This window comes from Haloleucobacter albus (genome assembly GCF_052492075.1).
Map to the genome: position 1 here is coordinate 115,026 of NZ_JBQWAS010000023.1, position 57,671 is coordinate 172,696.

The window sequence follows — 57,671 nt, forward strand, 5'->3', positions numbered from 1 at the left end:
TGAAGATAGACAGCATGATCGTTGGGGAACATGAACTTCACCCGGCCCAGTGAATTGCCGCGTCCCGGCATCTGGCGGAAGGAATATCCGCCGGAGCCGTTCCGTCGCACTTCGATATTGCGCCGTTGCAGGGCTGCGGGATTGTTGCGCAGCAGAGGCATCATCTCGTTGCGGGCGATGCTGGGGGGAATGTTCCAGGCCGGGTTCACCACGGCATAGGTCATATTACGGGTCATCAGCGGGGTCGGGCTGGAGGCCTTGCCCACCACTGTGCGGGTTTCGTAAATCGGCTTGTCCCCTTCGTGAATACGCACTTTGTATTCGGGGATATTCACCATCACATAATGCGCGCCAAGCTGGCGCGGCAGCCAGCGCCAGCGCTCCATATTGGCGATGATTTCCGCACGGGAAGGCGTATCGGATGCGCCATAATTGAGGGCCTGAAGAGTGTTGTTGCCCACAAGGCCATCCGGCGTCAGGCGCATGGTTTCCTGAAAGGTCCGCACGGCTTCGGCCAGTTCGGGATCATAGGTCAGATCGGTTGCGGCCTTGTCGGAGAGGCCCAGGCGCGCACGCAGGGCGGGAACGCGCGGGTCCATCTTGCCGGGTCGCAGAAGTGGGCCGGGGGGAATGGCGACGATACGTCCGGGCTCATCCGTCTCCGGTGTTCCCAGCAATTTTTTCAGGGCCAGATAGCCTGCATGGGGCGGATTATAGGCTGCCAGTGCGGCGTTCGCGTCTCTGGCCTGAGAAATGTGAGCCAGAATGGCGGATGGCTCTGGAAACTCCCGCGTGGGCGTGACGAGTTCGGAAATCCGGGTGGGGTTGAAACGGCCGGTCTGGGCATGGCGGGCATAGGTGAGTGCGGTGGCCGCCAGGCTTGTTTCCGTGCGGGCCAAAGCGGCGGCCTGTGCGCCGGAGAGGGCGGGTTCGAAGCCGTAATCATCCGGGTTCAGCCCATCTTCAGCCGCAGCGCGCAGGCGGGCGGCAATGGCTTTGCCGCGGACATTGAGGCCCTGCATGTCCACAAAGGCGGGTTGGTAGCCGCGCTGGGCGTAGAATTGCACCAGTGCTTCACGCTCGGCTTTGGAAAGGGAGAGGCTCTCCTGTCCGGCGAGGCGGGCGGCAATGGCTTCAGCCACCGGGGCGAGGGGGCCGGAGGGACGTTCTACCGTATGAAGGGGGGTGGAAGCCGGCGCAGTCGCGGCTTTCGGCCCGGCTTGCACCGCGCTTTGGGGGGCTGGGGCGGGCACCCCGTTCATCGCAGGTGTGGAAGCGGGTGCTGAGGCCGGAGTTGTGGGGGTGACAGCCACGGAAGAGGTTTTCGGTTCAGCCTCAGATGTGACGGCCGTGCCGGTAGCAGCCACTGGTGCAGCCGTTTTTGCCGTTTGTGCACCCGAGGAGACGACTGGAGACGCTGCTGTCGCGGTTTCCTGTGCGGAAGGTTGCGCGGAGGAGGCGGTTTTTCGCTCCGCCTGTGTCTTTGCCTGTGTCTCTACCGTTTCTGTTCCGGCCGATGTGGTCGCGGATATTGCTGAAGCGGCTTGCGGAGTCGTGACCTCAGGTTGAGCCGGGGCCGCCGCGTGGGTTGGCGAAAGCTCGCGGGTTTCGCGGGTGCTGTTCCCGCTCGCCTTGTCCTTGTGTGTCTCGTTCTGATTCGGCGTGGCGGGAGCCTTGCCGCTGCGGTCTGGCAGGGTTTCGCGCAGGGAGGGGATGGGGCGGCGGGCCGTGCCTTCGCCCACCCGGTCACTATAGACCGGGGTTTTGTAATGGCCGCCCTCCAGTTGCTCTCGCGCTGTAATGGCTGCATTCGAGGGCGGAAGCGCATTTGTCTCGCCGACCAGATCCGAGCGGGAGGTGGAGGCGCGGGGCGGCGCGCCGGCGCTTTGCGGTGTCACGACGGCAGAGGGCGGGCCTTCCACATGGCCGGGCGTGGCGTTAGGTGGCGCATTCTGTGCTTTTGCCGGCAAAGCACCGAACAGAGCCGCGCACAGGCTGACCATGCCGGCTCCCAGAAGATACACTGGCAAGGGCCGTGCCTTTGGCATAGCCCGCTCTTGCAGCGCGGCCTGATCTTCACGGGCAACACTGCGAGAGGCGGAGTGAGTCGCGCCCTGCATATGCTGTTCCGGCTTTTTCATGGGTGTCGTGTCCTGCTCGGGGGCGCATGGAACGCTTTGTGTTCCACCGCCTTTGGTGGTGCCGCATCTTTGTGGCCCGGATCAATTCAAAAGCGCGCGGGCAGCGCGGTTGAGCCGGCTCTGTTACTCCGCGGCAACAAGATAGGAGGGCAAGCATTTCGCACCTGCCCCGCCAGTGCAAGGCTGGCTCTCAAGCTGCGCGAGCTTGCGATAGAGGGTGGAGCGGCCAATGCCCAGCCGACGGGCGACTTCCGACAAGCGGCCTTCATAGCGGGCGCAGGCCAGGCGGATCAGGTCCGCCTCAATGGCGTCCAGCGGGCGCAAATGCCCATCCTGCCCAGTATGGGGCAGGGTGGGGAAAGCGTCATCTGGTGATGTCGGGGCGGGAGGGCGTGCGTTTGCCGTCTCCGGCATCCGGGCTTTCAGCGCCAGGGCGTTGGCCAGCGCGACCTGAAGCCGCAGGGCGCCGGCCGGCTTCACCACGAAATCGGCCGCGCCAGCCCGGATGGCGTTGGCGGCCCCGTCCATTCCGGCAGGGGTGACAGCCACGACGACTGGCATGTCCATGCCCTGCGCCGTCATGGCCTGAAGCAGCCCCATGCCATCCAGCTCCGGCAGAACCAGATCCAGCAATACGATATCGAACGCCTGATGGCGCAGGCAGGTGAGGGCGGCATCGCCATTGGCGGCATGTGTGCAGCGATAGCCCAGCGCGCCAAGAGCCGATTCGAGACGTGCGGCTTCGGTCTCGTCATCCTCGACAAGCAGCAGGCTGGGGTGGTTGGGCGGGGTGGTCATGGCGATCCGGCGCAATCTCGAAGCATGAATCCTGCTCGATGCCGGAATTTTGGCCGGGGATTGTTAAGCAACTCTAAGCGCGGCAAGGGAAGGCGGCCGGCTGATGTGACTGGCCCGTATGATTGGCACATGCGGGCGGATTGAAGCGGAGGGGGCTGAGGGGCTAAGTAAGAGCCCCTGTTCGTTCCATACCGGAGGACCCATGCTTCCCTTCGCCGAATCCTTTGCGGGCCTTCTGTCCCGTGCCCCGTCCCAGGCTGGTGCGGGCGCTGAAGCCCAGCCTTTGCCGGAATGGAACCTGACAGATCTTTATCCATCCATGGATTCGCCGGATCTGGAAGCTGATCTTGTTCGGGTGGATGTGGCCTGCAAGGCTTTCGAGACGGATTACAAGGGCAAGCTGGCTGATCTGCTGGCGGGTGAAAGCGGTGGCGCGGCGCTGGCCACAGCTGTGAAGCGCTATGAGGAGGTGGAAGATCTCATCGGCCGCATCGCCTCCTATGCCAGCCTTGTCTATGCGGGTGATACATCGGATGTGGCCCGCGCCAAGTTCCATGGCGATGTGCAGGAGCGGCTTACCAACACCTCCACCCATCTGCTGTTCTTCACGCTGGAAATGAACCGGCTGGATGATGCTGCATTGGAAACGGCCATGGGCGCAACGCCTGCGCTGGCGCATTATCGCCCCTGGCTGGAAGATCTGCGCAAGGACAAGCCCTATCAGCTTGAGGACCGGATCGAGCAGCTTTTCCATGAAAAATCCGGCCCGGCGCGCAATGCCTGGAACCGGCTGTTCAACGAAACCATCTCCGCCCTGCGTTTCAATGTGAACGGGCAGGAGCTGACCATCGAACCCACGCTGAACCTCATGCAGGATCAGAAGGATGAGGTGCGTCGTGAGGCCGGGCTGGCGCTGGCGGATGTGTTCAAGCAGAATCTGCGCACCTTCAGCCTCATCACCAACACGCTGGCGAAGGACAAGGAAATCTCCGATCGCTGGCGCGGCTTTCCCGATGTCGCCTCCTCCCGCCATCTTGCCAACCGGGTGGAGAAGGACGTGGTGGATGCGATGGTGGATGCCATCCGCGCCTCCTATCCGCGCCTGTCGCACCGCTATTATGCGCTGAAGGCGCGCTGGTTCGGGCAGGACAAGCTGGAGTTCTGGGATCGCAACGCACCGCTGCCGAAGGTGGAAACCCGCGAGATCGGCTGGAGCGAGGCACGCGAGACGGTGCTGGGCGCTTATGGCGCTTTCTCGCCGCGCATGGCCGAGATTGCGCAGGTGTTCTTCGACAAGGGCTGGATTGATGCGCCGGTGCGGCCGGGCAAGTCTCCCGGCGCGTTCGCGCATCCCACCGTGCCGTCGGCGCATCCTTATGTGCTGCTGAACTATCAGGGCAAGCCGCGCGATGTGATGACGCTGGCTCATGAACTGGGCCATGGCGTGCATCAGGTGCTGGCTGGCCGGCAGGGCGCGCTGATGGCCCCGACCCCGCTGACGCTCGCCGAAACCGCCTCCGTTTTCGGAGAGATGCTGACCTTCCGCCGTCTGCTGAATGCTGCCGAAACCCCTCAGGCCCGCAAGGTGATGCTGGCCCAGAAGGTGGAAGACATGATTAACACGGTGGTGCGTCAGACGGCCTTCTACACCTTCGAGCGGTATGTCCACACCGAGCGGCGCAAGGGTGAACTGACGGCCGACGCCATTGGCGATATCTGGATGAAGGTACAGGCTGAGAGCCTCGGCCCGGCCATTCATCTGGGCGAGGGCTACGAAACCTTCTGGACCTATATCCCCCACTTTATTCACGCGCCTTTCTATGTCTATGCCTATGCCTTCGGCGATTGCCTCGTGAACTCGCTCTATGCGGTTTACGAGCAGGCGGCGGACGGTTTCGCCGAGCGTTACATGGAGATGCTGGCCGCTGGTGGCACCAAGCATCATTCCGAGCTGCTCGCGCCGTTCGGGCTGGATGCGCGTGATCCGGCCTTCTGGCAGACCGGCCTGTCGCTGATCGACAACATGATTAGCGAACTGGAAGGCATGGAGGGCTGAGCCTTCAGCTCACGGTTCATGTCGTGTGAATGAAGGTGAGGGAAAAGGGCGCGGCCTGTGCCGCGCCTTTACGTCTTCTCAACCCGGAAGGCGGCATTGTGGCATGATGATGTGGCGAACTGGCCGGCTTGTAAGTGCGCTGATGCTCGGCATTGCCGGGTCGGTGATGACGCATGCCTTCATGCCCGCCGCGCAGGCGCAGGAAAAGCCCGCCGCGCCGCAGGCTTCGGCGGTGCCGCGCCGCATGCCTTTGCCCATGCCCTCTCCGGCACGCATGGCGGTGGAGGGGGTCGATACGGAAGCCCTCAAGGCCGATGTTGAGCGCGAGGCGGCCTTTCGCGCCCGCTTGCAGGCCGAGATGGAGGCCGCGCGAGGGAATCGCGCCAAGCTGAATACATTGCTGATTGAAGCGGCGGCTCGCACACGTTCTGTGGAGCAACAGCTTGTCAATGTGGAAGCCCGGCTGAAGCCACTGGATGCTGCCGAGCAGGAGTTGACGGCCTCTCTCTCGGAGCGCCGGCAGGTGCTGGGGCAGGTGCTGGCGGCTCTGCTGCGTATGGGGCGCAACCCACCCCCGGCCATGCTGATGCGCCCGGATGATGCGCTCGACGCCGTGCGTTCCGCCATTCTCATGGGCGCTCTGTTGCCGGAATTGCGGGTGGAGGCGGAAACCCTGGCCGCCGATCTTTCCGAGTTGCTGCGCGTGCGCAGCGCTCTTTCAGAGGCGCGCACACGGCTGACAACCCTGCGTATCAGTCTGGCCGAGGACCGGGAGCGTCTCGCCGTGCTGGTGAAGGAGCGCCAGCGCATCCAGACGGCGCAAAACCCGGTTTCCAGCGATGATCGCACCCGTGCGGCCAGCCTGGCGCGCAATACCGGCGATGTGCATGCTCTGGTTAACCGGCTGGAAAATGAGGTGGCGCCCGCCGCCCGAGCCGCCGGTGCCGCGCAGACGGCGGAGGCCACGCGCCCACCCATGGTTGACCCGAAGGCGGGCCTTACGGCTTTTCGTGATCCGGCCCGTATCACGCCGGCCATCGCCTTTGCTGACGCCAAGGGGCTTTTGCCTTTGCCGGTTGCCGGCACAAAGCTGCATGCGTTCGGTGCGGCCGATGGCGTGGGTGGGCAAGAAAAGGGAATCACCCTTCAAACCCAGCCAGGGGCGCAGGTGACAGCCCCTGCCGATGGCTGGGTGGTCTATGCCGGGCCGTTCCGCAGCTATGGACAACTCTTGATTATCAATGCCGGCGGTGGCTACCATATTTTGCTGGCTGGCATGGAACGGATCACGGTGGAACTGGGGCAGTTCGTGCTGGCGGGTGAGCCTGTCGCCATCATGGGGACGGGCGCCAGAGGGGCAAATGCTGGAAACAGCACGTCATCTACTGGCGCGGCCATGGGACAGCCCCATTTATATGTCGAATTCCGGAAAGACGGGAATTCCATTGATCCTGCCCCATGGTGGGCAGCAACGGACAATCGGAAGGTACGCGGATGATGCGTAGGGCCTCTTTGTTTCTTTTTGGCGTGGCCGCCGGGGCCCTGGTTGCCGTAGGTGCGGTGCAACCGCGCCTGCTGCCCGGTTCTCTTCTGGGCACAGCGGCGGAGGCTGCCTCCCCCGATACGTATCGCCAGCTGAACCTGTTTGGTGACGTGTTTGAGCGCGTGCGCTCCGATTATGTCGAACGGCCGGAAGACCAGAAGCTGATCGAGGCGGCCATCAATGGCATGCTCCAGTCTCTGGACCCACACTCCTCCTATATGGACGCGAAGAATCACCGCGACATGCAGGTGCAGACCAAGGGTGAGTTTGGCGGTCTTGGCATTGAAGTCACCATGGAAGACGGCGTGGTGAAGGTGGTGGCCCCCATGGAGGAGACCCCCGCCGCACGCGCTGGCGTTCTGGCCGGTGATCTCATCGTGAAGCTGGATGGCGAGCAGGTTCAGGGCCTCACCCTGAATGAAGCCGTGGACAAGATGCGTGGAGCGGTGGGCAAGCCCATCACCCTCACCATTCTGCGCAAGGGGGCGGACAAGCCAATTGATATCAAGGTGGTGCGTGACACCATCAAGATTCAGGTGGTGCGCTCTCGGGTCGAGGATGGGGATATCGGCTATATCCGCGTCAATTCCTTCAACGAGCAAACCTATGACAGCCTGAAGAAGGCCATCGCCAACATCACCAGGGAGGTGGGCGAGAAGAAGCTGAAGGGCTTCATCATTGATCTGCGCAACAATCCCGGCGGGCTTCTGGATCAGGCTATTTCTGTGTCTGATGCCTTCCTGAACCGTGGGGAGATTGTTTCCACGCGCGGCCGCAATGCGGAAGAAACCCAGCGTTTCAATGCGCGCAGCGGTGATCTCGCCAATGGCAAGCCGGTGATCGTGCTGGTGAATGGCGGTTCGGCATCGGCCTCGGAGATTGTCGCCGGCGCCCTGCAAGATCAGAAGCGGGCGACAGTTCTCGGGTCGCGCACTTTCGGCAAGGGATCGGTGCAGACCATCATTCCGCTGGGCGGCAGCGGTGCGCTGCGCCTGACCACGGCGCGCTATTATACGCCGTCGGGTCGCTCGATTCAGGCCAAGGGAATCGAGCCGGATATCGTGCTGGTGCAGGATATGCCGGAGGAGATGAAGGCCAAATTCGGGGCGCTCGCCAGCAATAAGGGTGAAGCCTCGCTGCGTGGCCACCTGAAGAATGGCGATGAGGAAGTGGCGGGTTCGCCATCCTATGTGCCGCCGGAAGCCAAGGATGATACCCAGCTCAAACTGGCGATCGAACTGCTTCAGGGCACGGTGAAGAACGCGGCCTTCCCGCCGAATCCGGATCGCGCCAGCCGCGCCGACTGAGGCTGTTCTGGGCGAAGTGACGCCTTTCAGGATGCAGGATCGGGCCTCGCTCAAAATTTGGGCGGGGCCTTTTTTGAGGCGAATCCACCGCGTTTGGCGCGAGACGACAGATCATTCCCGTATGCGTGCAGGCCGGAATCTGGCGCCTACTGGAGGTTGGTGGTTTCGGGAATGCCATGATTCACGGGTCTGAAGCCGGAAAACTTCGTCGGGGAAAGGTGTGGACAACCGAATCCGCATCCCTTTGAAAGACGTTAATTTTGGTTCAAACCCTTTCCATCATAATGCTTTAGGGGATATCAGCAGGGCAAGGGCGTGCACATGCCATCCTTCGGTCATGTTGCCGCCTTGATCTGCCTGTGTTAGGCACTGCGGGATTTTCGAGGGTCGGGTTTCGTCCGCTCGCGAGGTCGCACAAGATTATTCCCAACAGATCAAGGGTTTGGGCCGCGGCTGTGCCACAGGTTCAGACGGCTGCAAGTCCGAGAGAGGTGCGGGGTGGCGGAGACGATCGTGTCAGGCATGGCTGGGCGCTACGCGACAGCGCTATTCGAGCTCGCAGACGAGGCCGGTGCCATTGATGCCGTGAAGGCGGATCTTGATCGTTTCTCGGCTTTGATGGCCGAGAGCGCGGATCTGGAGCGGCTTGTGAAAAGCCCTGTATTCACGGCGGAGGAACAGCTCCATGCCGTGGGTGCGATTCTGGACAAGGCGGAAATTTCGGGTCTTGCCGGTAATTTCGTGAAGCTGGTGGCGCAGAACCGCCGTCTGTTCGCGTTGCCCGGCATGATTGCGGATTTCACCGCCCTGGTCGCCGCCCGGCGCGGTGAAATTACTGCGAAGGTGACGGTCGCCTCGTCGTTGAACGACGAGCAGTTCGCCTCGCTGAAGGATATGCTGGCCCAGAAGACCGGCAAGGACGTTCAGCTCGACGTGACTGTCGATCCGTCCATCCTCGGTGGTCTGATTGTGAAGCTCGGCTCGCGCATGGTCGATGCTTCCCTCAAGACCAAGCTCAATTCTATCCGTTATGCGATGAAAGAGGTCCGCTGATGGACATTCGAGCCGCTGAAATCTCTGCTATCCTCAAGGAGCAGATCCAGAACTTCGGTCAGGAAGCTGAAGTTTCCGAAGTCGGGCAGGTTCTGTCTGTTGGTGACGGTATCGCCCGCGTTTATGGCCTGGACAATGTGCAGGCCGGCGAAATGGTCGAGTTCGAGAATGGTACGCGCGGTATGGCGCTGAACCTGGAACTCGACAATGTCGGTATCGTGATCTTCGGCTCCGACCGTGAGATCAAGGAAGGTCAGACTGTCAAGCGGACCGGCGCCATTGTGGATGCCCCCGTGGGCAAGGGCCTGCTGGGTCGCGTCGTTGACGCTCTCGGTAATCCGATCGACGGCAAGGGCCCGATCGAATACACCGAGCGTCGCCGCGTTGACGTGAAGGCTCCGGGCATCATTCCGCGCAAGTCGGTGCATGAGCCCATGCAGACTGGCCTCAAGGCCATTGACGCCATGATCCCCGTTGGTCGCGGCCAGCGTGAGCTCATCATTGGTGACCGTCAGACCGGCAAGACCGCTGTCGCGCTCGACGCCATTCTGAACCAGAAGCCCATCAACCAGGGCGATGACGAGAAGGCCAAGCTCTACTGCGTGTATGTCGCGGTGGGTCAGAAGCGCTCCACCGTCGCGCAGTTCGTGAAGGTTCTGGAAGAGCAGGGCGCGCTGGAATATTCCATCGTCGTCGCCGCGACCGCTTCCGATCCGGCACCGATGCAGTTCCTGGCGCCCTTCACCGGCACCGCCATGGGCGAGTTCTTCCGCGACAACGGCATGCACGCCCTGATCGTTCATGACGATCTGTCCAAGCAGGCTGTGGCTTACCGCCAGATGTCCCTGCTTCTGCGTCGTCCTCCGGGGCGTGAAGCCTATCCGGGCGACGTGTTCTATCTGCACTCCCGTCTTCTGGAGCGCGCCGCGAAGCTGAATGACGCCAATGGCGCCGGCTCCCTCACCGCTCTGCCGGTGATCGAGACCCAGGCCAATGACGTGTCGGCCTACATCCCCACCAATGTCATCTCCATCACTGACGGTCAGATCTTCCTTGAGTCCGACCTGTTCTATCAGGGCATTCGTCCTGCGGTGAATGTGGGTCTCTCGGTGTCTCGCGTGGGCTCTTCGGCCCAGATCAAGGCGATGAAGCAGGTTGCCGGCAAGATCAAGGGCGAGCTCGCCCAGTATCGCGAACTGGCGGCCTTCGCCCAGTTCGGTTCGGATCTTGATGCTTCCACGCAAAAGCTCCTGAACCGTGGTGCGCGCCTGACCGAGCTGCTGAAGCAGGCCCAGTTCTCCCCGCTGAAGGTGGAAGAGCAGGTTGCCGTGATCTTTGCGGGCATCAATGGCTATCTCGATCCGCTGCCGGTGAATAAGGTCGGTGAGTTCGAGCAGGGGCTGCTGCTGGCGCTGCGTTCGCAGCATCAGGATATCCTCGATGCCATCCGTACCTCCAAGGAACTCTCCAAGGAGACTGCCGAGAAGCTGACGAAGGTGATCAACACCTTCTCCAAGAGCTTCGCCTGATCGGCGTTTTCCACGTTCCTCGAACCTGACGGACGGGCGCGATGGCGAGTTTGAAAGAACTAAGAAACCGCATCGCTTCGGTGAAAGCGACGCAGAAGATCACCAAGGCGATGCAGATGGTCGCTGCGGCGAAGCTGCGTCGTGCTCAGATCGCCGCCGAAGCGGCACGGCCCTATGCAAGTCGCATGGAGACCGTGCTTGGCAATCTTGCCGCGGGCATTGTTGGGAATGCGCAGGCTCCCGTGCTGCTGGCTGGCACGGGGCAGACGCAGACCCACCTTCTGCTGGTGTGCACTGGCGAGCGTGGGCTGTGCGGGGCCTTCAATTCCGCCATCGCCCGTCTGGCTCGTGAAAAGGCGCAGTCTCTCATTGCCGATGGCAAGGAAGTGAAAATCTTCTGCGTCGGACGCAAGGGCTATGACCAGCTGCGCCGGGTCTACCCGGACAATATCGTCGAGCTGGTGGATCTGCGTTCGGTACGCAATATCGGCTTCAAGGAGGCGAATGATATCGCCTCCAAGATCCTGAGCATGCTGGATGCCGGCGGCTTTAATGTTTGCACGCTCTTCTATTCCAACTTCAAGAGTGTGATCTCTCAGGAGCCGGTGGCGCAGCAGATCATTCCTGCCAGCTTCCCTGAACGGGCAAGCGACGCTCCCGCGCCGATCTATGAGTATGAGCCGGTTGAGGAGGAAATCCTCAAGGATCTGCTGCCGCGCAATGTGGCCGTGCAGATCTTCCGCGCCCTGCTTGAGAATCAGGCGTCCTTCTATGGTGCGCAGATGAGCGCCATGGATAATGCGACCCGCAATGCGGGCGACATGATCAAGAAGCAGACGCTCACCTATAACCGCACCCGCCAGGCCATGATCACGAAGGAACTGATCGAGATCATCTCTGGCGCCGAGGCCCTCTGACGCCTCGCGACGGAAGATACGAAGGACGACGAAAATGGCGAACAAGGTCGGACGCATTACCCAGGTCATCGGCGCCGTCGTCGACGTGCAGTTTGACGACCATCTGCCGGCGATCCTCAATGCGCTGGAAACCACCAATCAGGGCAACCGCCTTGTGCTGGAAGTGGCTCAGCATCTCGGCGAGAACACCGTGCGCACCATCGCCATGGATGCGACCGAAGGTCTCGTGCGTGGTCAGGAGGTCTCCGACACGGGTGAGCCGATCAATGTGCCGGTGGGCGAAGGTACGCTTGGCCGTATCATGAACGTGATCGGCGAGCCGGTGGACGAGGTCGGTCCGATCTCGTTCGAGACCACCCGTGCGATCCATCAGCCGGCTCCTTCCTATGCCGAGCAGGCGACGGAAGCAGAGATCCTCGTCACCGGCATCAAGGTGGTGGATCTGCTGGCGCCTTACGCCAAGGGCGGCAAGATCGGCCTGTTCGGCGGCGCTGGCGTGGGCAAGACCGTGCTCATCATGGAGCTCATCAACAACGTCGCAAAGGCGCATGGCGGTTACTCCGTGTTTGCCGGCGTGGGTGAGCGGACCCGTGAAGGCAACGATCTCTATTATGAGATGATCGAATCCAACGTGAACAAGGACCCCAAGGAGCATGGTGGCTCCGCTGCGGGCTCTAAGTGTGCGCTGGTCTATGGTCAGATGAACGAGCCTCCGGGCGCGCGTGCCCGTGTGGCGCTGACCGGTCTGACGGTTGCTGAAAACTTCCGCGACCAGGGTCAGGACGTGTTGTTCTTCGTGGACAATATCTTCCGCTTCACGCAGGCGGGTTCGGAAGTGTCCGCGCTTCTCGGCCGTATTCCCTCGGCCGTGGGTTATCAGCCGACGCTGGCCACCGATATGGGTGCCCTGCAGGAGCGCATCACCACCACCACCAAGGGTTCGATCACCTCTGTGCAGGCCATTTACGTGCCGGCCGACGATCTGACCGACCCGGCCCCGGCCGCGTCCTTCACCCATCTTGACGCTACGACCGTGCTGTCGCGCTCGATCGCCGAGAAGGGTATCTACCCGGCTGTGGATCCGCTGGACTCCACCTCGCGCATGCTGTCGCCCGCCATTCTGGGCGAAGAGCACTACAACACCGCGCGTCAGGTGCAGCAGACGCTTCAGCGCTACAAGTCCTTGCAGGACATCATTGCGATCCTGGGCATGGATGAGCTTTCCGAAGAGGATAAGCTGACCGTGGCCCGCGCCCGCAAGATCGAGCGCTTCCTCTCCCAGCCCTTCCATGTGGCTGAAGTCTTCACGGGTTCGCCCGGCAAGCTGGTGGACCTGCAGGACACCATCAAGGGCTTCAAGGGGCTGGTCGAAGGCAAGTATGATTACCTGCCGGAGCAGGCCTTCTACATGGTGGGTTCCATTGAGGAAGCCATCGAGAAGGGCAAGAAGCTCGCCGCTGAAGCTGCGTGATGTGATTGCATCCGGGGGCTGGCTCCCGGATGTTCCACGCCGTCAAATGCTGTGCGGTCATGAGATCGCACAGCAGGCCGGTTGATCCGTTTGTGTTGCAAGATGCAGGACGCTCTATGGCCAAAAGCCATAGGGAAATGTCTCAGCCGTGCGGAACAGTTCCTTTCGGGACGTAAGTCGGAGATAAATGACGATGACTGCTCTTTCCTTTGAGTTGGTCTCGCCCGAAAAGCTGGTGTTTTCCGGGACTGCGACGGAAGTGATTATTCCTGGCGCAGAGGGCGAGTTTGGCGTGCTGGCCGGTCACGGTCCCTTTGTTGGCATGTTGAAAGCCGGCATTTTGACGATCCGTACCGATGCTGAGCGTCAGCGTTTCTTCGTGCGCGGCGGTTTCGCTGAGGTGAATGCGTCGGGGCTGACGGTTCTCGCTGAAGAAGCCACGTCAGTTGAAGAGATTGATCCGGCGCATATCCAGCAGGAGATCCAGAACTGCCGTGAAGATATTGCCGATGCGTCGTCCGATGATGCGCGGCAGGCAGCTGAGCGTCAGTTGGGTGATCTCTTGCAGGTGGCGGATGCGCTGTCTCGTGGTTTTGAAGGTGGTTCTGCCCATTGAGGGCGATGTGATCGCCTGACGCTTGTTGAAGTATCAAAAGTCAAAACAGGCCAGATGCGGGATGCCGCGTCTGGCCTGTTTTTTATGTGTCTCTCAGAAGGGCGGAAGTATTCTGGCTGGCTGGGCATAGGGCTTGGAGCTTGGGTTTGGAATGCCGCTCTTTCATCAGCTGGTTCAGTGGGTGGCGAAGTCAGCGTAGTGATGCCGATACGGATAGCGCTCATATCAGCTTGCCTTACATTTAATCAATAAATTCGATTGAATGTAAAAAACCAACGCCATTGATTGATGTCTTGGAAGGGCTGATCTTGCGGCCAAAAGGTCGCAGGAGGGCACCATGTCCGATGAAACTTATGTCGCCCCGACAGATCAACAGCTGAATACACAAGAAGAGGGGGCCACAATCTCCAAGTCAGCAGGCGGCATGGGGTGGCTGGAGGGCTTGGGCTCGATTGGGCCAGGCCTCATGCTTACTGTGGCCATCGCCGCCATCGCTTATGGTGTGCGGATGATCCCCGGTGTGGATTTCTTCAGCCCACTAGTGCTGGCGATTATCATCGGTATGGTATTTCACAATGTGATTGGCACGCCGGCCATCGCCGCACCGGGTGTGAAATTCGCTCTGCGGCGCATCCTGCGCTTCGCCATTATCCTGCTGGGTCTTCAGCTCACCTTCGAGCAAATTCGCATGGTGGGCGGAACCGGCTTTCTCATTGTGGCTGTGGTCCTGTTCGCGAGCTTCTTCTTCACCCGCTGGGCCGGCCGGCTGATGGGGGTGGACGCCAAGCTCAGTGAACTGATCGCAGCCGGCACCTCTATTTGCGGCGCATCAGCTGTCATTGCGACAAATACGGTGACGCGTGGTTCGGATGAGGATGTCGCCTATGCGGTGGCCTGTGTCACCGTGTTCGGCTCTCTCTCCATGCTGCTGGCCCCAGTGCTGCTTCCATATACGGGGTTTGATGCGCAAGCCTATGGGTTGTGGACAGGCTCGGCCATCCATGAGGTGGCGCAGGTCGTGGCCGCCGCCTTTCAGGGCGGGCAGCAGGCGGGTGAATTCGGCACTGTTGCCAAGCTGTCGCGGGTCATGCTTCTGGCGCCGCTGGTGATCGGCCTCGGAGCCGTGGCGGTGTGGCGCGCGCGGGGAAACCGCGAGGCCGGCCATGCCAGCCCGCCGTTGCCGTGGTTCGTGTTCGGCTTCATTGCTTTGGTCTGCATCAACAGTTTCAATATCATTCCGGCTGATGTGAAGCCGCCTGTCGCCAGCCTCACCACTTTTCTTCTGGCCGTGGCGCTGGGGGCGATGGGGCTGGAAACAGATGTGCGCAAGCTGCGCATGAAGGGCATGCGCCCCCTTCTGCTTGGCGCGTTGGCATGGGTTTTCATCTCAGCTCTGAGCTTTATCCTGATCGCCTTCTTCATGATTTGAGGGTGAACAGGTCAAACCATGACGCTGGAACAGTTACGGGTTTTCGTCATGGTGGCAGAGCTGCTGCACATGACGCGCGCGGCCGAGCGGATGAACATGACACAGTCTGCTGTCAGTGCCTCGGTTGCGGCGCTTGAAGCCTCCTGCGGCCTGCCGCTTTTCCATCGCATCGGCCGGCGGATTGAGCTGACGGAGGAGGGGCGCGCCTTCAGGGGTGAGGCTGAGGCGATACTCAGCCGGGTGTCTGTTGCTGAAACTGTGCTGGCAGATCTCTCCGGCATGCGACGGGGGCGGTTGGTCATTCATGCCAGCCAGACCATTGCGAACTACAGGCTGGGGCCACTGCTGCATCGTTTCCACATGAGGTATCCGCAGATCGGGCTTGAAGTGGCGCTGGGCAATACGGCTCAGGTGGTGGGGGCCGTGCGCGAGGGTGGGGCGGATCTGGGCTTTGTGGAAGGCGATGTGGCCGAACCCAACCTTGCCCGGTTGACCATTCCCGGAGACAGGCTGGTGCTTGTGGTGGGGCAGGGCCATGCCTGGCAGGGGCGCACACAGATCAACCCTGAAGATCTGCTCACCGTGCCTTTTGTATTGCGTGAGGCGGGCTCCGGCACACGCCAGGTGTTTGAGGATGCATTGCGCACGGCGGGGGTGGCACCCGAACGTCTGCATGTCGCCCTCGCTCTGCCCTCCAATGAGGCGGTCATCAGCGCGGTGATGGCCGGGGCAGGCGCAACGGTGATTTCCGATCTTGTGGCGGCGGCGGGTTTTGAGGCGGGTACGCTGCATCGTTTGCCTCTGGCTTTGCCGCCGCGGCGCTTTTACGCTCTGCGCCATGCAGACAGATATCATTCACGCGCGGCCCGCGCCCTGCTGGATCTGGCGCTGGAGACAGGTCGGCGCGGGTGAGAGGGGCTGTAGCCAGCTTGTCGCGGGCGGCCGGTCTCGTGCTTGATACCAACACCAAACAAACCAGATGCCGTGGAGGAGGAAAGCATGTCCGGGGCCCGGATTCTGTACGGAATATCGCATTCAGGCCATGCCCACAGGGTGGAGCTTCTGTTGCGTATGCTGAAGCTGCCTTATGAGATGCGCGAAGCGCCCCAGGAGGTGAGGCAGGAGGAGGCTTTTCTCCGGCTGAATCCGCTGAGGCAGATTCCGGTCTTGCAGGATGGGGATCTTGTGCTGTGCGATAGCTGCGCCATTCTGGTCTATCTGGTGAAAGCCTATGCGCCGGGAACGCACTGGCTGCCAGAAGATGCGGTGGGCGCTGCGGAAGTTCAGCGGTGGCTGGCTTTTGCTGCGGGGGAGTTGAAATATGGCCCGGCCGCAGCCCGGCGGATGGCGCTGTGGAACATGCCCGGTGACAAGCGTGAGGCAGTTCGTATTGCCCGCACATTTCTGACTTTCATGAACGGGCATCTGGAAGAGCGGATCTGGCTGGCCACGGGGCAGCCCACAATCGCGGACCTAGCCTGTTACGCCTATGTGGCTCATGCCCCGGAGGGCGGTATAGATCTGACGCCTTATCCGGCGGTGCGGGTGTGGTTGCAACGGGTGCAGGCTTTGCCGGGCTTCTTCCCCATGCCCGCGTCTCCTCTGCCAGCTCCCGCGCCGCTGGCCTCTACCGGATCGGGTCATTTTACGACCGGTCCCCGTTGAACAAGTGATTCGCGCGGGGCTTTTTCTCGAAAATCCTGAAGAATGAGCCCCGCACACACCTGCCCGCAGCCTGTGGAGAGCCGTTGAAGGGCGCGGAAGGGCATTGAAGATGAATGGCCCGGACAGGCTTGCGCAATCTGGCCTGTTTCCCGGCTTGTAGCCGCCTCAAGCCGGTGCTATGCGGCGAAGATGACCGCCAGCGCTCAAAAGAACATTCGCAATTTTTCCATCGTCGCTCATATCGACCATGGAAAGTCCACCCTTGCCGATCGGCTGATCCAGATCACCGGCGGGCTCACGGCCCGTGAGATGACCGATCAGGTGCTCGACAATATGGATATCGAGCGCGAACGCGGCATCACCATCAAGGCGCAGACCGTGCGCCTGGCCTACAAGGCCCATGATGGCGAAATCTATACGCTGAACCTCATCGACACTCCCGGCCATGTGGATTTTGCCTATGAGGTGAACCGTTCGCTGGCCGCCGTGGAAGGCTCTCTTCTGGTAGTGGACGCCTCGCAGGGGGTGGAGGCGCAGACCTTGGCCAATGTGTATCAGGCGCTGGACAACGACCATGAGATCGTGCCCGTCCTGAACAAGGTGGACTTGCCGGCCGCCGAGCCGGAAAAGGTGAAGGCGCAGATTGAGGATGTGATCGGTCTGGACGCTTCCGATGCCATCGGCATTTCTGCCAAGACCGGCCTGAATGTGGAGCAGGTGCTGGAAGCCATTGTGACGCGCCTGCCGCCCCCCACCGGAGACCGTGAGGCGCCGCTGAAGGCGCTGCTGGTGGATAGCTGGTACGATGTCTATCTCGGCGTGGTGGTTCTGGTGCGCGTTATGGATGGCGTGCTCAAGAAGGGCCAGCGCATCAAGATGCTGGGTTCCGGCGCATCCTATGATGTGGACCGGGTGGGTGTGTTCACTCCCAAGATGGTGGCCGTGCAGGAACTGGGGCCGGGTGAAATCGGCTTCCTCACCGGCTCCATCAAGGAAGTGGCTGATACCCGCGTGGGTGATACCATCACCGAGGAGAAGCGCTCCTGCGCGGAAGCGCTGCCGGGCTTCAAGCCGGCCCAGCCCGTGGTGTTCTGCGGCCTGTTCCCTGTTGATGCTGCGGATTTTGACGATCTGCGCGCCGCCATGGGCAAGCTGCGGTTGAACGATGCCAGCTTCTCCTTCGAGATGGAAACCTCGGCGGCGCTGGGCTTCGGCTTCCGCTGCGGCTTTCTCGGCCTGTTGCATCTGGAAATCATCCAGGAGCGGCTGGAGCGCGAGTTCAATCTCGACCTGATCGCCACTGCACCTTCGGTCATCTATGAAATCGGGATGACGGATGGCTCCGTGATTGAGCTGCACAATCCGGCCGATATGCCGGATGTGGTGAAAATCGAGGAAATCCGCGAGCCGTGGATCCGCGCCACTATCATGACGCCGGATGAGTATCTCGGCGCCGTGCTCAAGCTGTGTCAGGACCGGCGCGGCAACCAGATTGAGCTCACCTATGTCGGCGCACGCGCCATGGTGACCTATGATCTGCCGCTGAACGAGGTGGTGTTCGATTTCTATGATCGGCTGAAATCCATCTCCAAGGGTTATGCCTCGTTTGATTACCAGATCACCGAATATCGCCCCGGCGATCTGGTGAAGATGTCGCTGCTGGTGAATGCTGAGCCGGTGGATGCTCTCTCCATGCTGGTGCACCGCACCCGCGCCGAAGCGCGCGGTCGTGTGATGTGTGAAAAGCTGAAGGAGCTGATTCCGCAGCACATGTTCCAGATTCCGGTGCAGGCGGCCATTGGTGCGAAAATCATTGCCCGCGAGACCATCCGCGCCTTGCGCAAGGATGTGACCGCCAAATGCTATGGCGGCGATGTCAGCCGCAAGCGCAAGCTGCTGGAGAAGCAGAAAGAGGGCAAGAAGAAGATGCGCCAGTTCGGCAAGGTGGAGATTCCTCAGGAAGCCTTCATCGCCGCCCTGAAGATGGATGACTGAGATGTTGCCGCTCCTGTCTGGATGCAGGTGCTCTCAGGTTTGAAAAACATGAGCCGGAGGGGAGATCTTTCCTCCGGCTTTTTTCGTGCCGTGTATCGGGCTTGTGTACATATGAAAATGCCCCATACGCGACAGCGGTGCGTATGGGGCATCGAAAATCAGGGGCAGCCGGCAGGGGGCTGTCTGGCAGCCTCAGGGGCAGCGCACATAAATCATGGTGCCGTAGCGGCCGGAGACTTCCGGATCCACCCATTTCAGCACCATCACATTGCCATCGAAGCGCACCACCTGGCGGTCTCTCTGGGCACCGGCGGGTTCCGTGGGCAGGCCGAGGAAGGTGGGCCCGCCATTGGCCTTGGAGACAAGCTCGGAGAGCTTGTTGTCATCAGCCAGATACATCAGCACACCGCCGCTGGTGCCATTGGTGATGACATAGGGGTTGGAGCACTGGGCGCGAGCCTGCTTCTCCGTGCGGGCGGCGTCCTGCGGGCGATGATAGGCGGCAAGGCCCCATTTACCTACCAGCTGATCTGCCGAAATGGGGCTGGTGAAGACCGGCCGGGCCGGAGGCGGGGGCTCTGACGGCGTGGTGCTGCACGCGGCGAGAGTGAGGCCCATCGCGCCGATCATCGCACCTGTGGCCAGGCCGGAGCGGCGTTCACTGCGCGCGTTCAACCATGCAAGCATCAGATTCATGAGTTACCCCGAGGCCTCCGCCATCTCGTTTTCCGCTGCGGTGGGGGGACATGCGCCACCCATTCGCAGAACCATAAAGCCTTCAGGCCACGGCGTCGATAAAAGCTCGCCCAAGCGAGTAGATCCGTGGCTGTTGTCTGTCTTTACCATAGCGCGACGGGAGTTACCGCTTCGTATCTGCAACAGTGTGGCAGCAACCGTATGTCGAGAAAAAAAGATGGGGGGCAGGAGCGTATTTTCCTGTTCCCCCCGCCTTGACGGAAAGGGGGGCGCTGCCTATCTCGACCCTGAGCCTGGCACTCGGCCAACGAGAGTGCCAGCTGCGGGCCGCAAGGCCCGTTTCCCAGTTTCGAGAGGAATTGACCATGTCCTTCCGTCCCCTGCATGACCGCGTGGTTGTGAAGCGTATCGAGGCCGAGCAGAAGACCGCCGGCGGCATCATCATCCCCGACACCGCCAAGGAAAAGCCCCAGGAGGGCGAGGTGATCGCTGTCGGTCCCGGCGCGCGTGACGAAGCCGGCAAGCTGGTGCCCCTCGATGTGAAGGCGGGCGACAAGGTGCTGTTCGGCAAGTGGTCCGGCACCGAGGTGAAGATCGACGGCCAGGACCTGCTCATCATGAAGGAGAGCGACATTCTGGGCGTCGTCGGCTGACACGCTGGAATGTCGGCCCGGATGGGCCGGTCATGATCTTTTTCTAGTTTCAGGAGGCCGATATGGCTGCCAAAGACGTCAAGTTTTCTGCCGACGCCCGCGAAAAGCTGCTGCGTGGCGTGGATATTCTCGCCAATGCCGTGAAGGTCACCCTCGGCCCCAAGGGTCGTAATGTGGTGATTGAGAAGTCCTTCGGCGCTCCGCGCATCACCAAGGACGGCGTGTCCGTGGCGAAGGAAATCGAGCTTGAGGACAAGTTCGAGAATCTCGGCGCCCAGCTCGTGCGCGAAGTCGCGTCCAAGACCAATGATCTGGCTGGCGACGGCACCACCACTGCTACCGTTCTGGCCCAGGCCATCGTGAAGGAAGGTGCCAAGTCGGTTGCCGCCGGCATGAACCCGATGGATCTGAAGCGCGGCATCGACATGGCCGTTGCCGCTGCCATCGCCGACGTGCAGGGCCGCGCCAAGAAGGTTTCCGCCTCTTCGGAAGTCGCCCAGGTCGGCACCATCTCCGCGAACGGTGATGCCGCCATCGGCGAGATGATCGCCGGCGCGATGCAGAAGGTCGGCAATGAGGGTGTCATCACCGTCGAGGAAGCCAAGACCGCCGAGACCGAGCTGGATGTCGTGGAAGGCATGCAGTTCGACCGTGGCTATCTCTCCCCGTATTTCGTGACGAATGCGGAGAAGATGATCGCCGACATGGAAGAGCCCTACATTCTCATTTTCGAGAAGAAGCTCTCCGGCCTTCAGCCGATCCTGCCGGTGCTTGAGGCTGTCGTGCAGTCCGGCAAGCCGCTGGTCATCATCGCTGAAGACGTGGAAGGCGAGGCTCTGGCCACGCTGGTGGTCAACAAGCTGCGTGGCGGTCTGAAGGTTGCGGCCGTGAAGGCTCCCGGCTTCGGTGACCGTCGCAAGGCTATGCTGGAGGATATCGCCATCCTCACCGGCGGCCAGGTCATCTCCGAGGATCTCGGCATCAAGCTCGAGAATGTCAGCCTGAACGATCTGGGCCGCGCCAAGAAGGTCATCCTCGAGAAGGAAAAGACCACCATTGTCGACGGCGTGGGCGAGAAGTCCGAGATCGAGGCCCGTGTGGCGCAGATCAAGGCGCAGATCGAGACCACCTCTTCCGACTATGACCGCGAGAAGCTCCAGGAACGTCTGGCCAAGCTGGCTGGCGGCGTTGCGGTGATCCGCGTCGGTGGTTCCACCGAAGTGGAAGTGAAGGAAAAGAAGGATCGCGTGGACGACGCCCTGAACGCCACCCGCGCTGCGGTGGAAGAAGGCATCGTGCCCGGTGGTGGCGTGGCCCTGCTGCGCGCCAAGAAGGCTGTCGAAGGCTTGTCTTCCGACAATCCCGACATCGCCGCCGGTCTGAAGATCGTGCTGCGCGCCCTTGAGGCCCCCATCCGCCAGATCGCTGAGAATGCCGGCGTGGAAGGCTCCATCGTGGTGGGCAAGGTTCTCGAGAACAACGACGCGAACTTCGGCTTCAATGCGCAGTCCGAAGAATATGTCGACATGATCGCCACCGGCATCGTGGACCCGGCCAAGGTCGTGCGCACCGCGCTGCAGGATGCGGCCTCCATCGCGGCCCTGATCGTGACCACCGAAGCTCTGGTGGCCGAACTGCCGAAGAAGGATGCGGGCATGCCCGCCATGCCCGGCGGCGGCATGGGTGGTATGGGTGGCATGGACTTCTGAGGTCTGTGACATTCTCCGGGGCCGGCTGTCCGGCTCCGGTGCACTGAAAATAAGGCGCAGTCCGCAAGGGCTGCGCCTTTTTCATGCGAACTCCGCAGGGGGCAGGGGGCAGGGGGCAGGGGCTTTGCCCAAGATGGGCGTGGGGGGAGCAAGGCTTTCAGATCGCACGGCTCTGTTGCGTTGCCGCGCAAGTGCGGTTAACACAGCCTCAATCGTCAGGACCCGGTGAAAGTCCGGGTGGCTCTTCCGGCCGCCGACCCGCCGGACAACTCTCACGCCCTGTGCCCTCAGCCTTGCGGTTGGCCTTTCCGGTTACCGCAGCATGGGTGGCTATGTTCTGTGCCAATGCCTGTCATCAGGGTATCGGGCTCCGGGCGTGTCTGTGCCTTGAACGTGACGTTCTTTCCATGACTTCAACATCTTCTCATACGGAGCAGCCCGCTTCGCATTCCCACGGGCTGCGCAGCTATTCGCACCAGTGGTTTGGCAATATCCGGCGGGATATTCTTGCCGGTATTCTCGTCGCCTTCGCGCTCATCCCGGAAGCGATCGGCTTTAGCCTGATTGCCGGGGTGGACCCGAAGGTAGGGCTTTATGCCTCCTTCGCCATTGCCTGTGTTTCCGCATTTCTGGGGGGCAGGCCCGGCATGATTTCGGCTGCCACCGCCGCCACCGCTGTGGTGATGGTGAGCCTGGTGCGCGATCATGGCCTGGAATATCTGTTCGCGGCGACCATCCTCATGGGGCTGCTTCAGATGGGGGCGGGCTTTTTGCGGCTGGGGCGCATCATGCGCTTTGTTTCCCGCTCGGTCATCACCGGGTTCGTGAATGCGCTGGCCATCCTCATCTTCATGGCCCAGTTGCCGGAACTGATTGGCGTGCCCATGGCCACCTATGGCATGGTCGCGGCGGGACTGGCCATCATTTACCTGTTTCCGCTGCTGACCAAGGCGGTGCCTTCGCCTTTGGTCGCCATTGCAGTGTTGACACTGTTTGCCTGGTACACCGGCATGGATTTGCGCACGGTGGGAGATCTGGGCGAATTGCCATCCAGCCTGCCCATTCTGCACCTGCCGCAAGTGCCGCTCACGCTGGAAACATTGCAGATCATCTTTCCCTATTCGGTCACGCTGGCGGCTGTCGGGTTGTTGGAATCGCTGCTGACATCGCAGATCGTGGACGACATGACTGACACCATGGGCAACAAGAGCCAGGAATGTATCGGTCAGGGTGCAGGCAATATGGCTTCGGCGCTGATTGGTGGTATGGGCGGTTGCGCCATGATTGGCCAATCGGTCATCAATGTCTCGTCCGGCGGGCGGGGGCGGCTTTCCACCTTCATTGCGGGGGCGTTTTTGCTGTTCCTCATTCTGGTTCTGGATGATCTGGTGCGGATCATTCCCATGGCCGCGCTGGTGGCGGTGATGATTATGGTGTCCATCGGCACCTTCTCGTGGCGCTCCATTCTGGATCTGCGACGCAATCCGCGTTCGTCCTCCATCGTCATGCTGGCGACGGTGGCGACGGTGGTGGGCACGCATGATTTGGCGCAGGGGGTGCTGGTGGGTGTGCTGCTGTCTGGCGTGTTTTTCGCGGGCAAGGTTTCCCGCATGGTCATTGTCAGTGCAGAGGATGAGGAGGGCCGGCGTGTTTACCGTGTGACGGGCCAGATCTTCTTCGCATCTTCAGAACCGTTCCTGCGGGGCTTCGATTTTGAAGAGGCGCCTGAAACGGTAGTGATTGATGTGACCCACGCCCATTTCTGGGACATTACAGCCGTTGGCGCGCTCGACAGGGCGGTGATGAAATTCCGGCAGGCCGGGGCGCGTGTCGAGGTTCTGGGGCTGAATGAGGCCAGTGCGACCATGGTGGATCGCTTCGCCCTGCATGACAAGGGCGAGGATACGCTTCGCGCCACGCATTAAGCCGGACCGGGCTTATCTCTCACGCCACATGAAAACGGGGCGGCATGGAAGTGCCGCCCCGTTTTCTTTTGCATGCAAGTGATTGGCGCGCCGGGCCTATTCGTGCACCAGATCTCCCAGAAGGCTGGCAGCCAGCGTCATCTTGGAGAGGGTGAGGCCGGAAGCCACAATGTTGCTGATGGTGTTGTGCATCCGCTCCACCTCATCGCGATGGGCTTCCACATAAGCGGCAAGGCCGCGCTGGCCCGAGCTGCCATGAGCCAGAACCTGCCCGGTGAAGCGCCGCAGGAAGGTTTCCAACTGGGCTGCGGAACGGTCCAGCGCCAGACGGTCATAATAATCCGGTGCGCTGATATTGCCGGCCTGGGCCATGATATCGCCAACCCCGAAATAGCCCACCACGGCGAAGAAGGTACGGGCAACATCGGGAATGGGCCGCCCCGTGCTCTGCGCCAGATGGGCAATATCGGCGGCCGCCGCCAGCGCCTTTATGGAGCCGATGCGCCGGGCCAGGGATTCCGGCACCTGCTCGGCCATCAGTTCGGCAATCCTTTCCTGCCGGGCGGTGTGGTAACTCTCGGGCAGGCTGTCATCCAGTGCGGACATGACCGCACCAATGCTGGCCCGGTAGCAATCCACCACCGTGGCGATGCCATCGGAGAAGGAGACATTGCCGAGGAACCACACGATGCGGCTCACGGCCAGTTCCTGCACTGTGGCGTAGAGCGCCAGTTGCACCGCCCCGCTCACCTTGTTGTCAAGCGCGTCCACTTCCATCTTCAGGCCGGTCAGATCATAGCTGTCGCGCACGGCCGCGAAGGCGCGGGCCAGCGCTGCGGCGTCCGCCCCGGTCTGGTCGGCGATGCGGGCCAGGCTGGCCGGGCCACACAGGTTGATGATGGCGTTGGAGAGGCCCGTGGCGATGATCTCACGATGCAGGCGGTGTTCGTGAATCGCCTCGGGGAAGCGCTGCTGGAGTTCCTTCGGGAAGTAAGTGATGAGCTGGCGCGCCAGATAGGGGTCATCCGGCACATTGGAGGCCACCAGCGCGGCATTGAGCGTGAGCTTGCCATAGGCCAGCAGCACCGACAGTTCCGGCCGGGTGAGGTGCTCGCCCCGGCTGCGCCGGTCGGCAATCTCGGTATCGGAAGGCAGGGCTTCCACCTGCCGGTCCAGCGCGCCTTCCACTTCCAGAAGCTGCATCATGCGCTGCTGGAAGGGCAGGTCATCGGCACCCAGCCGTTCAGCCAGGGAGATGGCGAGGGTTTGGAGATAGTTGTTGCGCAGCACCAGCCGGGCGACTTCCGGGGTCATCTCTTTCAGCAGGGCGGCGCGTTCGGCCATGGTGATCTTGCCCTGTGCCAGCGGGTGAGACAGGGCGATCTTGATGTTCACCTCCACGTCCGAGGTGTTCACACCGGCTGAATTGTCGATGGCGTCCGTATTGAGGCGCACCCCGCGACGCGCGGCCTCGATGCGCCCGCGCTGGGTCACGCCCAGATTGGCACCTTCGCCGATCACCTTCACATTCAGCTCGGCGGCGGAAATGCGGATGGCGTCATTGGCACGGTCACCCACCTGGGCATCATTCTCCGCCGTGGCGCGGATATAGGTGCCGATGCCGCCGAAAAAGAGCAGATCCGCCGGAGCCTTCAGAATGGCGCTGATGAGTTCTGCGGGCGTCACCTTCGCGCGATGCAGGCCCAGAACCCCCTGCATCTGCTGGGAGAGCGGAATGCTCTTGGCATCGCGCGGGAACACGCCACCGCCTTCGGAGATCAGCGTGGCATTATATTCGGCCCAGGATGAGCGCGGCATGTCGAACAGGCGCTGACGCTCGGCATGGGAGGCGGCCGGATCGGGGTTCGGATCAAGGAAGATGTGGCGATGGTCGAAGGCCGCCACCAGCTTGATGGCGGACGACAGCAACATGCCATTGCCGAACACATCGCCCGACATGTCACCCACACCCACCACCGTAACCGGCTGGGTCTGGATGTCGATATCCATTTCACGGAAGTGTCGCTTCACGGCCTCCCACGCACCGCGGGCGGTGATGCCCATGGCCTTGTGGTCATAGCCCACCGAGCCGCCGGAGGCGAAGGCGTCATCCAGCCAGAAGCCATGGCGTTGCGAGAGCGCATTGGCGGTGTCGGAGAAGGTGGCGGTGCCCTTGTCCGCTGCCACCACGAGATAGGGGTCATCGCCATCCAGACGCACCGTATGTGCCGGATGGACCACTGCGCCGTCCTTCAGATTGTCGGCCAGATCCAGCAGGGCGGAGATGAACACCTCATAAGCAGCGCGTCCTTCGGCCTGCACCGCCTCACGGCTGCCGCCCGCAGGCAGGCATTTGGGTACGAAGCCGCCCTTCGCGCCCACCGGCACGATCACGGCGTTCTTCACCTGCTGAGCCTTTACGAGCCCCAGAATTTCGGTACGGAAATCCTGCGGGCGATCCGACCAGCGCAGGCCGCCGCGGGCCACCTTGCCAAAGCGCAGATGTACGCCTTCCACACGGGGGGAATAGACGAACACTTCATAGAGCGGGCGGGGCAATGGCAGGCCATCCACCTTCGCACTTTCCATCTTGATGGCGATGGCCTCGCGCGGGCCGCCCTCATCATTGCATTGATAGAAGCTGGTGCGCAGGGTGGCGTCCACCAGATTGATGAAATGCCGCAGAATGCGGTCCTCATCAAGGCTGGAGACAGCGGCAAGCCCTTCTTCCAGCGCGGCGCGCAGGGGCGCTTCGCGTTCGGCGCGCGCTTCATCGCGGCCATTCAGTGTGGGGTCAAAACGGGCGTGGAACAGCGCCACGATGAGGCGGGTCAGTTCCTCATGCCGGCCCAGTGTGGCCCACAGATAATCCTGTGAGAAGGGGATGCCGACCTGCCGCAGATAGCGGCCCAGCGTGCGCACCATCGCCGCTTCGCGCCAGGAGAGGCTGGCATCGGAAACCAGTGCGTTGAAGCCATCATTTTCCGCTTCGCCGCGCAAAACGGCGTTCAGGCAGTCTTCGAGCCGCTCGGCTGCGCCGGTGATGGCGATGGAGCCGCCATCGGCGCGTTCCAGCGTCATGTCATGGAGCCAGCAGCGCTCCTCATTTGCGGGGGTGATGCGGAAGGTGCGCTCATTGATGGCCCGCAGCCCCATATTTTCCAGCATGGGCACGCGGGTGGACAGCGGCAGCGGTTCGCCATGGGAGAGCAGGCGCAGGGAGATGCGGGTCTCCGGGTCGTTGTCTCTGCGATAGAAGGCAATGGCGATGGGGCGCCCCGGATTCAGGCGCTCCAGCTGCTCAATATCTGCAAGCGCGGTTTCCACGTCGAATGTGCTGATATAGCCCGCGCCAAAGGCATTGGCATAGCGCTGTTGCAGCGCGGTCATGCGGTCCTTGTTGAGGACGGGGTTGGAGATGATGGCCTGGCTGAGCCGGTCGCTCCAGGAGAAGGTGGCGTCGGCGATATCGGCTTCAAGCGTGGCGCGGTCCACATCTGGAATGCTGCCGGCATTGCGGCCGATGATGACATGCACGCGGGTAAGCGGCACCCCGGCCAGATAGGATTCAGCAAAGGAGGTGACGCGGCCGCCAAACGCCTTGGACAGAATCTCGCCGATGCGGGACCGCACCGCGATATCGAAGCGGTCATGCGGCACATAGACCAGCGCTGAAACGAAGCGATCAAACCTGTCCTGCCGCAGCAGCAGACGTACGCGCGGACGATCATAAAGGGAGAGAATTTCGCGCGAATGAGTCAGCAGGGTTTCGCTGTCGATCTGGAAGAGGTCATCGCGTGGATAGGTTTCCAGCGCGGTTGCCAAAGCGCGGGCAGAATGGCTGTCCGGTTCCAGTCCGGCGGCCTTCATCACGGCGTCGGCCTTCAGGCGCAGATAGGGAATTTGCCACACGGAATGGGTGTAGGCGCTGGCGGTGAGCAGGCCGATGACATGGATTTCGCCGGTGAGGCGGCCTGCCTTGTCATGGGTTTTGATGCCCACATAATCCATGGTGCCGCGCCGGTGCACGCGGGAGCGCAGGCTGGCCTTGGTGAAGAGCAGGGGCTGGGGCGAGGCCAGAAAGGCGCGGATTTCCGGCGTGGTCACCACCGGAATATCCCCCAGGCGCAGTTCGTGCACGGAGGGGTCGCGCAGCACGCCCAGGCCGGTTGTCGGCAGCTCCAGCAGGCCGCCATCATTGTCGATCTCGTAATGACGCAGGCCGAGAAAGATGAAATTGTCCTGAGCCAGCCAGGAAAGCAGATCGGCCGCCTCGCGGGCCTCGGCGGGCTCCACGCCCTTTTCGCCGGCACGGTAGCGCTGGGCCAGTTCCTGAACCTGCTCATGCATGGCCCGGAAATCTTCATTGGCGGCGCGAACATCTGTCAGGGTCTCTGCAATCTCGGCCTTGAGCTGTGCGCCTTCGGCGGCGGAGATGGCCGGAATGTGCAGATGAATGAGACTTTCGCGCCGGCCTGAGGGTTCCTGATTGGCGCGGGGCGGTTCCTTCACATTCAGAACCTGGCCCTGTGCGTTGCGTTCCACATGCAGGATGGGATGGGCCGCGAGTTTCAGCTCGATGCCACGCGCGGCGATAGCCGCGACCACGGAATCGAACAGAAAGGCCATGTCATCATTCACGGCCTCAATGACGGTGATGGTGCCGCTGATATCCGATGAGGGGTCGGGTTGGGGGGTGTGCAGGCGGATATCAATGCTGCCGGGCCGATGGGTTGTGACATGCTGCCAGGCCGAGCGGATCATGGCGGCAAGCATGGGGACGGAAAGGGGCAGCAGATCTTCCGGCGCCATGGCCGCAAGGAAGGTGTGGGTGAAGGTGTTGGGCACCGGCTTGTGCGCCGGCGCGATGCCGCCCACGGAGCGGGCCTCGCCGACGGCGGCTTCCTGTGCCAGCAGGGCGCGGACTTCGCTGATGCGCGTTGCGATGCTCTGGCTCGTATCGACTTCAGGAAAACCGTGAATGGTCATGGCCCTTGTCCCCCAAATTTCGCGCGTGCGCTTCTCAGCTGTGTTGCCTGCCTGTGCCGCTATCCTGCCACGGCCTCATGACAGGGCTGTATGGCGGGTGCAGGCAGGACATGACGGGCTGTCACGACATAAAAATGACGCGGAGCGCCTCTCTGCTTCAAGATGAAGTGGAATAAATTGGAAGAAAAGGACAAAATAGAGGCCGCTTGCGAAAATCGTGCGCCTTGTGTCAGGCATATCTGCGGCATTGTAAGTGCAATAAGGTGATGTGTGCGCTGCAATATGGCGCGCCTATGGTGTGCGATGCAGTATTGCGCCTCTTTTGCGATGGGGATTTTTGTAAAATAAGTGCGGAATATTGTGCATTTTGCGCTGTATCCCGTCTCTTTCTGGTGTGAGAACAGCCCTTGCCGCCTGTATTGCGCAGCTGGGTTTGACGTGGGATTGAGGGCGGATGTGTGGCGTGGGCTTGCAGCGGACATCCTCCTGGCAAAGGATGTTCACAGCTTGTGCAGTTGCGAAAAATATTTCACGCGGCGGGGGTATGGATGAGCCTCGAACTGTCGGGCTGCGAAGGGGAGAGGCATAATGACGGAAGATGTTCGGAAAACGGCCGCTGATGGTTCCGCCCCGGAACAGCCTTCCCGAGTGAAGCCGGCTGGCGCTGCGCCGGATATGCCTGAGCATGATGTCCCTTCTCTGGAGGCTGGGCTGCCGGAAACCTTTCTGCCGGCTTCCGCCTTCTCCGGGCAGGAGGCCGACAAGCATGATGCGTCCCTGACGCCAGAGGAGGACGTCGCCGATCTGCCTGTGCCCCGTGCGGACAGACATGCCGATTTCGTGCTGCTGGGCGGCGGCATGGCGAGCGCCGCCGCCGCCGCCACCTTGCGCAGCGAGGGCGCGGAAGGGTCCATTCTGCTGATTTCTGCGGAAATGGTGCCGCCCTATCACCATCCCGCACTCTCGAAGCGTGTGCTGTTGGGGGAGAAGCCTTCCGGGCAGGTCTTCATTCATCCGGAAACATTTTACGAAGAGCAGCGGATTGATCTGGCCCTCGGCACCCGCGTGGTGACGGTGAACAGCCGGGCGAAGATCATCACCACTGCGGCCGGCGGCACCATCAGCTATGGCCAGTTGATGATCGCGACTGGCGGCACCCCCAAGCCATTGCGGGTGCCAGGTGCCCATTTGCCCGGCGTTTTCACCCTGCGCGACATGAATGACGCCAGTTCCATCCGCGCTGCCATGGGGCCGGCGCGCCACGCGGTGGTGCTGGGTGGCAGTTTTCTGGGTATGGAAATTGCCATGGCGTTGCTGGAGGCGGGGCTTCAGGTCACCATCATTGAACAGGGGCCGGTGCTGCTGCGTCATCTGGAGGCGGAGCGGCTCTCCACATATTTCCGTGCCTATGCCGAATCGCGTGGGGCGCGGGTGCTGCTGAATGAAACCGTGCGCGAGGTGCATGGAACGGCCGGGCTGCCAGAAGGCGAGCCGGGGCGGGTGGAAGCTGTGGAGACCTCATCCGGGGCGCGTCTGCCCTGTGACCTTATGGTGGTGAGCATCGGGGTGTCTCCGGCCACGTCCTTTCTGGAAGGCAGCGACATCAAGCTCTCCAATGGCTATGTGATGGTCGATTCGCTGTTGCGCACCAGCGCGCCGGGCGTGTTCGCCGCCGGGGACGTCACCACATTTTACGATCCTGTCTTTGCGCGTCAGCGCCATATCGAGCATTGGGATAATGCGCTCAAGCAAGGCCGCATTGCCGCGCGCAACATGCTGGGCCGGCGCATGCCGTATGATGAAGTCTCCTACTTCTTCTGTGAAGTGGGAGATATCGGCTTCAATGTGCTGGGCGCGCCGGAAGATGCAGACCATTGGGTGGAGCGCGGCTCTCTGGACGGGGGGGATTACGCCCTTTTCTATCTGAAGGGGGATGTGCCGCGTGCCCTGTTCTCAGTCGGGCGCCCGGTGGATGAAACCCGCGTGGCCGAAGGGTTGATCCGCTATCGTGTGGCGCTGGGAGATACCCTCTCCCGGCTGCGGGAGCCGGATTTCGTGCTGGATCAGATCCCCCCGCAAACCGCCTTGCTGTTGCAGGGCGGTGGTGCCATGGGGGCGTTTGAATGCGGGGTGGTGAAGGCGCTGGAGGAAGAGGGAATCTTCCCGGATATCGTGGCGGGCGTGTCGATCGGGGCGCTGAACGGGGCCATCATTGCGGCTCATCCGCACCATGCCACCGAGGCGCTGGAAAGTTTCTGGGCGGACCTGACCGTGAATACGCCGCCCATGATGACCGATGATGTGCGCCGCTGGATCGCGGCCGGGCGTGTGCTGACCATGGGTGTGCCCAATTTCTTTTCGCCGCGCTGGTTTACCCCTCCGCTGACGCCGGATCTGTGGCCCATGCACTGGACCAGCTTCTATGACACGGCCCCGATGCGGCGTTTGCTGAACAGCTATGTGGATTTCAGGGCGCTGAAGAACAGCCCGGTGCGCCTGCTGGTGAACGCCGTTGATGTCACCACGGCCCGGCAGGTGGTGTTCGACAGCTATGTGGATGATCTCACGGCCGATCACATCATCGCCAGCGGCAGCCTGCCGCCGGGTTTCTCCTGGACGGAGATTGACGGGCAGTTTTACTGGGATGGCGGCATTATCTCGAACTCGCCGCTGGATATGGTGCTGGAACGCTGCGGGCCGGATGGCAAGCGGGTCTTCATTGTGGATCTGTTTTCGGGCCAGCGGGAACTGCCAGACAGTATGGCCGAGGTGCTCGCACGGCGTGATGAGATTGTTTATTCAGAGCGTGTGCACAATGATCTGTATCATCGTGAAAAGGTTGATACTTATCGTCGTCTCATCGGTTTCATGACGAGCCGCCTGGAAGAAGATGAGCGGGCGCGCGTCAAGCGCCTCCCGGTCTATATCCAGCTTATGGGACAAAGCGCGGCAGGCTCCATCACGCGTTTCGTGCGGGAGGGGCGGCCGGGTGAGCATGCCACGAAGGACTATGATTTTTCTGATGTCGCCATCTGTGCCAATCAGAAAGAAGGCTACGCAGCGGTAAAGAAAGCGCTCGCCCAAAAATAATGAACATGTTATGCTTTGCGCATCTTGCATGAAATGAAGAACACAAATTGCAGTCGCCGCCCTGAGGGGCGGCGTTTCTAACGAAAAGTTGATTTTGAACTGCATATCTCTTGCTTGTTCATTCAGTTTCGTCTCGCTAAAAATTCCGCAGCTGAACTGAAAGCCCAGCAGGCGTGCCCCAAGCGGGCGCGGATGAGCCAGTCTTCCTGCCTTATCCTGTGCGCGTCTGATGTTACCCATGCCAAGCCCTGACCGGCATGGGGGAGGCGGGCCGGATGGTATCCCCCCCACGGCGCCATCCGGTCCGTTCAGCTCTTTCCATGGCATGTGCCGGAAGGCGCTGAACGGGCTCTTTCGCCAGTTCTTTTATCCCGAGATGCGTGGTTCCGGCATGATGGACGCTGGCCATCTGCAAGCGCGCACGCAAAAGCTGCGGGCAGATCCGCAAAGTTGCTCTGTCCGCTGTCTCGCCTTGCCTGCGGCGGGAGGGGGCGTCAGGCGGTTGGGGTAAATTCGGCTTCGGCCTCATAGCCCACACAGGCGCAATCTTCGTAAGCCTCGGTCTTGCTCGAGCTGACGATCGCCCGCACCACGCCTGCCCGTGTGCCGCACAGGGCCAGAATATCGTGCACCAGCGTTTCCTGGAGATTGTAATGGCCGCGCGCGAGCAACGCCTTGATGCCCGTGCGCAGAAAATCATAATCCACCGTAGTGGAAATATCGTCCCCATGCGCCAGCAATTGCGGGTTCAGCATAAGGCGTACGGAAATGAGCAGGCGCTGATGGCGCTGCTTTTCATGCGCGTGAATGCCGATGGACGCATCGACCTCGAAATTCTCAAGGCAGAGGCTGTGCTGGCGGATCACCATGGAAGTATCTTGACGGATGGGACCAACTCCCGACACGGATGGCCTGTGCATTACAGGGGAATGAAGGCCACGTCGCGCCCCGGATTGACGAGGGACTGGCCACCATCAATAACAATGGTTTGTCCTGTCAGGGCGGGCGTGTCCAGAATGAAACGCACCGCATCCACCAGCTGTGCAGGCGTGCACCCCTGATGAAGCGGGTTGGCCTTGTGGGCCTTTTCGAAATCGGCATCGCTTTGCACGCCGCTGGGCAGGGTAATGCCGGGCGCAATGCCGCACACCCGCACATGGGGCGCAACCGCCAGCGCCAGCGACCCTGTCATGGCGGACAAGGCCAGTTTGGCGACTGTATATGTGAAATAATCCGGGTTTGGCGCGTGGATCTTGTTATCCAGAATATTGATGATGCAGCCGCCCGCTTCTTGCATAAGCCGGGCTGCGCGCCGGCTGAGAAAGAGCGGCGCACGCAGATTGACGGCAATATGGGCGTCAAACCCTTCCGCGCTCATGCTGTTCAGTGTGTCATACTGAAACCGGGAGGCATTGTTGACCAGCGCGGCCAGCCGCGCGCCGCGCCGCGCCGCGCAGGCGGCGGCATTTTCGGCCAGCTCATCCACCTGTTCCAGCCTTGAGAAGTCGGCTTGCAGAATGTCCGCCATGCCGCCCATCTTGCTGATGGCCCCGGCCAGATCCTGTGCCGGCGCTTCCGACCGATTGTAATGAATCAGGACATGCCAGCCTTGGCCAGCCAGGCCGAGGCACAGCTCCCGGCCAATACGCTCGGCGCCGCCGGTCACCAGCACTGATCTGCGTTCCGCTTTCATGCGTTCTCTTATCGTGGCCGGCTGGAGGGCTCTATATCTGCGTCCAAACTTGATGATGTGTCAATTTGACGCATATGCTCAATGTGAGCTGTTTCATTCTTGGCTACAAGCGGATAGCTGCCTTGTGGACATCACATTTCCCTTCGATAAGCAGGGGCGCTGAATGTGGCTCTTGCGCTGCGGCAGGCTGCGGCGCACCAGTGAGATGTTTTGATGCGAGACCCGCCGAAAGCGCCGGTTCTCCGCGGGAACAGGGGGCTGTCATCCAAACAGCATGGCCACACAGCACAAATTGCGGGTGGCCGGTTGCCGATGGGCGGTCGTATGTGGCTGAGGCAGCCTTGGCGCAGGAACAGGACGGGTCAATCGTGATTTTCAGAACAATCATGTCGTCAGGCTTCACCCGTTCGGGTTGGATGCGGGCCGGGCTGCTGAGTGTGGGGCTGCTGAGCGCCGGTGCGCTGGATGTCGGGGGGCTTGGCGTGCGCGCCGCCCTTGCGCAGCAGGCCGCAAGCGCTTCTCCCTTCGCACCGCCGCCCGTCGCTTCCACCAGCAATATATCTTCCGGTGGGGCTCGGCCCGCTTCAGCCGACACCGCCATGGCCAGCTCGGAGCCGAACGCGCCGAAGCCGGACAAGCCCTCGCGAACAAAAGCGTCTTCCGCTCCGGCCGGGCCGCTGAAACGTTCTTACTCATCGGTTTCGGTTGGAGAGAAGGTGGTTGCGCTCACCTTTGATGACGGCCCGAACCCCGCGACCACGCCGAAGCTGCTGGATATGCTGAAGGCGCGCGGTGTGCATGCCACCTTCTTCGTGCTGGGCACGCGCGCGGCGGAAAATCCGGCCCTGCTGCGCCGTATGATCGCCGAGGGGCATGAGATCGGCAATCACTCATGGAATCATCCGCAGCTCCCGAAGATCAGCCGGGCTGCCGCCGATAAGCAAATTGCCGACGCCAGTGCCGCCATTGAGCGGGCCACAGGCAAGAAGCCGCGTTATCTGCGCCCGCCTTATGGTGCCATGACGCCGGCTCTGCGGTCGCATCTCGAACAGAAATATGGGCTGACCTTCGTCTATTGGTCCGTTGATCCGCTGGACTGGAAAAACCGGAACGCCAAGACTGTGCGTGAGCGCATTCTGGCCAAGGCCCGGCCCGGCAGCATCATTCTGCTGCATGATATTCACGCCACAAGCGTGGCCGCCATGCCGGAGCTGCTGGATACAATGTTGGCCAAGGGGTACCGCTTTGCAACGGTTTCCGAGCTGATCGCGCAGGATCAGCCGGGCCGGGTGCATGTGGCTTCCAATGCGTTCGAGCAATCATCCGGCGGCAAGCCTCGTCGCTCTGCTGCGGCAAGCACGACGCATACGGGCCACCATAAGCCTGTCGCGGGGGGCATTGGCCTGTATTGAGGCCGTGCAGACAAGAAGGACGTTGGCGGGAAGGTCTGTCGGGCCATGTGCTGCGCGGATGTGCTGAGCGGATGCGTGGCACATGACGTCGCGCTCGCTTGTGGCCTCGTGGCCTTGACACCCCTGCCGGCCAATGTCACTGCGCTCATCAAAATCTCGCATTGGAGGCTCGTTGATGAGCGATGATACCCGTTCCGGGTCGCAAACTGCCTTTATTTTCCCCGGTCAGGGCAGTCAGGCTGTGGGCATGGGCAAGACACTGGCCGACAACTTCCCTGTCGCCAAGGCCGTGTTTGAAGAGGTGGATTCCGCTCTGGGTGAAAAACTCACCCGTGTGATGTGGGATGGCCCGGCTGAGGAACTCACGCTCACCGCCAATGCCCAGCCGGCCCTGATGGCTGTTTCTCTGGCCGCCATGCGGGTGTTGCAGAGCGAGGCCGGGCTGGATCTGTCACGGGATGCTGCTTTCGTAGCGGGCCATTCTCTGGGTGAATATTCCGCTTTGGCGGCGGCTGGCGCGCTTTCCGTGGCGGATGCCGCGCGTTTGCTGCGCATTCGCGGCAGCGCCATGCAGCAGGCCGTTCCGGTTGGCGAGGGGGCCATGGCCGCCCTGCTGGGGCTGGATTATGAGCAGGCCGTCGCTGTCGCTGCCGAAGCCGCTCAGGATGAGGTGTGCGAGGCCGCGAACGACAATGCACCCGGTCAGGTGGTGGTTTCCGGCTCTCGCGCGGCAGTCGAGCGGGCCATTGAGATCGCCAAGGAAAAGGGAGCGATGAAGGCGGTTCTTCTGCCGGTGTCTGCCCCCTTCCATTGTCGTCTGATGGCTCCGGCTGCCGAGGCGATGGCGAAGGCGCTGGCCGAGGCTACGGTGCATGCTCCGGTGGTGCCGCTGGTGGCCAATGTGCGGGCCGCCCCGGTGGAAGATCCGGCGGAAATCGTGCGGCTGCTGGTGGAGCAGGTGACGGGTACCGTGCGCTGGCGTGAAAGCGTGGCCTATATGGCTGGCGCTGGCGTAAGCCGCATGGTGGAAGTGGGTGCCGGCAAGGTGCTGTGTGGGCTGGCGCGGCGGATTGACCGCAAGATCGGCACCACGGCTGTTGGCACGGCGGATGATGTCGCCGCCTTTATTGCCGCCCGTCAGGGGTGATGTCGTAGATGATTCTGTCGCAATGGTGATGGCGCGGCCTGTTCATTGCTGAGCTGCCTGCGGACAGGGGCCTTGCCCCCTGTTCGCATGGCGGGCAGAAGAGAGTTCCGCATGTCTCCGCTCAGGTGGGGAGGCCGCCCGTTGGGCGGTTATGCACAGATTGCGCTGCTGCGGTGGCGAGAGAAACGAAAACTGGGAGTTTTCATGTTTGATCTGACCGGCAAGACCGCTCTTGTCACCGGGGCAACCGGCGGCATTGGTGGAGCTATCGCCCGGGCGCTGCACGCCCAGGGGGCGACTGTGGCCATTTCCGGCACGCGTCGCGAAGCGCTGGAAGCGCTGGCCAGCGAGCTGGGTGGCGAGCGGGTTGTGGTGCAGCCCTGCAATCTGTCCTCTACGGATGATGTCGAGGCGCTGGTGCCGGCTGCCGAGGAGGCCTTGGGCGGCCATATCGACATTCTGGTGAACAATGCGGGAATCACCCGCGACAACATCTTCATGCGCCTGACGGATGAGGCATGGGATGATGTCATCAAGGTGAATCTCACCGCTGCTTTCCGGCTGTCTCGTGCGGCCGTGCGACTCATGATGCGGCGTCGTTCCGGGCGCATCATCAACATCACCTCCATCGTGGGTGTCACCGGCAATGCCGGGCAGGGCAATTATGCCGCCGCCAAGGCCGGCATGATCGGCATGTCCAAGTCTCTGGCGCAGGAAGTGGCCTCACGCGGGGTGACTGTGAACTGCATCGCCCCCGGCTTCATCGCCACGCCGATGACGGACGCCCTGAATGACAAGCAGCGCGAAGCCATTCTGAAGGCTGTTCCTGCCGCAAAGCTGGGGACGCCGGATGATATTGCGACGGCTGCCGTCTTCCTGGCTTCTGACGAGGCTGGCTATGTGACAGGCCAGACCCTGCATGTGAATGGCGGCATGGCCATGATCTGATTCCAGACGGGTTTCGGCCCGTTCTGGAGCCGGCGTGATGCGTGCATTGCTGGCCATGTCGGCGGGAGTGTGCTAACGAGCCGCTCGACCAGTCTGGAATCGACGTGCTATCTGAAGTATCCAGCCTGTGATGTGTTTGCGTTGCAGCAATCTTTTCAACAATGGATTGTTGCTTTGTGGGACACGACAGGTGGTTGCGCAAAAGCGCGTGCGAGAGTACGGACGTGGAACCGGCGAGAGGGGGCTGGGCACGAGGCGAAAAAGCCTTTATGCCCACTCCGGACTGCCAAATGGCAACGGGATTATCCGATTATAACGAGGGTTGCATCGATGAGTGACATCGCCGAGCGGGTGAAGAAGATTGTCGCGGAGCATCTTGGCGTGGAACCTGAAAAGGTGACGGACGCTGCCTCCTTCATCGACGATCTCGGCGCCGACAGCCTCGACACCGTCGAGCTCGTGATGGCTTTCGAGGAAGCCTTCAACTGCGAGATCCCGGACGACGCCGCCGAGACCATTCTGACTGTCGGCGACGCGATCAAGTTCCTGGAAAAGAACGCGGCTTGAGCCTGACATTTCCTGACACGACGGTCGCGTGGCGCTCTGCGTCCGCGACCGTTGTCGCTGATGGGTCTGGTGCGCCGGACAGGGCAGCCCGCAAGGCGGGTGGCGTGTCGGATCGTGCGTTCTACGATCGGGTGTTCTTCGATCGCTTGCCGGAGTTTTTGTTATGAGACGTGTCGTCGTCACCGGTCTCGGGATGGTGACGCCCCTCGGTTGCGGGGTCGAGACCAGCTGGCGCCGCCTGCTGGCCGGCGAAAGCGGCGTGAAGAGCATCACCAGCTTTGATGTGTCGGACCTGGCCTGCAAGATTGCAGCGCCGATTCCGCGCGGGGATGGTTCCGATGGAACCTATAATCCCGATCAATGGATGGAAGCCAAGGAACAGCGCAAGGTTGACGAGTTTATCGTCTATGCCATGGCTGCGGCGTCCCAGGCGCTGGATGATGCCGGGTGGCATCCCGAATCATATGAAGACCAGATCACCTCCGGCGTTCTTATCGGTTCCGGTATCGGTGGTATCGAGGGGATTGCCGAGTCATCCCTCATCCTGAAAGAGCGCGGCCCGCGCCGTATTTCTCCCTTTTTCATCCCTGGTCGTCTCATCAATCTGGCCGGCGGCTATGTCTCCATCGCGCACGGCCTGAAGGGGCCGAATCACGCCGTGGTGACCGCCTGCTCCACTGGAGCGCACGCCATTGGTGATGCTGGGCGTCTGATCGCTCTGGGCGATGCCGATGTGATGGTGGCCGGTGGAACCGAATCGCCGCTGAACCGTCTGGCTATTGCCGGCTTTGCCGCCTGCAAGGCGCTCTGCACCGCTTTCAATGATGAACCCACCCGTGCCTCGCGTCCCTATGATCGGGATCGTGATGGCTTCGTGATGGGCGAAGGCGCTGGCATCGTGGTGCTCGAAGAGCTGGAACACGCCAAGGCGCGCGGCGCGAAGATTTACGCTGAGCTGGTTGGTTATGGCCTTTCCGGTGATGCCTATCACATCACCGCTCCGTCCATGGATGGCGACGGCGCTTATCGCTGCATGTCCGCGGCATTGAAGCGGGCGGGTCTTGGCGCTGACGAGATTGATTACATCAATGCCCATGGCACCTCCACCATGGCTGATGAGATCGAACTGAAGGCTGTTGAGCGATTGCTCGGCAATGCGGCGGGTAAAACCGCCATGTCTTCCACCAAATCTTCCATCGGTCACCTTCTGGGTGCTGCCGGGGCTGTGGAAGCCATCTTCTCCGTGCTCGCCATCCGCGATCAGATGGCACCGGCGACGCTCAATCTTGAGAATCCGTCGGTCGATACCCCGCTGGATCTGGTGCCTCTGAAGGCCCAGGAGCGCAAGATTGACACCGTATTGTCCAATTCCTTTGGTTTCGGTGGCACCAATGCGTCCCTGATCTTCCGGCGCTACGCGGCCTGAGCCGTATCACATCATGTCCGGGCGGGTCGGATGATCCGGCCGGGCTGGGTGTGGGGCGGAAGGTGAGCATCGTTGGGGGCAAGCATCTTCATCATTCCCGTGCGGAGGGCCGGCCATGACGAAACCTGACAGCTCTGCATCCGGGCAGGGTGGCGAGAAGCCGGAGTCCGAATCAGCCGTCGGCGAACAAGCCGATTCGCACAATGACGCGCACGAACCGGCTCGGCCCGGTGCCAAAAAGGCGGCGAAGTCCCGTCGCAAGCCGTCACGCTCGGCGCGACACCCGGCTGTGACCATTGGCAGTGGCATTTTCACCTTCCTTCTTTTGCTTCTTCTGGGTGGCGGCGTCGCCGCCTGGTATGGCGAACGCATGGTGAATGAGCGAGGCCCGCTGGCGACGGAGAAAACCGTCAATATTCCGCGTGGCCATGGCATTCGCGATATTGCCGAGCTTCTGGAGCAGGAAGGCGTTATCGACAACTGGGCCGTGTTCGTCGGTGCTCAGAAGTTACTGCGCCCTCAAGCCAAGATGCAGGCCGGTGAATATCTGTTCACGCCCGGCCAGTCTGTCACAGGCGTGATTGATACGCTGGCATCCGGCAAGGTCATTCTGCATCAGATTACCATTCCCGAAGGCCTCACCAGCGAGCAGATCGTGGCGCGCCTGATGGAGAATGATCTGCTGACAGGCCACCCCAATGTGCCGCGTGAAGGTACGCTGCTGCCTGAGACCTACAAGGTGCATCGCGGCATGTCCCGCGAAGCGCTGCTGAAGACGATGGCGCAGGAACAGCAGGAGCTGGTGAAGCAGCTCTGGGCCAAGCGCAATCCCGGCCTGCCGCTGCGTACACCTCAGGAGATGGTGACGCTGGCTTCCATCGTGGAGAAGGAAACCGGCGTTGCGGGAGAACGGCCGGAGGTTGCGGCTGTGTTTGTCAACCGGCTGAAGCGCGGTATGCGTCTCCAATCTGATCCGACGATCATTTATGGCATTGTCGGGGGCAAGGGCAGCCTTGGCCGCTCGATCAGCCGCAAGGATATTTCCACGCCTACCGCCTATAATACCTACACGATTGATGGCTTGCCGCCCGGCCCGATCAGCAATCCGGGTCGTGATGCGCTGGCCGCAGTGGTGCAACCCGCCAGCACCAAGGCCCTGTTCTTCGTTGCCGATGGCACCGGGGGGCACGCTTTTGCAGAAACGCTTGCACAGCACAACCGCAATGTCGCACGTTGGCGGGCGATAGAGGCTGCCCGAAAGACTGGGGCAGGTACTTCCGACAAATGAGGAGGCGGGCGATTTGTATCCGCCCGTGAAAACAATGGACGCTCAGTCCCATTCATCCGACGTTCGACTGGGCAGCATGACGGCTTTTGCCCGAGTCGCCGGCGTGGCTGGCGGGTGGAGCTTTACCTGGGAGCTGCGCTCCGTGAATGGCAAGGGGCTGGATCTGCGCCTGCGCCTGCCTCCCGGTTTCGAAGATCTTGAAGTTGAGTTGCGCAACCGCGCAACAAGGGCGGTTTCCCGTGGCTCCATCACCGCAACCTTGACCGCGAATCGCCATGGCGAGCGGCTGGTGGCGACGGTGAATGAGAATGCCCTGGCCACGCTGTTGCAGGCCGTGCAGGTGACGGCGCGCAATCTGGGAACGGCCGAGCCCTCCATTGATACGCTGCTGACCATCAAGGGCATTGTTGATGTCAGCGAAGTACGTGAGAGCGAGGACGAGCGCCGCGTCGTGATGGAGGCTTTTCTGGAAGCTTTCGATCAGGCGGTGCGAGATCTGAAGGCCATGCGTGCGCGGGAAGGGGCTGCCCTGGCGGTGGTTCTGGAAGAGCGCCTCTCTGCGATGTCCGGCCTGATTGCTTCCGCGGATGAATTGCGTGAACGCGGTGTGGAAAGCATCAAGGCGCGGTTGGCAGCGCAGGTGAAGATGCTGATGGACACGGCAGCGCAGTTCGATCCGGTGCGGCTGCATCAGGAAGCGGTTCTGGCCGCCACGAAAGCCGATGTGCGCGAGGAACTGGACAGGCTGAACGCCCATGTGGACGCTGCGCGGGACCTTCTCGGCAATGGTGGCCCGGTGGGCCGCAAACTGGACTTTCTGGCGCAGGAATTTCACCGCGAAGCCAATACGCTGTGCTCCAAATCCAACGCCGTGGCCCTGACCCGGATTGGTCTGGAACTGAAGGCGCTCGTGGACCAGTTCCGCGAGCAGGTTCAGAATCTGGAGTGATCCGGGTTTCTGGCGTGTTTTTTCTCCATTCAGATATTTGATCCCATGTCTTCTTCTCTCACATCTCCGCTTCATCCAGCATCTTCTTCCAGCCCGGCTCTGGCGCGACGAGGGCTGATGCTGGTGCTGTCATCCCCCTCCGGTGCAGGCAAGACCACGCTGTCTCGTCGCCTGCTGGCGGAAGATGAGCAGATCACCATGTCCGTTTCCGTCACCACGCGGGCGCCGCGTTCGGGAGAGGTGGAGGGCAAGGATTATTTCTTTGCCGATATTCCCACCTTCGAGAAAATGCGGGATGGGGGTGAGTTGCTGGAACACGCCACCGTGTTTGGCAATTATTACGGCACGCCGCGCGGTGCGGTGGAAGCTGCCCTCTCGGGCGGGCGGGATGTGCTGTTCGATATCGACTGGCAGGGCACCCAGCAGCTCAGTGAAAGTGCATCGCAGGATCTGGTGAAGGTCTTCATCCTGCCGCCCAGCGCGGAAGATCTGGAAAAGCGTTTGCGTACGCGCGCGCAGGATAGCGATGAAGTGGTGCGCGCCCGCATGGCGAAGGCCTCGGACGAGATCAGTCATTATTTCGAATATGACTATATCATCGTGAATCACGAGGTAGAGGATAGCCTCGACAAGCTGAAGGCCATTCTGCACGCAGAACGCCAGAAGCGTGAAAGGGTGACGGGTCTTTCCCGTTTCGTGAAGCAGTTGCGCGAAGCGCTTTAGGCGTTCACCCTTTTGCGTTCAGGGCACCATGCCGGGATGGAATTGCTGCGCTGCAAAAATCAGCTTGGCAGGGTGGGCTGAGTGCTGCACTCTGGCTGCCAGCGGGCAGGGAGAGTGGCTTTTCGCGTCTCCCGGTTGTGGTTCTGTCGCAAGTCCGCCAGAATGTGCCTGTATTGGGGGATGCTATGAAACAGCTTCTCAATCTGTTCGGCGGTGTTGCGGGCCTTGCGATTGCAGGTCTCGTCGGCGTGGCCTTGTTTACGGTTGTCGGTGGCTTGCTTATCGCGGGCGGCGTTGTTGTCACCGCCCTTCTGGTGGGCGGCGGTGTTTATGCGCTCGTCACCGGCAAGGGCTTTGGCGGCATGAAGCGGGGCGCATTCGGTGATGTGCGCGTGTTCGATCTGCGCACCGGCCAGCCCTACGATGCTCCCTCTGAAAATGAGATGATTGATATCACGCCGCCCAAATCCTCCAGGGATGGACATGGCAAGGGAGCTGGTGGCTCCTCGCGCGGGCAGGGCGCGGCCTGAAAAAGCCAGTGTCGCGGACGTCAGATGCATGTGCGTGAGATGAATGTGCGCCTTGGGGCTGCAACCTTGGGGCGTGAGAAGGTATGCGCGCATTGAAGGCCATGTGGCTATTGATGCCCGCAGCAGCTATCAGCACAGTCAACTGAAATGAAAAGGCCGGGGAAGCGAGCCCCCGGCCTTTTCATGTTTTTGCCAAGATTCCGAAATGACGCCGGCTTCTCGGCGGCGCCACACCCCTCACATATTGGAGGGGTAATTCGGGCTTTCGCGCGTGATGATAACATCATGCACATGGCTTTCGCGCAGGCCGGCAGCGGAAATGCGCACGAACTGCGCCTTCTCGCGGAACTCCGGCAAAGTGCGTCCGCCCACATACCCCATGGCCGCCCGCAGGCCGCCCGCAAGCTGGTGCAGCACCGCGCCGACAGGGCCCTTATAAGCCACCTGGCCTTCCACGCCTTCCGGCACCAGCTTCAGCGTATCACGCACTTCGGCCTGGAAGTAGCGGTCCGCAGAACCACGGGCCATGGCACCCACCGAGCCCATGCCGCGATAAGCCTTGTAGGAACGGCCCTGATAGAGGAACACCTCGCCGGGGCTCTCTTCTGTGCCGGCAAGCAGGGAGCCCACCATGGCGGCCGATGCGCCGGCTGCCAGCGCCTTGGCGAGATCACCGGAATATTTGATGCCGCCATCGGCGATCACCGGCGTGTTGGTGTCGGCTGCCGCTTCCACCGCATCCATCACGGCGGTCAGCTGGGGCACGCCCACGCCGGCCACGATGCGGGTGGTGCAGATGGAGCCGGGGCCGATACCCACCTTCACGGCATCCGCGCCAGCGTCAATCAACGCGCGGGTGCCATCATAGGTGGCGACATTGCCGGCCAGAATCTGCGTGGTTGGGGAAACCTGCTTGATGCGGCGCACCTGATCCAGAACCTTGCTGGAGTGGCCATGGGCAGTATCGACGACCAGAAGATCCACGCCCGCTTCAATCAGTTTTTCGGCGCGGGTGAAACCATCCTCGCCCACAGTGCTGGCTGCGGCCACACGCAGGCGACCATGCTCATCCTTGGCGGCGTTGGGATAGGCGACAGCCTTTTCCATATCCTTCACGGTGATGAGGCCGACGCAGCGCTCGGCTTCATCCACCACCAGCAGCTTTTCGATACGATACTGGTGGAGAAGGCGCTTGGCCTCTTCCTGGCTCACCTCACCCTTGCGCACGGTGATGAGCTTTTCCTTCGTCATCAGCTCGGCAACGCGCTGGGCGGGATTATGCGCAAAGCGCACATCACGATTGGTGAGGATGCCGACAAGGCGGCCATCCACGCCGCCCGTGCCACGCTCCACCACCGGAATGCCGGAAATGCCATGTTCCTTCATCACGGCCAGCGCTTCGGAAAGCGTGTTGTCCGGGTAGATGGTGACAGGGTTCACCACCATGCCGGATTCATACTTCTTCACCAGCCGCACCTGCTCCGCCTGCTCCTCGATGGAGAGGTTGCGATGGATGACGCCGATGCCGCCGGCCTGGGCCATGGCAATGGCGAGGCGGGCTTCCGTCACCGTATCCATGGCGGCAGAGATGATGGGCAGGTTGAGGGTGATGGTGTTGGTGAGGCGGGTGGTCAGCTCCACCTGGCCGGGCATGACTTCGGACGGGCCGGGCTGAAGCAGCACGTCATCGAAGGTGAGGCCTTCACGGAAAGGGGTGCGCGCCGAAGGGGAAGAGGATATCGGGGCAGTCATTGCCAACTCCTGATGGCTCCCGGAATGGGGGCAGGTGAGGCCGGAACGGGCGGTGGCATCAACGCATCCCCGTTTCGAGTTGGCAGTGGCCGATATCATGAGTACGCGACGAAAAAAAGACCGCAGCCCCGCACTTTTCATGCAAAGGCGCTATGCCTCAGGCACATGAGGCGCCCCGCGCCTATATGGAATGGCGCTTTGCGGGGTATTTTCCATTCTTCAGCGGGTGATGCGGATAACGGTATTTCCCGCCCCATGTGCCCGCACCAGCGTATAGAGACGGGCTGCATTGCGAGGGCTGAGTCGGATGCAGCCATGAGAGGCGCGCGAACCCAGCCGGTGCGTGGCGTAGCTGCCATGAATGGCATAGCCGCCCCGGAAGAAGATGGCGTGCGGCATGGGGGAGTTGTTGTATTTGCGGGAATAATATTCCCGATACATGCGTTGGGGGCGATAAGTGCCGGTGGGGGTGATATAGCCGCGCCGGGCCGTGGAAACCGGCCAGCTGTGGCGGGGCACGCCATTCACCATCACCACCATGCGCTGGCGGGAGAGATCGACCTTCGCGACAAGAGAGCCGGCCCTGGCGGGCAGGGCTGGGCCGCACAGAAAAAATGCTGCGACCACAAGCATGGAGAGGCTGTGAAGAACGGCTCTGCCGATCATTCGGCAGCGTATTGGATTCAGGTCGAGATGTGCGCCCATGTCTTGCGCTCCGGTCTTTCCCATCCGTCAGGAATGATGGCATGAATGTGGCTGAAAGCAAACCGGGCGAAAGGCGCAAGGTGCGTGCGGTTCTGTTGTGCGCGGATGGCGCGAAAGCGCCAGAGGAGGGGCTGAACCTGACAGGGCGCTGTATTCTTGGCTCCATTCCTGTCCCCACTCCTGGCTCCACATTCGCGGCGAGGCTGATATGGTGCAGCGCAAGCGCGGATATGTCTGGTCCGTGTTGAGAGCGCGATTCGGTCTCATGGCGTCGTGGCCGGCCCATGAGGGTGGTGAACGCCCTCTCATTTGAAGAATGAAGACGGGGTGAACGCTCATGTCGGGTTGCACCGCTGGCGTGACATGAGCGCATACGGCTTCAGGAAAACAGAGGAACGCCATGTCCACTCAGGCTGAAACCCGCCGCATCACCGCGCCGCAATTGCAGGCGCGAAAAGGCGGGGAGCCCATCGTTTCACTCACTTCCTACCATGCCCACACGGCACGGCTGCTTGATCCTTATGTGGATTTCATCCTCGTGGGCGATAGCCTCGGCATGGTGATGCACGGGCTGGAAAGCACGGTTCCTGTCACGGTGGAGATGATGATTCTCCATGCGCGGGCGGTGATGCGGGGCACCAGGCGCGCGCTGGTGGTGGTGGATCTGCCTTTCGGCAGTTATGAGGGCAGCCCGCTGGAGGCCTTCCACACCGCCTCGCGCGTTTTGAAGGAAACCGGGGCCGGTGCGGTGAAGCTGGAAGGCGGCCGGCATATGGCCGAGACAGTGCGTTTTCTGGTGGATCGTGGGGTGCCTGTCATGGGCCATGTGGGCATGACCCCGCAGGCCATCAACACGCTGGGCTCCTTCAAGGCGCGCGGGCGTGATGAGGCGGAAGCCGCTCTTATTCTGGCAGACGCCCGCGCCATTTCCGATGCGGGCGCCTTCGCCATTGTGCTGGAAGCCATGGCGGAGCCGCTGGCTCGCACCATCACGCAGGAAATTTCGGCCCCGACTATCGGCATTGGCGGCTCGCCCGCCTGTGATGGACAGGTGCTGGTTCTGGAAGACATGCTGGGGCTGGGAGACCGGGTGCCGAAATTCGTGAAGAAGTTCGCCAATCTCGGCCCGCAGATCGAACAGGCCGTGGAAAATTACGCCAATGAGGTGCGGGCGCGCACCTTCCCCGGACCGGAGCATGTTTATGGTCTGCCCAAGGACAGCCCCTTGCTGAAGGCCGGCGAATAGATGCAGGACGTGTTCAGCGCTGCACCTTGTGCAGCCTGAATACGCTGACTGAATGAAAAGCCCCGGATCTGGTCAGATCCGGGGCTTTTCCATTTCATCACGGTGCGGATGCGCCTTTCAGCGGACCGGCCCGCTGGAGTGATCGGATCGGATATGGCCGGATGAGGTCTCCTCCTCATCCCGTCCGCCAATGAAGCGGCCGAAGATGCGGCCCAGAATGTGGCTCAGATCATCCATCACCGTGAACATGGCCGGCACGAACACCAGCGAGAGCACTGTGGAGGCCACAAGGCCACCAATGACGGCGATGGCCATGGGGGCGCGGAAAGACCCGCCTTCGCCCAGTGCCAACGCAGAGGGCAACATGCCGGCTGCCATGGCGATGGTGGTCATCACAATGGGCTGTGCCCGCTTGCGCCCGGCTTCCAGCAGGGCGGTTGTGCGGTCTGTGCCCGCATGCATGGACTCGATGGAGAAATCCACCAGCAGGATGGCGTTCTTGGTGACAATGCCCATCAGCATCAAGAAGCCGATGACCACAGGCAGGGACAGGGAATGCCCCGTCAGCAGAAGGGCGATGAACGCCCCGCCCACTGAGAGCGGCAGCGAGATGAGAATGGTGATGGGCTGAAGCACATCGTGAAACAGAAGCACCAGCACGGCCAGCATCAGCATCAGCCCCGCGCCCATGGCCAGCGCGAAGCCGGAGAAGACCTCGGCCATCACCTCCGCATCACCGGCCTCCTTCAGCGCCACGCCGGCGGGCAGGTTGCGGGCGGCGGGCAGGGCTTTCACCTGCTCCAGCGCAAGGCCCAGCGGCATGTCGCCCACAAGGTCAGCCTCCACGGCCACCCGGCGGGCCCGGTCATACCGGTCCAGCGCGGTGGGGCCCTTGCCAAATTCGATGAAGGCCACGGTGGAAAGCGGCACCGCGTTGCCACTGGCCGTGGGCACCTTCAGCGCATCAAAGGTGGAAAGCCTGCTGCGCGCCCGCTCATCCAGCATCACGCGAATGTCGATCTGCCGGTCGCGGGCGGAGAATTTCGCCAGATTGGCGGAGATATCGCCGAGGGTGGCGATGCGGACCGTCTCGGCAATGGTGTCCACCGAAACGCCAAGTTCCGCCGCTTCATCCAGCTTGGGCACGATGCGGATTTCCGGGCGATCCAGCGCGGCTGACGAGACCACATTGGCCAGGCCGGGCACATGGTCGCGAATATCCTTCTCCAGCATCAGGGCGGCTTGTTCCACCTTCTCCCCGTCATTGCCGGAGAGGATGACCTGAAAGCCGCGCTGCGCATTTTGCCCGTTGGCACTCCAGGTGAAGCGCATGTCGGGGATGGCTTGCAGGGTTGCGGTCATCTCCCGCTCGAAGGATTTCTGATCCAGCTCCCGTTCGGAACGGGGCTTCAGATTGATGACGATCTGAGCTTTGCGCACCTCGCCGGAGGACATGCCGGAGGATGAGAAATCCGAACTGCCCGCCGTGGCATAGACATTGCGCACCTCTGGCCGGGCCCGCATTTCCTCGCCGATACGATCGACCACGCGCCGGGTTTCGGCCAGCGTGGTGCCGGGCGGCATCTCGATGGAGAGCATGGAGCGGGAAATATCGTTGCTGGGCAGGAAGTCCGACGGCAGAAGGGTGGACAGGAAGATGGTGCCGATGAAAATGCCCAGCCCGATGGCGATGGTGGCCAGACGGTGCCGCAGAGACCAGCCCAGAAGCCGCAGATAATTGCGGATGACGGCTCCATCCTTGTGCCGACGCGGCTTGTGGGGCTTCAGAAAATAGGCTGACAGGAGCGGGGTGATGAGCCGCGCCACCGCCAGCGAGAACAGTACGGCAATGGCGACCGTAAGGCCGAACTGCTTGAAATACTGCCCCGGAATGCCCCCCATGAAGGAGACCGGCGCAAACACGGCCACAATGGTCAGCGTGGTGGCCACCACCGCCAGGCCGATTTCATCCGCCGCCTCAATGGAGGCGCGCCAGGGCGATTTGCCCTCGCGCATGTGACGCACGATATTCTCGATCTCCACAATGGCGTCATCCACCAGAATGCCTGTGACCAGCGTGATGGCCAGCAGGCTGATGCCATTGAGGGAAAAGCCCAGCATGTCCATGACCCAGAAGGTGGGCAGGATGGAGAGCGGAATGGTGAGGGTGGTGATGATGGTGGCGCGCCAGTCCCGCAGGAAGATGAACACCACCACCACGGCCAGAAAGGCACCCTCTATCAGCGTGTGCATGGCGGAATTGTAATCCGCCTTGGTGTAGCGCACCGTGGTGTCGATTTCCGTGAAGGTGACATTGGGATATTGCCGGGCGAGCGCGGCGACTTCCTCCTCCACGCGGTCATAGACAGAGACATCGGAAAAGCCCTTGGCGCGGGTAATGGCGAAGGTCACCACATTCTTGCCGTCCAGCCGGGCGAAGGAGCGGGCCTCGGCGGCTCCGTCCGTTACCGTGCCCAGATCCTTCAGCCGCACATGGCGGCCATTGGGCAGGGCGATGCGGGTTTCCGCCAGCTCTTCCATGCTGGAGGCCCCGCCCAACGTGCGGATGGACTGTTCCTGCGTACCAAGCTCCCCCCGGCCGCCGGAAATATCCAGATTGGTGGCGCGCAATTGCCGGCTCACCTCGGCGGCGGTGATGCCGAGCGACATCAGCCTGTCCGGGTCAAGCGCAATGCGGATTTCCCGGTCCACGCCGCCCTCGCGCGAAACCGAACCGACGCCGCGAATGCCCTGCATGGCCCGCGCGATGGTATCATCCACGAACCATGAAATATCCTGCGCATTCATGTCCGGCGCGGAAACCGCAAAGGTCACGATGGGCATACCCTCCACATCAATGCGCTGCACCAGCGGTTCATCAATGTTGCGGGGCAGGTCGGCACGGATTTTCGTCACGGCATCGCGGGTGTCATTCACCGCCCGGTCCACCGAGGTTTCAAGATGGAACTCGATGGTGGTGACGCTGGCACCTTCCGAGATGGAGGAGGAGATGTGTTTCACCCCGGCCACGCCGGCGATGGAATTTTCAACCTTCTTCGTAACCTGCGTTTCCAGCTCGCTGGGGGCGGCCCCGGTCTGGGTGATGGTGACGGTGACGAGGGGCAGGTCGATGTTCGGCATCTGTGTCACCGGCAGGGTGCGGAAGAACACGATGCCCAGAATGGTGAGGATGACGAACAGCACCAGTGGCGGCACGGGCTTGCGAATGGCCCATGCAGAAACATTGAGAGCCATCAGCGGGCCTCCTGCTGGCGCGTCGTGCCGATTTCATGCTGTGGCGCGGGCAGTGTCTCCTCCATCGGGCGCACACGGTCCCCCTCCCGTAGAAAGCCGCCGGCGCGGGCCACGACCCGATCATCCGCAGTAAGGCCGGAGGTGACGAGAACGCGCCCGCCGCTCTTCAGCCCGGCGGTGATGCGGCGTTCGGCAATGGTGCCGTCGGCCACCACCAGCACATAAGCGCCGTTGGCATCGAACATGACGGCGGATTGTGGCACCACCAGCCCTTCACGCCCGCCAAGGCTTACAAGGGCGCGGCCATAGGCGCCGGGCTTCAGCCGGGAATCCTGGGGCAGGGCGATGCGCACCCGGCCGAGGCGGGTGGATTTGTCTACCTCGGCAGAGACAAGGCGCACCTTGCCGGGCAGGCTCTTTTCAAAACCGGCGGGCTCCACTTGCGCTTCAAGGCCGGTGTGCATGCGCGGCATGGCGGTTTCCGGCACTTCCGCATCCAGATCAATATCGCCATTTTCGGCGATGCGGAACAGGGGCGTGGTGCGGGCTGAAAGGGCGATGGCTCCCAGCCGGGCATCGCGCGAGAGAATGATGCCGGAGGCCGGGGCGCGAATATCGGTGCGCTTGAGCTTCACCTCGATTTCATCGCGCTGGGCCTTCACGAAGACGGCTTCGGCTTCCGCTGCGGTCAGGGCTTCGCGGGCGGCGATGACCTGTGCGCTGGCCACCTTCACGGCCCGCTCGCGCTCATCCAGCGTTTCCTGCGAAACCGTACCGGAGGTTCGCAGCTTGCGGGCGCGGTCCACTGCGGCGGCGGCCTCGGTTTCCTGCGCCAGCGCCTGATCCAGCGCGGCTTTCTGCTGGGCGATGGAGGCTCGCGCCTTGGCCGCATTGGCCGTGTTCTGGGCGAGTTGCGTTTCCAGCACATCACGCGAGAGGCGGGCCAGCACCTGCCCCTTTTCCACCTTGTCTCCGGCCTCCACCAGAATGGCCTCAACCCGGTGGCCTTCAATCTCCGGCCCCACCTCAATTTCCTCTCGCGGCAGCAGCGAGCCGGTGACAAGCAGGGTTTCCATCAGCGTTTCCTGCCGGGGCTGAATGACGGAAACCGCCAGAGCGGAGGAGGCCGCAGGGCTCCCATCCTGAGGGGCCGTTTCTTCGGCCAGAACCGGAGCAGGCTGGAGGGAGAAAGCCGTGAAAGGCAGGGCTATTGCGAGGGCGCTCAGCAGCGCGGCTCTGGTGGCATGGGCCAGCTGCTTCAGGCGGGGCTTGGGCTTCAGGCGGGGCTTGGCATTGGTCCCGGTGGCATTGGATGTTGCGGTCGGGTGGGGGGAAACCATGACGGGGCGGGCCTTGTTTCGGAAGGGAAGAAGATGGTGCGGCGTTTGAGGCCCGGCAGGTGAGGGCTGGAGGGCGGCGCTGTCACATCAATCCTGCGCCTTCGTCTGGTGAGGGTGAGGGGCGAGCATGCGTTGGATCAGAACGCCCAATCGGCGCATTCTGTCCGGCATGTTCCATTCCGGGTGAAGCTGGTGGTGCAGCACGACGCCATCTCCCATGATCTGGAGCATCACCAGCACATCCTCGCTATCGAGTTCCGGGGCGATTTCGCCGCGGGCGGTGGCGGTGCGCAGCATGTCGCGCAGCATGTCCCTGGTTTCCTGTTCCACGGGTTCGATGGCGTTTCGCAAGGGCTCATTGCGGATGGCCTCAGCCATGATTTCCGGCCCCAGCCGCGCCGTGGGCAGGCTGTGATCGCGCAGGATGTCGGCGATGGTCTCCAGCATGGCCGGCAGAATGGCGGGTGCTTGTGACACCGTATCGAACACATGAAGGCGTTCTGTGCGTTCTCCACTCACAATGGCTGCGATCAGGGACTCCTTGGAGGGGAAGTAGCGGTAGAGAGCCCCCGGACTCATGCCGGCTTCCTTGCAGATCTTCTGCATGGATGTGCCGTGGAAGCCGTCGCGTGCAAAACAGGCCATGGCGGCATCCAGAATGCGCTGACGCCGGGCATTGCGGGCTTCCGTGTCGCGCCGGGCAGTGTGCGGTGCGGAAGCATGGGCCGACAGGGGGGCTGCGTCAGACACGATATGGACCATATCAAGGGTGAGAGCGAACGTTCATTCGCATGTATCCCGGCGCATCACGGCCTGCAAGATATTTGGGGTGTAGCCTGCTGATCTTTCGATCTCCCAGGCCGGGGCCAGTCCGATGCCCGGCGTGAGGGCAACGGGAAATTCACACGGGCCGGATCTGTTTTCGATCTGGCGGGTTGTGAAGATGACGGGTCTGTTTCGGGCAAGGGAGAGCAACATGGCGGACATCGGCAACACGGAGAGCGGGACTGCGGAGGCGGAGCGCGAGATCGTGCCCGGTTTTTCCCGGTTTGAGCTGGGCGCGGCCCTGCTGGAGAGCGCGGCAGACGCCATCATCGCCAGCGACAGGGAAGGGCGCATCACATTCTGGAATGCAGGAGCGGAGCGTATTTTCGGGTTTGCAGCGCAGGAGGCTCTTGGCCAGTCTCTGGATCTGATCGTGCCAGCTCCCATGCGCGCCCGCCATTGGGCGGGTTATGACACCGTCATCTCATCCGGCGCTAGCCGCTATGGAGAGGGGGACCTGATGACGGTGCCCAGCCTGCACAAGAGCGGTCGGCGGATCTCTCTGGAATTCACCCTCACCTTGCTGAAGAGCGAGGCGGGTGAGGTGGAAGGCATGGTCGCCGTGTTGCGGGATGTGACCACGCGCTTCGAGGAGGTGAAGGCCTTGCGTGATGCGCGCGCCGAACTGGAGCGAAAGGCCCGGCAGGAGGTGTAGGATACAGACAAACCGGGCGAAAGGCCGGCTCCATGCCTGCACGGAGCGTCCGGGCGAGCCTTTCTTCAAGCCTTATTTCCGGCGGGGAAAGAGGAAGGCGCGCTCGGTGTGGGGCATGCCGATTTTTTCATAAAAGCCGACGGCATCCGGGGCGGCGACCAGCAGGCACATGCTTTCTTCGCCGGCCAGCTTGCGGGTCATGTCCACAAGCGCGCGCCCGATGCCGTAGCCCTGAAAGGCGGTGTCCACCGCCAGATCGGACAGATAGCATGCATAGGCATGGTCTGTCAGGGCGCGGGATACACCCAGCAGGGTTCCGCTTTGCGCATCTCTGGCCGTGAGCAACAGGGTTGCGCCATCCAGCATACGTTGCAGGCGCGGCAGATCCTCCACTGGGCGGCGTGCACCAAGACCGGAACGGTTCAGAATATCGGCGAACTCTGAAGCGGTGATGTTTTCCTGCTGATAGCGCAGGCGGAGGGCAGCAGGGTTTTCCATCGCGGCACCATTATCAGCCGCGACGGGGCGCATCTGTCAATTGCGCACCGGCCCGGCCATGGGCCAGGACCTTGCGCATGAGGGAGGGCAGGGCTTCGCTATCGAAATCCCTTGGCAGCACGAAGCGCATGTCCTGTGGTGCGATGGTGCTTTGGGGCAGCTCGGCCCGCCACACAGTGAATTCCAGCGCGAAATGGGTGAAGACATGGCGCACCATCCCCGGCAGCGCCCGCCATTGGGCCGGGAGCGGCGCGAAGGCTTCAGGCGCTTCGGGAATGCTGCCCTCCGCAGCAGACCATGGCGTGGCTGGCACTTCCGTCATATGGGCGAGCAAGCCCTTTTTCGGGCGGGTGCGCAGCAACACGGCCCCATCCTCCCGCATGGCGAGGAAGGCGATGGCGGCGCGTTCCGGCTTGGGGGCCTTCTTCACCTTCAACGGATAGCGCTGCATGGTGCCTGCCGCCCGCGCCTGACAGGGCGGAGCAAAGGGACAAAGTGCGCAGGCCGGGGATTTCGGCGTGCAGATGGTCGCGCCCAGATCCATCATGGCCTGGGCATGGTCGCCGGGGCGCGCATGGCTCGTCAGGGCGGCCGCCAGTGTACGAATGGTGGGCTTGGCCTTGGGCAGCGCCTCTTCCACCGCATGAAGGCGGGTGATGACGCGCTCGATATTGCCATCCACCGGGCTGCTCGGAAGATCGAAGGCTATGGCGGAAATGGCGGCGGCGGTATAGGGGCCAATGCCGGGCAGGGCCAGCAGGCTGGCTTCATCAGCCGGGAACAGCCCGCCATGGCGTTCCACCACGGCTTGCGCGCATTTGTGCAGGTTGCGGGCGCGGGCATAATAGCCGAGCCCGGCCCATGCCGAGAGCACGTTTTCCAGTGGTGCGGCTGCCAGGTGCGCCACGCTGGGCCAGCGGTGCAGAAACGCCCCGAAATAGGGAATGACAGCCTTCACCGTGGTTTGCTGGAGCATGATCTCCGAGAGGAACACATGGTAAGGGTCCGCCCGGTGGCCGGGTGGGGCGCGCCAGGGCAGGGTGCGCCGGTGAATATCATACCAGGCCAGCAGATCGGCGCTGTCCGGTGCGCCGGTGGCGGGCGCAGAAAACGACGCAGAAGGCGGGATGGGGGACAGCAACCCGGCTTCTTCCGTGCTTCCCTCAGGCAATGGGGCCAAAGCCTGGCGGACAGGCGCTGTTGCATCGGCTGTGCGGCTGTGTCGTCTGGGGGCGCGTTTGCGGCTGGGGGCGGGCGTCACGGCGTGTCCGGGTTGTCGGGGCTGGGAGGAGTGGATAAAGCCATTTCATTCTCCGGTAACATGCCTTTGTGGCCAATGGCAGGGCCGGTGCGCAATTGCGATGCGCAATTGACAGATGCGCCCGTGGCGGCGAGGAAAGGTCTGTTGCCTTCCGGTGTCACTATCTTCTGGAGTTTTCATGGACGATCCCGCGCGTCATTTGCTGTCTGTCGGCGGCCGGAATGTGCTCTTCGTCATGGCGAGCCCGGAAGAATATGGCCCGCATCTCAAGGCGCGCATCAACCCGCTCATCACCGGCGTGGGGCCGGTGGAAGGCGCTGTCGCCACTGCTCATGCGCTGGCGCTTCTGAAGCGCGAGGGGCACTTGCCGGATCTGGTCTTCTCTCTTGGTTCTGCGGGCTCGCGCGTGCTGGAACATGCGCAGGTCTATCAGGTCTCCCATGTGGCCTATCGCGATATGGACGCCACAGCGCTGGGGTTCGAGAAGGGGCGCACCCCCTTTCTGGATGAACCTGCGGTGGTGCGATTGCCCTACCATCTTGAAGGTGTGCCGTCCGCCAGCCTTTCCACCGGCGGGGCGATCATCTCCGGCGCGGCCTATGATGCCATCGCGCAGGATATGGTGGATATGGAAACCTTTGCCCTGATGCGCGCGGCGCGTCGCCATGGCCTGCCCCTCATGGGCCTGCGCGGCATCAGCGACGGGCACACGGAGCTGGCCCGCTATGAGGACTGGACCGAATATCTCCACATCATTGATGAAAGGCTGGGCGCGGTGCTGGATCTGTTTGTGCAGCAGATGACATCCGGCAGCCTGGGCCCGCGCGCCGAAAGCTGAGTGCGGTTTTCAGCCCGCTTTGTGCATCCTTTTCCCCGCTTATTCATTTTCTCCAGCCGGAGCCCCTCATGACCCCCGCCGCCCGTCTTTCCGCTGCCATTGAAGTTCTGGCAGATATTGCCGCCAAGCGCCGGCCCGTTGCCGAAGCCCTGAAGGATTGGGGGCGCAGCCATCGGTTCGCCGGCTCGGGCGACAGGGCGGCCATTTCCGGCATTGTGTATGATACGCTGCGCAGGCGGGCCTCTGCGGCCGGGCTCATGGGTTCGGAAGAGCCGCGCGCCCTTGTGCTGGGCATGCTGAAGGTGATGCGCGGGCTGGATGCGGAGCAGATCGGCCAACTGGCCGATGGCAGCCGTTTCGCCCCCGCGCCGCTCACCAAAAAGGAGCGTGAGCGTCTTTCCGGCGATGCGCTGGAAAATGCCCCACCTTTCGTGCAGGGCGATTATCCGCAATGGCTCCATGCCTCATTGCGCCATGTGTTCGGGGATGATGTGATTGCGGAAGGCGAGGCGTTGGCCAACCGCGCTCCGCTGGATCTGCGCGTGAACACGCTGAAGGCGAATGTGGAGCAGGCTCATGCGGCGCTCTCTCACCTTCACCCCGCTTCGGGGCGTTTTTCTCCGTTGGCACTGCGGATCACGCTGGATAATGAGGGCAAGGCTCCGCCTGTTTCCGCTGAACCGGCCTTTCTGAAAGGCGAGGTGGAAGTGCAGGATGAAGGCTCGCAGATCGTGGCCATCATCGCCCGGCCGCTGCCGGGCTCGCAGGTGCTGGATCTGTGCGCCGGCGCGGGCGGCAAGACGCTGGAGCTGGCTGCCCTGATGGACAATAGCGGGCAGATCTATGCCCATGATTCCGATATTCGCCGCCTGAAGCCGCTGCATGAGCGCATCGCGCGCGCCGGCGTGCGCAATGTGCAGGTGCGCAGCCCGCGTGGGGCGGAAAAGGTGCTGGAGGATCTGGAAGGCCATATGGATCTGGTGCTGGTGGATGCGCCTTGCACGGGCACTGGCACATGGCGTCGCAACCCGGATGCGAAATGGCGTATCCGCCCCGGCGCGCTGGCCCAGCGGACCGCCGAACAGGCGAAGATTCTGGATGAGGCCGTGCGTTATGTGCGCCCCGGCGGGCGGCTGGCCTATATCACTTGCTCATTGCTGGATGAGGAGAATGGGGAGCAGATTCGCGCCTTGCTCTCCCGCTATGCGGATTTCTCGGCCCTGCCGCCGTCTGAAGCCGTGCTGGCGCTGGGTGAGAAAGGCGTGGAACTGGCCGGCGCGGCCCTGCTGACCCGTGAGGGCCTGCTGATGACCCCGCGCCGCACGGGCACGGATGGCTTCTTCGTCAGCGTATTGCAGCGCGCAGGCTGAACCCGGCCCTTCATATGCACAAGAGAACGGCCCGGTAACGGGCCGTTCTGCATTGGCGCATCGGCAGCGGCCGTTCAGTCGCCGAAGATGACAAAGCGAATATCTTTCTTCGGGATGAAATTCTCGCGCGACAGTTCAAAGGTGGTGGGGCCGGTTTTTGTCAGCCCATCCATGCACAGGGAGAGGATGGCACCCGGTGCACCCTTGTCGATGGTGAGATGGAACGCACCGATCGGCCCTTTCCAGTTGGCTCCTGTGGTGAGCACATAAGCCACCTCCCGCACGGGCAGCTCTCTTGGGGCGTCCGGGTCGGGGTTGTTCTGGCGGCGTCGCAGCAGCTGTTCCAGTCCGGCACGGCCCTGCGCATCTAGGCAATAGGCGCTGAACTCCTCCATGCGGTGATCGCCCTTCAGCATCAGGGAGGTGCCGACAATCGGCCTGTAACTGTGTTCCACCTGTATGATTTGCCCGGCGGGGAAGGTCTGCTCCCAGTAGAAGACGGCCTGAAGGTTCCAGTTCGGGCTCACATCATCAGTGCGCCGCAGGAAATCACCCGCGCCGGTATCCAGCAATCCCTCGGCGGCCAGATTGCGCCAGATCCGGTCCGGCACGGCGCGCAACCTCTCCTCGAAATCCGGCAAATAGCTGTTGAGCGGCACGCCTGAGGCTGTCAGTTGCGCTGTCACATCGCGCCCATCCTGCGTGAAGGCCCGCAATTCGAGATGCGGATGGATCTCCTGTCCGTTCACCCGAATGTGAAAATCCACGAAATTCTCATCTCCCGGCACCGGGAGAGACACATTGGTGAAGGCGCTCTGGTCAATCAGCGGCAGGGGAAAGGCGACACGGGTCGTGATGTTCCGGTCGCTCTCATTGCGGAACAGATAGGTGACCTGCACCTTCTCCGGGGAGAGATAGAGATCTTCCTTCTCCATCACGATATCGGATGAGGTGGTCAGCTCCAGCCCGCCGGCACCCAGAACGGCGCTGGAATCATTGGCTCGGGCGTGCAGGGGGGCGACCAGCAGTGCGGCCAGAAGGGTGCCTGCCACAAGAGCGGGGCCGGCCATCCGCGCCAGAAAGCTGCGGCGGGAAACGGGAAAAGACAAAAGACAATGGGTGGGCCGGGACATCGGGCCATTCCTGCTGTTGGTGCATGCCCGGCCGCGAGAATGGCGGGAGGGCCGCTTCAGCTTCTGCCGTGAAAAGCTGAATCAATCTTCACCCGGCGAAGCGCAGGCCATATGCGCAGATCCGCCCTGTTGCGTCTGGCCCTTTTGGAATCGGGATATTGCGGCTAAAGGAAGCGCAATTGTCGCCCACATCTGCGATCCGAGGCCCGCTTCATGTCTGCCGCCACTGTCGACACCCTTGCATCTGCTGCCCAGGACACTGTCCTCATCATTGATTTTGGCAGCCAGGTGACCCAGCTCATCGCCCGCCGTGTGCGTGAGGATGGGGTCTATTCCGAGGTGGTACCTTTCCAGAAGGCCGAGGAAGCGCTGGCGCGGGTGAAGCCCAAGGCCATCATTCTTTCCGGTGGCCCGGCTTCGGTCATCGAGGGGCAGAGCCCGCGTGCACCACAGGCCGCCTTTGAGCTGGGCGTGCCGGTTCTGGGCATCTGCTATGGTGAGCAGTGCATGGCGTCCCAGTTGGGCGGG

At 62.0% G+C, this 57,671-nt stretch carries 44 protein-coding genes and 1 other annotated feature (2 of these 45 cut by a window edge); of the genes, 30 read left to right on the forward strand and 14 right to left on the reverse strand.

What is annotated here, in order from left to right; all coding sequences use genetic code 11:
• A protein-coding gene (locus ACT6QH_RS07095) for a L,D-transpeptidase family protein (protein WP_444974115.1) crosses the window boundary here: on the reverse strand, positions 1-2,141 show its 5' portion. The gene continues 352 nt to the left of window position 1, outside the view; only the first 2,141 of its 2,493 coding nucleotides appear in the window; its start codon is at positions 2,139-2,141; the stop codon falls past the left edge of the window.
• A gap of 123 nt (positions 2,142-2,264) precedes the next feature.
• Positions 2,265-2,939 (reverse strand): response regulator, encoded by a 675-nt coding sequence (locus ACT6QH_RS07100; protein ID WP_444974116.1) that lies wholly within the window; start codon positions 2,937-2,939, stop codon positions 2,265-2,267.
• A 202-nt stretch (positions 2,940-3,141) separates the two neighbouring features.
• Here ACT6QH_RS07100 and ACT6QH_RS07105 point away from each other — a divergent pair, with 202 nt between their 5' ends.
• The 12 genes from ACT6QH_RS07105 (at position 3,142) to lepA (ending at position 18,520) form a co-directional block, all read left to right on the forward strand.
• Positions 3,142-4,995 (forward strand): M3 family oligoendopeptidase, encoded by a 1,854-nt coding sequence (locus tag ACT6QH_RS07105; RefSeq protein ID WP_444974117.1) that lies wholly within the window; start codon positions 3,142-3,144, stop codon positions 4,993-4,995.
• 103 nt (positions 4,996-5,098) lie between these two features.
• Positions 5,099-6,493 carry a murein hydrolase activator EnvC family protein gene (locus ACT6QH_RS07110; protein ID WP_444974118.1) on the forward strand — a complete coding sequence of 465 codons (1,395 nt, stop codon included), beginning with the start codon at positions 5,099-5,101 and terminating at the stop codon, positions 6,491-6,493.
• Positions 6,490-7,845 (forward strand): S41 family peptidase, encoded by a 1,356-nt coding sequence (locus ACT6QH_RS07115; RefSeq protein WP_444974119.1) that lies wholly within the window; start codon positions 6,490-6,492, stop codon positions 7,843-7,845. The genes ACT6QH_RS07110 and ACT6QH_RS07115 overlap by 4 nt, the downstream gene beginning before the upstream one ends.
• A gap of 498 nt (positions 7,846-8,343) precedes the next feature.
• The gene (locus tag ACT6QH_RS07120) at positions 8,344-8,898 is read left to right on the forward strand and encodes a F0F1 ATP synthase subunit delta (protein WP_444974120.1); all 555 of its coding nucleotides are present in this window, start codon (positions 8,344-8,346) and stop codon (positions 8,896-8,898) included.
• The gene (gene atpA, locus ACT6QH_RS07125) at positions 8,898-10,427 is read left to right on the forward strand and encodes a F0F1 ATP synthase subunit alpha (protein ID WP_444974121.1); all 1,530 of its coding nucleotides are present in this window, start codon (positions 8,898-8,900) and stop codon (positions 10,425-10,427) included. Before ACT6QH_RS07120 ends, atpA begins: the two co-directional genes overlap by 1 nt.
• A 41-nt stretch (positions 10,428-10,468) precedes the next feature.
• Positions 10,469-11,344 carry a F0F1 ATP synthase subunit gamma gene (locus ACT6QH_RS07130; RefSeq protein WP_444974122.1) on the forward strand — a complete coding sequence of 292 codons (876 nt, stop codon included), beginning with the start codon at positions 10,469-10,471 and terminating at the stop codon, positions 11,342-11,344.
• Between the two features lie 34 nt (positions 11,345-11,378).
• Positions 11,379-12,815: a F0F1 ATP synthase subunit beta gene (gene atpD, locus ACT6QH_RS07135; RefSeq protein ID WP_444974123.1), complete on the forward strand. Its 1,437-nt coding sequence runs from the start codon at positions 11,379-11,381 to the stop codon at positions 12,813-12,815.
• Between the two features lie 193 nt (positions 12,816-13,008).
• Entirely contained in the window at positions 13,009-13,431 is a 423-nt protein-coding gene (locus ACT6QH_RS07140) for a F0F1 ATP synthase subunit epsilon (RefSeq protein WP_444974124.1), read from the forward strand.
• Between the two features lie 424 nt (positions 13,432-13,855).
• Positions 13,856-14,860, forward strand: a complete 1,005-nt coding sequence (locus ACT6QH_RS07145; protein WP_444974167.1) for a YeiH family protein — start codon at positions 13,856-13,858, stop codon at positions 14,858-14,860.
• 18 nt (positions 14,861-14,878) lie between these two features.
• Positions 14,879-15,772 (forward strand): LysR family transcriptional regulator, encoded by an 894-nt coding sequence (locus ACT6QH_RS07150; RefSeq protein WP_444974125.1) that lies wholly within the window; start codon positions 14,879-14,881, stop codon positions 15,770-15,772.
• Positions 15,773-15,859: 87 nt separating this feature from the next.
• Positions 15,860-16,525, forward strand: a complete 666-nt coding sequence (locus ACT6QH_RS07155; protein ID WP_444974126.1) for a glutathione S-transferase — start codon at positions 15,860-15,862, stop codon at positions 16,523-16,525.
• 189 nt (positions 16,526-16,714) lie between these two features.
• Entirely contained in the window at positions 16,715-18,520 is a 1,806-nt protein-coding gene (gene lepA, locus ACT6QH_RS07160; protein WP_444974127.1) for a translation elongation factor 4, read from the forward strand.
• Positions 18,521-18,712: 192 nt separating this feature from the next.
• Here the strand turns inward: lepA and ACT6QH_RS07165 are convergent, their stop codons facing one another.
• Positions 18,713-19,216 (reverse strand): hypothetical protein, encoded by a 504-nt coding sequence (locus ACT6QH_RS07165; RefSeq protein WP_444974128.1) that lies wholly within the window; start codon positions 19,214-19,216, stop codon positions 18,713-18,715.
• Between the two features lie 365 nt (positions 19,217-19,581).
• On the opposite strand from ACT6QH_RS07165, the gene groES reads away from it, so the two are divergent.
• The 3 genes from groES to ACT6QH_RS07180 all read left to right on the forward strand — a co-directional run bounded on the left by groES (position 19,582) and on the right by ACT6QH_RS07180 (position 23,503).
• Positions 19,582-19,869 (forward strand): co-chaperone GroES, encoded by a 288-nt coding sequence (gene groES / locus ACT6QH_RS07170; RefSeq protein ID WP_444974129.1) that lies wholly within the window; start codon positions 19,582-19,584, stop codon positions 19,867-19,869.
• A 62-nt stretch (positions 19,870-19,931) separates the two neighbouring features.
• Positions 19,932-21,578, forward strand: a complete 1,647-nt coding sequence (gene groL, locus ACT6QH_RS07175; protein ID WP_444974130.1) for a chaperonin GroEL — start codon at positions 19,932-19,934, stop codon at positions 21,576-21,578.
• 215 nt (positions 21,579-21,793) lie between these two features.
• Positions 21,794-21,849: a sequence feature (sul1 is cis-regulatory element that is thought to sense ions involved in sulfur or methionine metabolism; They are found in Alphaproteobacteria), on the forward strand.
• Between the two features lie 136 nt (positions 21,850-21,985).
• Positions 21,986-23,503 carry a SulP family inorganic anion transporter gene (locus tag ACT6QH_RS07180; protein WP_444974131.1) on the forward strand — a complete coding sequence of 506 codons (1,518 nt, stop codon included), beginning with the start codon at positions 21,986-21,988 and terminating at the stop codon, positions 23,501-23,503.
• A 96-nt stretch (positions 23,504-23,599) separates the two neighbouring features.
• On the opposite strand, the gene ACT6QH_RS07185 is transcribed toward ACT6QH_RS07180, so the two are convergent.
• Positions 23,600-28,492, reverse strand: a complete 4,893-nt coding sequence (locus ACT6QH_RS07185) for an NAD-glutamate dehydrogenase (RefSeq protein ID WP_444974132.1) — start codon at positions 28,490-28,492, stop codon at positions 23,600-23,602.
• Positions 28,493-29,080: 588 nt separating this feature from the next.
• Here ACT6QH_RS07185 and ACT6QH_RS07190 point away from each other — a divergent pair.
• Entirely contained in the window at positions 29,081-31,582 is a 2,502-nt protein-coding gene (locus tag ACT6QH_RS07190) for an FAD-dependent oxidoreductase (protein WP_444974133.1), read from the forward strand.
• A 494-nt stretch (positions 31,583-32,076) separates the two neighbouring features.
• Here the strand turns inward: ACT6QH_RS07190 and ACT6QH_RS07195 are convergent, their stop codons facing one another.
• Together ACT6QH_RS07195 and ACT6QH_RS07200 are read right to left on the reverse strand one after the other, a co-directional pair.
• Complete coding sequence (locus ACT6QH_RS07195; RefSeq protein ID WP_444974134.1) at positions 32,077-32,451, reverse strand: dihydroneopterin aldolase; 375 nt, start codon at positions 32,449-32,451, stop codon at positions 32,077-32,079.
• A 50-nt stretch (positions 32,452-32,501) separates the two neighbouring features.
• Positions 32,502-33,275, reverse strand: coding sequence for an SDR family NAD(P)-dependent oxidoreductase (locus tag ACT6QH_RS07200; protein WP_444974135.1), 774 nt, complete (start codon positions 33,273-33,275; stop codon positions 32,502-32,504).
• Between the two features lie 386 nt (positions 33,276-33,661).
• On the opposite strand from ACT6QH_RS07200, the gene ACT6QH_RS07205 reads away from it, so the two are divergent.
• The 9 genes from ACT6QH_RS07205 to ACT6QH_RS07245 all read left to right on the forward strand — a co-directional run bounded on the left by ACT6QH_RS07205 (position 33,662) and on the right by ACT6QH_RS07245 (position 42,265).
• Positions 33,662-34,687, forward strand: coding sequence for a polysaccharide deacetylase family protein (locus ACT6QH_RS07205; protein ID WP_444974136.1), 1,026 nt, complete (start codon positions 33,662-33,664; stop codon positions 34,685-34,687).
• Positions 34,688-34,862: 175 nt separating this feature from the next.
• Positions 34,863-35,834: an ACP S-malonyltransferase gene (fabD, locus tag ACT6QH_RS07210; protein WP_444974137.1), complete on the forward strand. Its 972-nt coding sequence runs from the start codon at positions 34,863-34,865 to the stop codon at positions 35,832-35,834.
• A gap of 204 nt (positions 35,835-36,038) precedes the next feature.
• Complete coding sequence (fabG, locus tag ACT6QH_RS07215; protein WP_444974138.1) at positions 36,039-36,782, forward strand: 3-oxoacyl-[acyl-carrier-protein] reductase; 744 nt, start codon at positions 36,039-36,041, stop codon at positions 36,780-36,782.
• A gap of 330 nt (positions 36,783-37,112) precedes the next feature.
• Positions 37,113-37,349 carry an acyl carrier protein gene (locus ACT6QH_RS07220; protein ID WP_238121842.1) on the forward strand — a complete coding sequence of 79 codons (237 nt, stop codon included), beginning with the start codon at positions 37,113-37,115 and terminating at the stop codon, positions 37,347-37,349.
• Positions 37,350-37,512: 163 nt separating this feature from the next.
• A complete protein-coding gene (fabF, locus tag ACT6QH_RS07225; protein WP_444974139.1) occupies positions 37,513-38,775 on the forward strand; it encodes a beta-ketoacyl-ACP synthase II in 1,263 nt (420 codons plus the stop codon).
• A gap of 115 nt (positions 38,776-38,890) precedes the next feature.
• Positions 38,891-40,063, forward strand: coding sequence for an endolytic transglycosylase MltG (mltG, locus tag ACT6QH_RS07230; RefSeq protein ID WP_444974140.1), 1,173 nt, complete (start codon positions 38,891-38,893; stop codon positions 40,061-40,063).
• Positions 40,064-40,139: 76 nt separating this feature from the next.
• On the forward strand, positions 40,140-41,012 hold the full coding sequence (locus ACT6QH_RS07235; protein WP_444974141.1) for a YicC/YloC family endoribonuclease: 873 nt from the start codon (positions 40,140-40,142) through the stop codon (positions 41,010-41,012).
• Positions 41,013-41,057: 45 nt separating this feature from the next.
• The gene (gene gmk, locus ACT6QH_RS07240) at positions 41,058-41,735 is read left to right on the forward strand and encodes a guanylate kinase (protein ID WP_444974142.1); all 678 of its coding nucleotides are present in this window, start codon (positions 41,058-41,060) and stop codon (positions 41,733-41,735) included.
• 185 nt (positions 41,736-41,920) lie between these two features.
• Entirely contained in the window at positions 41,921-42,265 is a 345-nt protein-coding gene (locus tag ACT6QH_RS07245; protein ID WP_444974143.1) for a hypothetical protein, read from the forward strand.
• A 237-nt stretch (positions 42,266-42,502) separates the two neighbouring features.
• Here the strand turns inward: ACT6QH_RS07245 and guaB are convergent, their stop codons facing one another.
• Together guaB and ACT6QH_RS07255 are read right to left on the reverse strand one after the other, a co-directional pair.
• Positions 42,503-44,017: an IMP dehydrogenase gene (gene guaB / locus ACT6QH_RS07250; RefSeq protein ID WP_444974144.1), complete on the reverse strand. Its 1,515-nt coding sequence runs from the start codon at positions 44,015-44,017 to the stop codon at positions 42,503-42,505.
• Between the two features lie 219 nt (positions 44,018-44,236).
• Positions 44,237-44,650, reverse strand: a complete 414-nt coding sequence (locus ACT6QH_RS07255) for a L,D-transpeptidase (RefSeq protein ID WP_444974145.1) — start codon at positions 44,648-44,650, stop codon at positions 44,237-44,239.
• Positions 44,651-45,122: 472 nt separating this feature from the next.
• Here ACT6QH_RS07255 and panB point away from each other — a divergent pair, with 472 nt between their 5' ends.
• Complete coding sequence (panB, locus tag ACT6QH_RS07260; protein WP_444974146.1) at positions 45,123-45,968, forward strand: 3-methyl-2-oxobutanoate hydroxymethyltransferase; 846 nt, start codon at positions 45,123-45,125, stop codon at positions 45,966-45,968.
• Positions 45,969-46,085: 117 nt separating this feature from the next.
• Here panB and ACT6QH_RS07265 read toward each other — a convergent pair whose 3' ends face one another.
• The 3 genes from ACT6QH_RS07265 to ACT6QH_RS07275 all read right to left on the reverse strand — a co-directional run bounded on the left by ACT6QH_RS07265 (position 46,086) and on the right by ACT6QH_RS07275 (position 51,313).
• Positions 46,086-49,223 (reverse strand): efflux RND transporter permease subunit, encoded by a 3,138-nt coding sequence (locus ACT6QH_RS07265; RefSeq protein WP_444974147.1) that lies wholly within the window; start codon positions 49,221-49,223, stop codon positions 46,086-46,088.
• The gene (locus tag ACT6QH_RS07270) at positions 49,223-50,563 is read right to left on the reverse strand and encodes an efflux RND transporter periplasmic adaptor subunit (protein ID WP_444974148.1); all 1,341 of its coding nucleotides are present in this window, start codon (positions 50,561-50,563) and stop codon (positions 49,223-49,225) included. The genes ACT6QH_RS07265 and ACT6QH_RS07270 overlap by 1 nt, the downstream gene beginning before the upstream one ends.
• A gap of 87 nt (positions 50,564-50,650) precedes the next feature.
• Positions 50,651-51,313 carry a TetR/AcrR family transcriptional regulator gene (locus ACT6QH_RS07275; protein WP_444974149.1) on the reverse strand — a complete coding sequence of 221 codons (663 nt, stop codon included), beginning with the start codon at positions 51,311-51,313 and terminating at the stop codon, positions 50,651-50,653.
• A 226-nt stretch (positions 51,314-51,539) separates the two neighbouring features.
• Between ACT6QH_RS07275 and ACT6QH_RS07280 the strand changes: the two genes are divergently transcribed.
• On the forward strand, positions 51,540-52,043 hold the full coding sequence (locus ACT6QH_RS07280) for a PAS domain-containing protein (protein WP_444974150.1): 504 nt from the start codon (positions 51,540-51,542) through the stop codon (positions 52,041-52,043).
• A gap of 72 nt (positions 52,044-52,115) precedes the next feature.
• Here the strand turns inward: ACT6QH_RS07280 and ACT6QH_RS07285 are convergent, their stop codons facing one another.
• Both ACT6QH_RS07285 and mutY read right to left on the reverse strand, forming a co-directional pair.
• Entirely contained in the window at positions 52,116-52,574 is a 459-nt protein-coding gene (locus ACT6QH_RS07285; protein WP_444974151.1) for a GNAT family N-acetyltransferase, read from the reverse strand.
• Entirely contained in the window at positions 52,555-53,682 is a 1,128-nt protein-coding gene (mutY, locus tag ACT6QH_RS07290) for an A/G-specific adenine glycosylase (protein ID WP_444974152.1), read from the reverse strand. Before mutY ends, ACT6QH_RS07285 begins: the two co-directional genes overlap by 20 nt.
• A gap of 298 nt (positions 53,683-53,980) precedes the next feature.
• Here mutY and ACT6QH_RS07295 point away from each other — a divergent pair, with 298 nt between their 5' ends.
• Together ACT6QH_RS07295 and ACT6QH_RS07300 are read left to right on the forward strand one after the other, a co-directional pair.
• Positions 53,981-54,640, forward strand: a complete 660-nt coding sequence (locus ACT6QH_RS07295; protein ID WP_444974153.1) for a 5'-methylthioadenosine/S-adenosylhomocysteine nucleosidase — start codon at positions 53,981-53,983, stop codon at positions 54,638-54,640.
• 68 nt (positions 54,641-54,708) lie between these two features.
• The gene (locus ACT6QH_RS07300) at positions 54,709-56,010 is read left to right on the forward strand and encodes an RsmB/NOP family class I SAM-dependent RNA methyltransferase (RefSeq protein WP_444974154.1); all 1,302 of its coding nucleotides are present in this window, start codon (positions 54,709-54,711) and stop codon (positions 56,008-56,010) included.
• A 74-nt stretch (positions 56,011-56,084) separates the two neighbouring features.
• On the opposite strand, the gene ACT6QH_RS07305 is transcribed toward ACT6QH_RS07300, so the two are convergent.
• Entirely contained in the window at positions 56,085-57,143 is a 1,059-nt protein-coding gene (locus ACT6QH_RS07305) for a DUF4424 domain-containing protein (protein ID WP_444974155.1), read from the reverse strand.
• Positions 57,144-57,356: 213 nt separating this feature from the next.
• Here ACT6QH_RS07305 and guaA point away from each other — a divergent pair, with 213 nt between their 5' ends.
• On the forward strand, positions 57,357-57,671 hold the start of the coding sequence (gene guaA, locus ACT6QH_RS07310; protein ID WP_444974156.1) for a glutamine-hydrolyzing GMP synthase. 1,269 nt of this gene lie beyond the right edge of the window; only the first 315 of its 1,584 coding nucleotides appear in the window; it begins with the start codon at positions 57,357-57,359; the stop codon falls past the right edge of the window.

What these genes read in the sequence shown, in the direction of transcription:
- ACT6QH_RS07165 (WP_444974128.1), bottom strand. Translation starts at nt 19,216, where the DNA reads ATGAATCTGATGCTTGCATGGTTGAACGCGCGCAGTGAACGCCGCTCC.
- ACT6QH_RS07180 (WP_444974131.1), top strand. Translation starts at nt 21,986, where the DNA reads ATGACTTCAACATCTTCTCATACGGAGCAGCCCGCTTCGCATTCCCAC.
- mltG (WP_444974140.1), top strand. Translation starts at nt 38,891, where the DNA reads ATGACGAAACCTGACAGCTCTGCATCCGGGCAGGGTGGCGAGAAGCCG.
- ACT6QH_RS07265 (WP_444974147.1), bottom strand. Translation starts at nt 49,223, where the DNA reads ATGGCTCTCAATGTTTCTGCATGGGCCATTCGCAAGCCCGTGCCGCCA.
- ACT6QH_RS07150 (WP_444974125.1), top strand. Translation starts at nt 14,879, where the DNA reads ATGACGCTGGAACAGTTACGGGTTTTCGTCATGGTGGCAGAGCTGCTG.
- ACT6QH_RS07200 (WP_444974135.1), bottom strand. Translation starts at nt 33,275, where the DNA reads ATGAAAGCGGAACGCAGATCAGTGCTGGTGACCGGCGGCGCCGAGCGT.
- ACT6QH_RS07295 (WP_444974153.1), top strand. Translation starts at nt 53,981, where the DNA reads ATGGACGATCCCGCGCGTCATTTGCTGTCTGTCGGCGGCCGGAATGTG.
- ACT6QH_RS07195 (WP_444974134.1), bottom strand. Translation starts at nt 32,451, where the DNA reads ATGGTGATCCGCCAGCACAGCCTCTGCCTTGAGAATTTCGAGGTCGAT.
- groL (WP_444974130.1), top strand. Translation starts at nt 19,932, where the DNA reads ATGGCTGCCAAAGACGTCAAGTTTTCTGCCGACGCCCGCGAAAAGCTG.
- groES (WP_444974129.1), top strand. Translation starts at nt 19,582, where the DNA reads ATGTCCTTCCGTCCCCTGCATGACCGCGTGGTTGTGAAGCGTATCGAG.
- fabD (WP_444974137.1), top strand. Translation starts at nt 34,863, where the DNA reads ATGAGCGATGATACCCGTTCCGGGTCGCAAACTGCCTTTATTTTCCCC.
- ACT6QH_RS07205 (WP_444974136.1), top strand. Translation starts at nt 33,662, where the DNA reads ATGTCGTCAGGCTTCACCCGTTCGGGTTGGATGCGGGCCGGGCTGCTG.
- lepA (WP_444974127.1), top strand. Translation starts at nt 16,715, where the DNA reads ATGACCGCCAGCGCTCAAAAGAACATTCGCAATTTTTCCATCGTCGCT.
- ACT6QH_RS07270 (WP_444974148.1), bottom strand. Translation starts at nt 50,563, where the DNA reads ATGGTTTCCCCCCACCCGACCGCAACATCCAATGCCACCGGGACCAAT.
- atpD (WP_444974123.1), top strand. Translation starts at nt 11,379, where the DNA reads ATGGCGAACAAGGTCGGACGCATTACCCAGGTCATCGGCGCCGTCGTC.
- ACT6QH_RS07190 (WP_444974133.1), top strand. Translation starts at nt 29,081, where the DNA reads ATGACGGAAGATGTTCGGAAAACGGCCGCTGATGGTTCCGCCCCGGAA.
- gmk (WP_444974142.1), top strand. Translation starts at nt 41,058, where the DNA reads ATGTCTTCTTCTCTCACATCTCCGCTTCATCCAGCATCTTCTTCCAGC.
- guaB (WP_444974144.1), bottom strand. Translation starts at nt 44,017, where the DNA reads ATGACTGCCCCGATATCCTCTTCCCCTTCGGCGCGCACCCCTTTCCGT.
- ACT6QH_RS07185 (WP_444974132.1), bottom strand. Translation starts at nt 28,492, where the DNA reads ATGACCATTCACGGTTTTCCTGAAGTCGATACGAGCCAGAGCATCGCA.
- ACT6QH_RS07285 (WP_444974151.1), bottom strand. Translation starts at nt 52,574, where the DNA reads ATGCGCCCCGTCGCGGCTGATAATGGTGCCGCGATGGAAAACCCTGCT.
- ACT6QH_RS07235 (WP_444974141.1), top strand. Translation starts at nt 40,140, where the DNA reads ATGACGGCTTTTGCCCGAGTCGCCGGCGTGGCTGGCGGGTGGAGCTTT.
- ACT6QH_RS07115 (WP_444974119.1), top strand. Translation starts at nt 6,490, where the DNA reads ATGATGCGTAGGGCCTCTTTGTTTCTTTTTGGCGTGGCCGCCGGGGCC.
- fabG (WP_444974138.1), top strand. Translation starts at nt 36,039, where the DNA reads ATGTTTGATCTGACCGGCAAGACCGCTCTTGTCACCGGGGCAACCGGC.
- ACT6QH_RS07280 (WP_444974150.1), top strand. Translation starts at nt 51,540, where the DNA reads ATGGCGGACATCGGCAACACGGAGAGCGGGACTGCGGAGGCGGAGCGC.
- atpA (WP_444974121.1), top strand. Translation starts at nt 8,898, where the DNA reads ATGGACATTCGAGCCGCTGAAATCTCTGCTATCCTCAAGGAGCAGATC.
- ACT6QH_RS07130 (WP_444974122.1), top strand. Translation starts at nt 10,469, where the DNA reads ATGGCGAGTTTGAAAGAACTAAGAAACCGCATCGCTTCGGTGAAAGCG.
- ACT6QH_RS07110 (WP_444974118.1), top strand. Translation starts at nt 5,099, where the DNA reads ATGATGATGTGGCGAACTGGCCGGCTTGTAAGTGCGCTGATGCTCGGC.
- ACT6QH_RS07305 (WP_444974155.1), bottom strand. Translation starts at nt 57,143, where the DNA reads ATGTCCCGGCCCACCCATTGTCTTTTGTCTTTTCCCGTTTCCCGCCGC.
- ACT6QH_RS07300 (WP_444974154.1), top strand. Translation starts at nt 54,709, where the DNA reads ATGACCCCCGCCGCCCGTCTTTCCGCTGCCATTGAAGTTCTGGCAGAT.
- fabF (WP_444974139.1), top strand. Translation starts at nt 37,513, where the DNA reads ATGAGACGTGTCGTCGTCACCGGTCTCGGGATGGTGACGCCCCTCGGT.
- ACT6QH_RS07245 (WP_444974143.1), top strand. Translation starts at nt 41,921, where the DNA reads ATGAAACAGCTTCTCAATCTGTTCGGCGGTGTTGCGGGCCTTGCGATT.
- ACT6QH_RS07255 (WP_444974145.1), bottom strand. Translation starts at nt 44,650, where the DNA reads ATGCTTGTGGTCGCAGCATTTTTTCTGTGCGGCCCAGCCCTGCCCGCC.
- ACT6QH_RS07145 (WP_444974167.1), top strand. Translation starts at nt 13,856, where the DNA reads ATGGGGTGGCTGGAGGGCTTGGGCTCGATTGGGCCAGGCCTCATGCTT.
- ACT6QH_RS07100 (WP_444974116.1), bottom strand. Translation starts at nt 2,939, where the DNA reads ATGACCACCCCGCCCAACCACCCCAGCCTGCTGCTTGTCGAGGATGAC.
- ACT6QH_RS07220 (WP_238121842.1), top strand. Translation starts at nt 37,113, where the DNA reads ATGAGTGACATCGCCGAGCGGGTGAAGAAGATTGTCGCGGAGCATCTT.
- ACT6QH_RS07105 (WP_444974117.1), top strand. Translation starts at nt 3,142, where the DNA reads ATGCTTCCCTTCGCCGAATCCTTTGCGGGCCTTCTGTCCCGTGCCCCG.
- ACT6QH_RS07140 (WP_444974124.1), top strand. Translation starts at nt 13,009, where the DNA reads ATGACTGCTCTTTCCTTTGAGTTGGTCTCGCCCGAAAAGCTGGTGTTT.
- panB (WP_444974146.1), top strand. Translation starts at nt 45,123, where the DNA reads ATGTCCACTCAGGCTGAAACCCGCCGCATCACCGCGCCGCAATTGCAG.
- ACT6QH_RS07155 (WP_444974126.1), top strand. Translation starts at nt 15,860, where the DNA reads ATGTCCGGGGCCCGGATTCTGTACGGAATATCGCATTCAGGCCATGCC.